This is a genomic window from Acidisoma silvae, from assembly GCF_020618775.1.
GTDB classification, from domain to species: domain Bacteria; phylum Pseudomonadota; class Alphaproteobacteria; order Acetobacterales; family Acetobacteraceae; genus Acidisoma; species Acidisoma silvae.
The window spans coordinates 1-56,203 of the sequence record NZ_JAESVB010000011.1; the positions used below are offsets into that span (position 1 = coordinate 1).

Annotated in this window: 50 protein-coding genes (1 of these 50 cut by a window edge); 21 read left to right on the forward strand and 29 right to left on the reverse strand. The window is 64.2% G+C overall.

Going from position 1 to position 56,203, the window contains the following annotated elements:
• Window positions 1-451: 451 nt before the first annotated feature.
• The 3 genes from parS to ASILVAE211_RS18405 all read left to right on the forward strand — a co-directional run bounded on the left by parS (window position 452) and on the right by ASILVAE211_RS18405 (window position 2,903).
• Window positions 452-895, forward strand: coding sequence for a type II RES/Xre toxin-antitoxin system antitoxin (gene parS / locus ASILVAE211_RS18395; protein WP_227322820.1), 444 nt, complete (start codon window positions 452-454; stop codon window positions 893-895).
• A 30-nt stretch (window positions 896-925) separates the two neighbouring features.
• A complete protein-coding gene (locus tag ASILVAE211_RS18400; RefSeq protein WP_227322821.1) occupies window positions 926-1,372 on the forward strand; it encodes an RES family NAD+ phosphorylase in 447 nt (148 codons plus the stop codon).
• Between the two features lie 409 nt (window positions 1,373-1,781).
• Window positions 1,782-2,903, forward strand: a complete 1,122-nt coding sequence (locus ASILVAE211_RS18405; protein WP_227322822.1) for an AraC family transcriptional regulator — start codon at window positions 1,782-1,784, stop codon at window positions 2,901-2,903.
• A gap of 13 nt (window positions 2,904-2,916) precedes the next feature.
• On the opposite strand, the gene ASILVAE211_RS18410 is transcribed toward ASILVAE211_RS18405, so the two are convergent.
• Window positions 2,917-3,408: a lytic transglycosylase domain-containing protein gene (locus tag ASILVAE211_RS18410; protein ID WP_227322823.1), complete on the reverse strand. Its 492-nt coding sequence runs from the start codon at window positions 3,406-3,408 to the stop codon at window positions 2,917-2,919.
• Window positions 3,409-3,419: 11 nt separating this feature from the next.
• Window positions 3,420-3,749, reverse strand: a complete 330-nt coding sequence (locus ASILVAE211_RS18415; protein WP_227322824.1) for a c-type cytochrome — start codon at window positions 3,747-3,749, stop codon at window positions 3,420-3,422.
• 182 nt (window positions 3,750-3,931) lie between these two features.
• Between ASILVAE211_RS18415 and ASILVAE211_RS18420 the strand changes: the two genes are divergently transcribed.
• Complete coding sequence (locus ASILVAE211_RS18420; protein ID WP_227322825.1) at window positions 3,932-6,502, forward strand: HWE histidine kinase domain-containing protein; 2,571 nt, start codon at window positions 3,932-3,934, stop codon at window positions 6,500-6,502.
• Between the two features lie 404 nt (window positions 6,503-6,906).
• Complete coding sequence (locus tag ASILVAE211_RS18425) at window positions 6,907-8,214, forward strand: hypothetical protein (protein WP_227322826.1); 1,308 nt, start codon at window positions 6,907-6,909, stop codon at window positions 8,212-8,214.
• Here ASILVAE211_RS18425 and ASILVAE211_RS18430 read toward each other — a convergent pair.
• The 4 genes from ASILVAE211_RS18430 to ASILVAE211_RS18445 all read right to left on the reverse strand — a co-directional run bounded on the left by ASILVAE211_RS18430 (window position 8,211) and on the right by ASILVAE211_RS18445 (window position 12,511).
• A complete protein-coding gene (locus tag ASILVAE211_RS18430; protein WP_227322827.1) occupies window positions 8,211-9,821 on the reverse strand; it encodes a cisplatin damage response ATP-dependent DNA ligase in 1,611 nt (536 codons plus the stop codon). The two genes, ASILVAE211_RS18425 and ASILVAE211_RS18430, sit on opposite strands and share 4 nt — an antisense overlap.
• On the reverse strand, window positions 9,818-10,864 hold the full coding sequence (locus tag ASILVAE211_RS18435) for a ligase-associated DNA damage response exonuclease (protein WP_227322828.1): 1,047 nt from the start codon (window positions 10,862-10,864) through the stop codon (window positions 9,818-9,820). Before ASILVAE211_RS18435 ends, ASILVAE211_RS18430 begins: the two co-directional genes overlap by 4 nt.
• A 45-nt stretch (window positions 10,865-10,909) precedes the next feature.
• Complete coding sequence (locus tag ASILVAE211_RS18440; protein WP_227322829.1) at window positions 10,910-11,749, reverse strand: glycosyltransferase domain-containing protein; 840 nt, start codon at window positions 11,747-11,749, stop codon at window positions 10,910-10,912.
• Between the two features lie 102 nt (window positions 11,750-11,851).
• The gene (locus tag ASILVAE211_RS18445) at window positions 11,852-12,511 is read right to left on the reverse strand and encodes a hypothetical protein (RefSeq protein WP_227322830.1); all 660 of its coding nucleotides are present in this window, start codon (window positions 12,509-12,511) and stop codon (window positions 11,852-11,854) included.
• Window positions 12,512-12,717: 206 nt separating this feature from the next.
• Between ASILVAE211_RS18445 and ASILVAE211_RS18450 the strand changes: the two genes are divergently transcribed.
• Genes ASILVAE211_RS18450 through ASILVAE211_RS18460 form a run of 3 tightly spaced genes read left to right on the forward strand, consistent with a single transcriptional unit; the run spans window position 12,718 to window position 16,324 of the window.
• Entirely contained in the window at window positions 12,718-15,243 is a 2,526-nt protein-coding gene (locus ASILVAE211_RS18450; protein ID WP_227322831.1) for a ligase-associated DNA damage response DEXH box helicase, read from the forward strand.
• Window positions 15,244-15,287: 44 nt separating this feature from the next.
• On the forward strand, window positions 15,288-15,992 hold the full coding sequence (gene pdeM, locus ASILVAE211_RS18455; protein ID WP_227322832.1) for a ligase-associated DNA damage response endonuclease PdeM: 705 nt from the start codon (window positions 15,288-15,290) through the stop codon (window positions 15,990-15,992).
• Window positions 15,989-16,324: a hypothetical protein gene (locus tag ASILVAE211_RS18460; protein ID WP_227322833.1), complete on the forward strand. Its 336-nt coding sequence runs from the start codon at window positions 15,989-15,991 to the stop codon at window positions 16,322-16,324. The genes pdeM and ASILVAE211_RS18460 overlap by 4 nt, the downstream gene beginning before the upstream one ends.
• An 11-nt stretch (window positions 16,325-16,335) precedes the next feature.
• Here the strand turns inward: ASILVAE211_RS18460 and ASILVAE211_RS18465 are convergent, their stop codons facing one another.
• The 4 genes from ASILVAE211_RS18465 to ASILVAE211_RS18480 form a co-directional block, all read right to left on the reverse strand.
• Window positions 16,336-16,764 carry an OmpA family protein gene (locus ASILVAE211_RS18465; RefSeq protein WP_227322834.1) on the reverse strand — a complete coding sequence of 143 codons (429 nt, stop codon included), beginning with the start codon at window positions 16,762-16,764 and terminating at the stop codon, window positions 16,336-16,338.
• Window positions 16,765-16,856: 92 nt separating this feature from the next.
• A complete protein-coding gene (locus ASILVAE211_RS18470) occupies window positions 16,857-17,198 on the reverse strand; it encodes a hypothetical protein (protein ID WP_227322835.1) in 342 nt (113 codons plus the stop codon).
• 115 nt (window positions 17,199-17,313) lie between these two features.
• The gene (locus ASILVAE211_RS18475; RefSeq protein ID WP_227322836.1) at window positions 17,314-20,019 is read right to left on the reverse strand and encodes a valine--tRNA ligase; all 2,706 of its coding nucleotides are present in this window, start codon (window positions 20,017-20,019) and stop codon (window positions 17,314-17,316) included.
• A 202-nt stretch (window positions 20,020-20,221) separates the two neighbouring features.
• Complete coding sequence (locus ASILVAE211_RS18480; protein WP_227322837.1) at window positions 20,222-21,352, reverse strand: ABC transporter ATP-binding protein; 1,131 nt, start codon at window positions 21,350-21,352, stop codon at window positions 20,222-20,224.
• A gap of 263 nt (window positions 21,353-21,615) precedes the next feature.
• Between ASILVAE211_RS18480 and ASILVAE211_RS18485 the strand changes: the two genes are divergently transcribed.
• Together ASILVAE211_RS18485 and ASILVAE211_RS18490 are read left to right on the forward strand one after the other, a co-directional pair.
• Window positions 21,616-22,704, forward strand: coding sequence for an oxidoreductase (locus ASILVAE211_RS18485; protein ID WP_227322838.1), 1,089 nt, complete (start codon window positions 21,616-21,618; stop codon window positions 22,702-22,704).
• Entirely contained in the window at window positions 22,701-23,198 is a 498-nt protein-coding gene (locus ASILVAE211_RS18490) for a GNAT family N-acetyltransferase (protein ID WP_227322839.1), read from the forward strand. Before ASILVAE211_RS18485 ends, ASILVAE211_RS18490 begins: the two co-directional genes overlap by 4 nt.
• Window positions 23,199-23,200: 2 nt before the next feature.
• Here the strand turns inward: ASILVAE211_RS18490 and ASILVAE211_RS18495 are convergent, their stop codons facing one another.
• The 6 genes from ASILVAE211_RS18495 to ASILVAE211_RS18520 form a co-directional block, all read right to left on the reverse strand.
• The gene (locus tag ASILVAE211_RS18495) at window positions 23,201-24,316 is read right to left on the reverse strand and encodes a helix-turn-helix transcriptional regulator (RefSeq protein ID WP_227322840.1); all 1,116 of its coding nucleotides are present in this window, start codon (window positions 24,314-24,316) and stop codon (window positions 23,201-23,203) included.
• Between the two features lie 178 nt (window positions 24,317-24,494).
• The gene (locus tag ASILVAE211_RS18500; RefSeq protein ID WP_227322841.1) at window positions 24,495-25,481 is read right to left on the reverse strand and encodes a phosphotransferase; all 987 of its coding nucleotides are present in this window, start codon (window positions 25,479-25,481) and stop codon (window positions 24,495-24,497) included.
• The gene (locus ASILVAE211_RS18505) at window positions 25,478-26,095 is read right to left on the reverse strand and encodes a LysE family translocator (protein WP_227322842.1); all 618 of its coding nucleotides are present in this window, start codon (window positions 26,093-26,095) and stop codon (window positions 25,478-25,480) included. The genes ASILVAE211_RS18500 and ASILVAE211_RS18505 overlap by 4 nt, the downstream gene beginning before the upstream one ends.
• Window positions 26,096-26,174: 79 nt before the next feature.
• The gene (locus ASILVAE211_RS18510; protein ID WP_227322843.1) at window positions 26,175-27,545 is read right to left on the reverse strand and encodes an aminotransferase; all 1,371 of its coding nucleotides are present in this window, start codon (window positions 27,543-27,545) and stop codon (window positions 26,175-26,177) included.
• 123 nt (window positions 27,546-27,668) lie between these two features.
• Entirely contained in the window at window positions 27,669-28,964 is a 1,296-nt protein-coding gene (locus tag ASILVAE211_RS18515; protein WP_227322844.1) for an NAD(P)/FAD-dependent oxidoreductase, read from the reverse strand.
• 2 nt (window positions 28,965-28,966) lie between these two features.
• Window positions 28,967-30,331 (reverse strand): glutamine synthetase family protein, encoded by a 1,365-nt coding sequence (locus ASILVAE211_RS18520; RefSeq protein ID WP_227322845.1) that lies wholly within the window; start codon window positions 30,329-30,331, stop codon window positions 28,967-28,969.
• Window positions 30,332-30,433: 102 nt separating this feature from the next.
• Between ASILVAE211_RS18520 and ASILVAE211_RS18525 the strand changes: the two genes are divergently transcribed.
• The 4 genes from ASILVAE211_RS18525 (at window position 30,434) to ASILVAE211_RS18540 (ending at window position 34,840) form a co-directional block, all read left to right on the forward strand.
• Window positions 30,434-31,129, forward strand: a complete 696-nt coding sequence (locus ASILVAE211_RS18525) for a GntR family transcriptional regulator (RefSeq protein ID WP_227322846.1) — start codon at window positions 30,434-30,436, stop codon at window positions 31,127-31,129.
• A gap of 111 nt (window positions 31,130-31,240) precedes the next feature.
• A complete protein-coding gene (locus tag ASILVAE211_RS18530) occupies window positions 31,241-32,032 on the forward strand; it encodes a gamma-glutamyl-gamma-aminobutyrate hydrolase family protein (RefSeq protein WP_227322847.1) in 792 nt (263 codons plus the stop codon).
• A gap of 133 nt (window positions 32,033-32,165) precedes the next feature.
• A complete protein-coding gene (locus tag ASILVAE211_RS18535) occupies window positions 32,166-33,398 on the forward strand; it encodes a putative DNA modification/repair radical SAM protein (RefSeq protein ID WP_227322848.1) in 1,233 nt (410 codons plus the stop codon).
• Window positions 33,398-34,840: a UdgX family uracil-DNA binding protein gene (locus ASILVAE211_RS18540; RefSeq protein WP_227322849.1), complete on the forward strand. Its 1,443-nt coding sequence runs from the start codon at window positions 33,398-33,400 to the stop codon at window positions 34,838-34,840. The genes ASILVAE211_RS18535 and ASILVAE211_RS18540 overlap by 1 nt, the downstream gene beginning before the upstream one ends.
• A 184-nt stretch (window positions 34,841-35,024) precedes the next feature.
• On the opposite strand, the gene ASILVAE211_RS18545 is transcribed toward ASILVAE211_RS18540, so the two are convergent.
• The 6 genes from ASILVAE211_RS18545 to ASILVAE211_RS18570 form a co-directional block, all read right to left on the reverse strand.
• Window positions 35,025-35,972 carry a hypothetical protein gene (locus ASILVAE211_RS18545; protein ID WP_227322850.1) on the reverse strand — a complete coding sequence of 316 codons (948 nt, stop codon included), beginning with the start codon at window positions 35,970-35,972 and terminating at the stop codon, window positions 35,025-35,027.
• 170 nt (window positions 35,973-36,142) lie between these two features.
• A complete protein-coding gene (locus ASILVAE211_RS18550) occupies window positions 36,143-36,967 on the reverse strand; it encodes an inositol monophosphatase family protein (RefSeq protein ID WP_227322851.1) in 825 nt (274 codons plus the stop codon).
• Window positions 36,964-38,274 carry a GTPase HflX gene (hflX, locus tag ASILVAE211_RS18555; RefSeq protein ID WP_227322852.1) on the reverse strand — a complete coding sequence of 437 codons (1,311 nt, stop codon included), beginning with the start codon at window positions 38,272-38,274 and terminating at the stop codon, window positions 36,964-36,966. The genes ASILVAE211_RS18550 and hflX overlap by 4 nt, the downstream gene beginning before the upstream one ends.
• Entirely contained in the window at window positions 38,267-38,575 is a 309-nt protein-coding gene (gene hfq, locus ASILVAE211_RS18560; protein ID WP_227322853.1) for an RNA chaperone Hfq, read from the reverse strand. Before hfq ends, hflX begins: the two co-directional genes overlap by 8 nt.
• A 105-nt stretch (window positions 38,576-38,680) precedes the next feature.
• Window positions 38,681-39,436: a WecB/TagA/CpsF family glycosyltransferase gene (locus ASILVAE211_RS18565; protein ID WP_227322854.1), complete on the reverse strand. Its 756-nt coding sequence runs from the start codon at window positions 39,434-39,436 to the stop codon at window positions 38,681-38,683.
• A gap of 3 nt (window positions 39,437-39,439) precedes the next feature.
• Window positions 39,440-40,750, reverse strand: coding sequence for an outer membrane beta-barrel protein (locus ASILVAE211_RS18570; protein ID WP_227322924.1), 1,311 nt, complete (start codon window positions 40,748-40,750; stop codon window positions 39,440-39,442).
• A gap of 47 nt (window positions 40,751-40,797) precedes the next feature.
• On the opposite strand from ASILVAE211_RS18570, the gene ASILVAE211_RS18575 reads away from it, so the two are divergent.
• The gene (locus tag ASILVAE211_RS18575) at window positions 40,798-41,820 is read left to right on the forward strand and encodes an acyltransferase family protein (RefSeq protein ID WP_227322855.1); all 1,023 of its coding nucleotides are present in this window, start codon (window positions 40,798-40,800) and stop codon (window positions 41,818-41,820) included.
• On the opposite strand, the gene ASILVAE211_RS18580 is transcribed toward ASILVAE211_RS18575, so the two are convergent.
• On the reverse strand, window positions 41,805-43,889 hold the full coding sequence (locus ASILVAE211_RS18580; protein ID WP_227322856.1) for a GumC family protein: 2,085 nt from the start codon (window positions 43,887-43,889) through the stop codon (window positions 41,805-41,807). The genes ASILVAE211_RS18575 and ASILVAE211_RS18580 overlap by 16 nt on opposite strands.
• A gap of 107 nt (window positions 43,890-43,996) precedes the next feature.
• On the opposite strand from ASILVAE211_RS18580, the gene ASILVAE211_RS18585 reads away from it, so the two are divergent.
• Together ASILVAE211_RS18585 and ASILVAE211_RS18590 are read left to right on the forward strand one after the other, a co-directional pair.
• On the forward strand, window positions 43,997-44,566 hold the full coding sequence (locus tag ASILVAE211_RS18585; RefSeq protein ID WP_227322857.1) for a polysaccharide biosynthesis/export family protein: 570 nt from the start codon (window positions 43,997-43,999) through the stop codon (window positions 44,564-44,566).
• Window positions 44,566-45,438 carry a penicillin-insensitive murein endopeptidase gene (locus tag ASILVAE211_RS18590; protein WP_227322858.1) on the forward strand — a complete coding sequence of 291 codons (873 nt, stop codon included), beginning with the start codon at window positions 44,566-44,568 and terminating at the stop codon, window positions 45,436-45,438. Before ASILVAE211_RS18585 ends, ASILVAE211_RS18590 begins: the two co-directional genes overlap by 1 nt.
• 10 nt (window positions 45,439-45,448) lie before the next feature.
• Here ASILVAE211_RS18590 and ASILVAE211_RS18595 read toward each other — a convergent pair whose 3' ends face one another.
• The 4 genes from ASILVAE211_RS18595 to ASILVAE211_RS18610 form a co-directional block, all read right to left on the reverse strand.
• A complete protein-coding gene (locus tag ASILVAE211_RS18595) occupies window positions 45,449-46,399 on the reverse strand; it encodes a Hint domain-containing protein (protein ID WP_227322859.1) in 951 nt (316 codons plus the stop codon).
• Between the two features lie 240 nt (window positions 46,400-46,639).
• Window positions 46,640-47,629 (reverse strand): sterol desaturase family protein, encoded by a 990-nt coding sequence (locus ASILVAE211_RS18600; protein WP_227322860.1) that lies wholly within the window; start codon window positions 47,627-47,629, stop codon window positions 46,640-46,642.
• Between the two features lie 14 nt (window positions 47,630-47,643).
• On the reverse strand, window positions 47,644-48,693 hold the full coding sequence (locus ASILVAE211_RS18605) for a YncE family protein (protein WP_227322861.1): 1,050 nt from the start codon (window positions 48,691-48,693) through the stop codon (window positions 47,644-47,646).
• 84 nt (window positions 48,694-48,777) lie between these two features.
• Window positions 48,778-50,253, reverse strand: a complete 1,476-nt coding sequence (locus ASILVAE211_RS18610) for a chloride channel protein (protein WP_227322862.1) — start codon at window positions 50,251-50,253, stop codon at window positions 48,778-48,780.
• 510 nt (window positions 50,254-50,763) lie between these two features.
• Between ASILVAE211_RS18610 and ASILVAE211_RS18615 the strand changes: the two genes are divergently transcribed.
• Entirely contained in the window at window positions 50,764-51,735 is a 972-nt protein-coding gene (locus ASILVAE211_RS18615; protein ID WP_227322863.1) for a GGDEF domain-containing protein, read from the forward strand.
• On the opposite strand, the gene ASILVAE211_RS18620 is transcribed toward ASILVAE211_RS18615, so the two are convergent.
• On the reverse strand, window positions 51,727-52,632 hold the full coding sequence (locus ASILVAE211_RS18620) for a LysR family transcriptional regulator ArgP (RefSeq protein WP_227322864.1): 906 nt from the start codon (window positions 52,630-52,632) through the stop codon (window positions 51,727-51,729). The two genes, ASILVAE211_RS18615 and ASILVAE211_RS18620, sit on opposite strands and share 9 nt — an antisense overlap.
• A 98-nt stretch (window positions 52,633-52,730) precedes the next feature.
• On the opposite strand from ASILVAE211_RS18620, the gene ASILVAE211_RS18625 reads away from it, so the two are divergent.
• Together ASILVAE211_RS18625 and ASILVAE211_RS18630 are read left to right on the forward strand one after the other, a co-directional pair.
• A complete protein-coding gene (locus ASILVAE211_RS18625; RefSeq protein WP_227322865.1) occupies window positions 52,731-53,342 on the forward strand; it encodes a LysE/ArgO family amino acid transporter in 612 nt (203 codons plus the stop codon).
• Between the two features lie 115 nt (window positions 53,343-53,457).
• The gene (locus ASILVAE211_RS18630) at window positions 53,458-53,829 is read left to right on the forward strand and encodes a response regulator (protein WP_227322866.1); all 372 of its coding nucleotides are present in this window, start codon (window positions 53,458-53,460) and stop codon (window positions 53,827-53,829) included.
• Window positions 53,830-53,994: 165 nt separating this feature from the next.
• On the opposite strand, the gene ASILVAE211_RS18635 is transcribed toward ASILVAE211_RS18630, so the two are convergent.
• Window positions 53,995-55,548, reverse strand: a complete 1,554-nt coding sequence (locus ASILVAE211_RS18635) for an efflux transporter outer membrane subunit (protein WP_227322867.1) — start codon at window positions 55,546-55,548, stop codon at window positions 53,995-53,997.
• A gap of 151 nt (window positions 55,549-55,699) precedes the next feature.
• On the opposite strand from ASILVAE211_RS18635, the gene ASILVAE211_RS18640 reads away from it, so the two are divergent.
• Window positions 55,700-56,203: the 5' portion of a TetR/AcrR family transcriptional regulator gene (locus tag ASILVAE211_RS18640; protein WP_227322868.1), read on the forward strand. 135 nt of this gene lie beyond the right edge of the window; the window shows 504 of its 639 coding nt (coding positions 1-504); it begins with the start codon at window positions 55,700-55,702; its stop codon lies beyond the right edge, outside the window.

Sequence of the window (56,203 nt, forward strand, 5' to 3'; positions counted from 1 at the left end):
TACCGCAGAAGATATATTATGTTAAACACGATCCTGGCCGAATGAGCTTGACTGGCAATGATGGTCGGCTGATGGGCCAATATCTTCCAGATGCCCCCCTCCAAATGCTGCTGCAAGGCACCCGCCGCCGTTTCAACGTGCATCGTTAAACGCGCGTTGACGAGAGCGCTATCGCCGGCGACCCTGACGGTTCAATGCGATGCTCGGCATCGCTGTCGCGGACGGCACCCAAGCTGAACTTGGCAAGTCGTCCCGCGCATCGAGGTCGCCGCCGACCATGGCGTAAACCCGTGCGCGCTCCAGCGCTTCCACGGCTGCGCCTTGCGATAGGCGTTTGATCCTTCTGGGCTTTCACTATGGATCGGTCTGGGACTTGGCCGTGCCAGAGGCGAAAAAGCTTGTTTCTGGCGATATGCACGACTATAAGGTGCATATCGCCAGGAGGCGGTCAATGAACACCACCAGTTCCATGCTTTTCCCGAACGCCACGCATATGCTGGATGTCATCGGCGGTACCGCTGCCTTGGGCGGGGATAGCGACATCATCCCCCGCATCCGCCTTGGCCTGCCGGTTTCGACCATCGAATTCATTCTCGGCAGCGGCCGGCTGACCCTGGCGGAACTCGACCGTATCGTGCTGCCGCGCAAGACGCTGATGAATCGCCGCAAACTCGGCTCACTGACACCGGAACAGTCCGATCGGCTGGTGCGCGTCGCGCGGCTCATCGCGGCGGCGGAGGACACCTTTGGCACGGCAGCGAAGGCCCATGCCTGGCTGCGCCGGCCGACAGCGGCTTTGGCCGGCGAAAAACCACTGGAATTGCTGGATACGGATGAAGGCGCGCGCCGGGTGGACAACCTGCTCGGCCGTATCGGCCACGGCATCGCCGCCTGACGCTGCCAGCCGGACTGAGCCCCCTCTTCCATGATCGCCTGGCGTCTCTGTCGCGAAGCCTATGCCGATCTATCCGGTCAGGGGGCCGCTTTGTATGGTGGACGCTGGAATAGCCCCGGCCATCCGCTGGTCTATCTGGCCGAGACGGCGGCGCTGACCGTGCTGGAAGTGCGCGTTCATCTGGACCTGCCGCCCGAATTGCTGCCCGAGGATTTTTGTCTGGTCTCTGTCGATCTGGATGATCGGCCTGTCGAGACTATGCCAACCATGCCGGCCGATCCCAAAGCCTTTGGTGATCTGTGGTTGCGGCAAATGCGCTCGCCCGTCCTGCGCGTGCCTTCGGCCATCGTGCCGGAAAGCCATAACCTGCTGCTTAATCCCCGGCATCCGAAAGCATCAGCCGCGCATATTATCGGCCAACGCGCCTTTCGCTTCGACCCTAGGCTTTGGGCAGGCCTGAACGATGGCGCCCGCTAGGCAGGAGATCTGCCCCAATTGATGCGATCCGGCCTCAACCTCGGCCGATGTTGCCCTTCAAGATTTCCTGGATAAATACTTATTGGTTTCCGTTGATCGCAAGCCATTAACCGTAATGCCCGAAATTATATAAAATATTGATATGGGTTTGACCGCTTTCGTTTTGAGCTGGCGACTTTAAGAAGGTTTGGGCAAGCTACTTGCAATAAAAGCGACGAATACGTCGCTAGATCAAAGTATTGCCTCAAGCAACGGTCAATCGGATTGAAACGCGCGAAGGTGTAAGCCTTATTGGGTAATCATAGGGCATTTCATTTAACTTCCGAGCGTTATAGGGGAGCGCGACCGCTATAACGGAATAGTGATAATCCCGGCCTATGAAACGTTTCTGCAATCCAAGCAAGCTGCCATGAGCGCCATATCGCACGCTATTCCCACCTTTTGTAACGCTCCTGTCGTCGGACTAACCCCGAAAGCGAATAGCCTCACCCAGATCAAAATCACCCAAAGCGGCGTTTTGGCCCGTCACCTGGGTGATCATATCCTTGAAAGCCTAGGACAGAAAACGATCAGTCTTCTCGGCAACCGCGAGCCCACGCGACATTCTAGCGATTTTGCAGCAGAGTACAGTACCATTCATGTCAGCGGGCTTCTTGAGAATGCCGCGCGGAGCATGCGTGACCCCGTGCTCGGTATCGATATCGGGATGACCTATTCCTTGCTCGAGGCGATAAGCGCCATCATCCCAGCGCGAAAAGACGTCACACTGCTAAGCCTGATTCGGGATCTTTCGAAGCAATTCTTCGCCATGCAGAGCGACGCGAAACTGCTTCTGACGATTGAGGGCGATGAAGCCGTTTTTGAATACCAATACTGGAACGGTCTCGACGAACGCCGGCGGCAATTGCCGGAACTGATCCTGGCAAGCCTTGTTAAGATGCTGCGCATGATCTTGCCATATGAGCTTTGGCCGAGGAGTGTCGTCTTCCCGCATCTACGCGGATCGGATCAAGAACGCATCAAAAAACAATTGGGAATGTCCGCGAGTTTTGGCGTGACACGACATGCGGCGATCATGCTGCCGAAAGCGGCCTTAAGCCATGTCTGCGTGCTTCCTGACAGCGGCGCGAAATTCGGCGCATTGAATGGGCCGGAATGGGCGCGCTATGAAGCGCTTGTTCCGCGCATCGCCTTTTGTGTCCGCAGATATGCTGTGGATTGCACAAAAGGTCTAGCGGCAGTGACTCAGGAATTGGCTCTCAGCCGCTCGACTTTGGCCCGCAGATTGGCGGCCCTGGATTTGACGCAGTCCGATGTGACGGACTATCTGCGCGTGACGACCGCGCGATATTACTTGGCGGAAACCGAAGTTTGTATCGGCGACATTGCCACAAGATTGCGCTATTCGGAACACAGTGCGTTTACGCGGGCATTCACCAAGATGTTCGGCAAAACGCCAAAGCAATTCCGGGAGCTATCCCAATCCGAACATAATGCCGCACTCAACCCGCTGATGCGGTGCTCCGCCTAGGCAAAGCCGCTGGTCAATCCGCCAACTGCTCGGCGGCGAGCGCCTCAGTCCTGTGATGATGGCCATGCGCTTTGACATGCGGTTTCGCATGACGCGCAGGCGCTGGCAGCGGCGGCAGGTTCAGCGCCTCCTGCATGACCCGCAATTTGTAGACGATAGCAAGACCCGGCGTGTGGGAGTGATAGTCGCCGATCGCCTGCCACATATTGCCATGCTCCTCATCCAGGTAATTGCGCAGGATGAAGGCAGCGACTGTGATGTTGAAGCACGGTTGAAGAATAAGCCGGGTCGCGACCGTCTGCGGCGGCAGGCCCGTTGCCTTCGAAACGGGTTTTATCCAGCGCGTATTGACCTGCATGAGCCCCAGATCATGCGACCCGTCCTTGTTCGGCTGGGCCGCGCCCACCCAGCCGCCCTCGGCCAGCTGAATGGCGGGCAAGGCATGGATGGGCAGATGAAAGGCGGTCGCGGCGGCGACCATGCAGGCATAAAACGGGATCGGCATCCCCTGCCCTATCAGTTGCGCTTAAGCGAAGCGTAATAGGCGGATAGCGCGGCAATATCGGCATCGCTCAGATGCGCGGCCAGACCGATCATCATCGCGGCCGATCCGCCCTGGCGCTGCTTGGCCTTGTAGTCGTGCAGCGCATTGGACAGATAGCCCTGCTGCTGCCCGGCGAGGTTCGGGATCATCGGCGAGGCCGATAGACCCTGATCGCCATGGCAGGACGCGCAAAGCGGCACCAGAGCCGGCGCGCCGGCAGCCCGCGCCGCGCCAAGCGGCAGCGCCAAGGCCAAAACGCCTGCCGCGACAGCCGCAAACAAACCGCGATTGACCCTAGCCATGCCCGACTACCCTATTCGTCCAATGGCCGGACCCTAAGCGGCCGCGGCCCGCGCAGCAAGGCGCGGCTTCGACAGGGATTAGGATCACATTGGTTTGAGCGGGAGCCTTCGGCGATGGACATCTCTGGATTTCCTGCTCACGAACACGACCTCTTGAATGGTACGAATTGGCGGAACGGACATTGGCGGCAGAGCAGACACAAGTCGATCTCACGAATTGCGATCGCGAGCCGATCCATCTTCTGGGCGCCATCCAGCCCGTCGGCTTTCTGATCGCGGTCAGCACGGATTGGATCGTCGCCCGCACCTCGGCCAATATCGGCATCTTCCTGGGCTTCGAGCCCGGCTCGATGATCGGCAATCTGCTGGCCGATTTCGTGCCGCCCCGGCTGGTGCATGACCTCCGCAACCGCGTCGCCTTTCTCAATGCGCGCGATACGGTGGAGCGGCTGTTCGGCTGTCAGATCCGGCCAGACGGCGCAGTCTTCGACATTGCCATTCATATGTCCGGCAGCCAGATCGTCATCGAAGCCGAGCCGGGCAGCGACAGCAATCTGGACGCGACCAGCACGGTGCGGTCCATGATCACCCGGCTGGACAACCAGCCCGACATGGCGGGCTTCTACCGGGAAGGCGCCCGCCAGGTGCGGGCCATGCTCGGCTACGATCGTGTCATGGTCTATAAATTTTCGCCCGACGGCGCCGGTGAAGTGGTGGCGGAAGCCTGCAAATCCGGCATCGGCTCCTTCAAGGGATTGCGCTATCCGGCCTCCGACATTCCGCAGCAGGCCCGCGCGCTGTACAAGCGCAACCTTCTCCGCGTCATTCGCGACGTCAATGCAGCACCTGTCGGCATCGTGCCGGAACTGGATGAGAACCGGAAGCCGCTGGACCTGTCTCTGTCCGTCCTGCGCTCTGTCTCGCCCATCCATATCGAATATCTCAAAAATATGGGGGTTGAGGCGTCGCTCTCGATTTCCATCGTCGTCGATGATGAGCTCTGGGGGCTTTTCGCCTGCCACCATTATTCGCCGCGCGCGCCGAGTTTCGAGCGCCGCTCGGTCAGCGAGCTCTTTTCCCAGATGTTTTCCATGCGGCTGGAAAGCCGGGAGCGTCGGGCGCTGGTGGACTATGAGCGCCGTGCCCGCGATATCTCGGACCAGCTGCTGGGTGCCGTCGCGTCGGACGAAACCTTGCTGAACGACCCGGACTGGCTGGGCGATATCCTGACCAATGCCATTCCGGCGCATGGCGTCGGCGTCTGGATCAACGGCAGCTACGCCTTTTCGGGCGTAACCCCACCGACCGACGATTTTCGCCGCATCATCCGTGCTTTGAACGGCACGGCGGCCGGGCGCGTCTACGCGACCGACCATATCGGGTCATTGATCGACAAGGCACAGCCCTTCGCGGAACAGGCTTCCGGCCTGCTCGCCATCCCCATTTCGCGGTCGCCGCGCGACTATGTCGTGCTGTTCCGGTCGGAATTGCGGAGCTCCGTGCGCTGGGCGGGCGATCCGCATAAGCCCGTGCAGTACGGGCCGAACGGCCCACGCCTGACGCCGCGCGAAAGCTTCGCCGAATGGCAGGAAAAGGTGGAAGGACATTCCGAACCGTTCTCGGCGTCGGAATTGCGCATCGCTGAAACCCTGCGCGCGACGCTGATCGAGGTCGTACTGCGCCTGGCCGATGAATCCGCCGCCCAAAGGCATCAGGCCAATGCGCGGCAGGAGTTGCTCATCGCCGAGCTGAACCACCGCGTGCGCAATATCCTGGGCGTCATCCGCGGCCTCATTCGCCAGTCCCAGCCGGATGAGCAGGTCGTCAAGGATTTCGTGAAAGTCGTGGACGGCCGCATTCATTCCCTGGCCCGCGCGCATAACCAGATCACCGATGACCACTGGGGTCCGGCGCCCTTGCAGGCGCTGATCGATGCCGAGGCGGCGGCCTTCGCGGCGGCCAAGGAAAGCTCCATTCACTCGGAAGGGCCGCCGGTTCTGCTGAACCCGCAGGCCTATTCCACCATGGCGCTGGTGATGCACGAACTGGTCACCAATTCCACGAAATACGGCAGCCTGTCAGGTTCCGGCGAGGTTCATATCAAGTGGCACCGCAATCCCGAGAATGACCTCATTCTCGTCTGGCAGGAAACCGGCGGTCCGCCGGTGCGCAAGCCGACGCGCAAGGGGTTCGGCACGACCATCATAGACCGTTCGGTACCCTATGACCTGGGCGGCTCCGCGCGCATTCAATACGACCCCGAAGGCGTGCGGGCCGAGTTTCGTATTCCGTCCCGTCATGTATCGGAACGCCGCAATTTCCAAGGCACGCCGATCAAGCTGCCGGCGCCGCGAAACCCGCATCATGCGCCCGTCAGGCCCGATCTTCTGGCCGGCAAGACGGTGCTGCTGGTGGAGGACAGCCTGATCATCGCGCTGGACGCCGAGGATATCATGACGCGTTTCGGCGCCGAGATCGCGACCGCGTCCACCTCGGACGCCGCACATGACACGCTGGACGAATTGACGCCCGATTTCGCCGTGCTTGACATCAATCTGGGAGACCAGACCAGCTTCGGCATCGCCGGGCGGCTATATGACATGGGCGTGCCTTTCTTCTTCGCTTCGGGCTACGGCGAACAGGCGCAACTGCCGAATGAACATCGGGCCCGCATCGTCGTGCAGAAACCCTATACGGCGCATAATATTGCCCGTGCGGTCGAGGATCTTCTGGGCCTAAGCCCGGACGTCTAGGCGCATTAAGCGCCTTGGCCCAGGTCGCGTCATCCGGCTTACGCGGGAATGACGTCGTTTCCGCAAAAATACGAAACGCTCTCATCCAAACGGGGCGACGGCCCCTAAGCCCATTGTCACTGAGCCATCGCCATCTCTGCCAAGCGGACGAAGGTCTGGCCGAACGCGCCCAACCCTGGGGCGGCCTATCGGGCAGGGCATCATCCTGACGCACGCCCCTGTCTGCCCATCATACCTCCGATTGTCATAAGCCGCCCTGCCATCGGAGGGATGGCGGCCTGACCGGATGTGCAGGCCCGCCATCCGCCGGCCTAAGCCATTCAGCGTCGCTTCACTCCAATTGGCGGCTCGTCCCGGAGACCACGCAACCTAAAATCGCACGCATCGGGTCGCGGAGCTGAACAATGAAACAAAGAAACTTTTCTCTGTCGTGCGCTGTTACGTTTGTGCTGACGGCAGGCCTGGCGCCGACTGCCATGGCGGCGCAGGCCGTGTCCGCGACCGAGTTCCTGGCGTCGCTCGGCGTCAACACGCATCTCAACTACACAGACGGCAGCTACGCCGATTACGACTCGGTCATCGCCGACCTGCAATATCTGGGCGTCCATCAGGTGCGGGACGCTGTCCCCGATCCGCGGGGCGGCATTCCTTATCAGAACGACGTCACCGCGATCGACGCCATGGCGGCCTCGGGCAATCGGTTCGATTTCATCGTCAATCCTGCTTTGCCCGTCGGGATTACGACCGATGAGATTGCGACTTTGGAGCGCGCCCATCCCGGTTCCGTCTTCGCGATCGAAGGACCGAACGAGACCAACAACAGTCCGGTGACCTATCAGGGTCTGGCCGGCAAGGCTGCGGCCGTTGCCTTTCAGCGAGCGCTGTATCGTCAGGTCCATGCGACGCCCATTCTGCGCGGCAAGTCCGTCTATTATTACACCGGGCTCGACGCCACCAATAGCCTGACCGGGTTGGCGGATTTCGCGAACGCGCATCCCTATAGCTATCAGGGCCAGCAGCCGGCAGCGCGCATCGCGAGCGCCTTCGCCAAGCAATATCTGATGGCGCCGACCTATCCCAAGGTCATTACCGAAGCCGGCTATTTCAACGTGCCGATGGCGAATGACGGCGTGGACGACGCAACCCAGGCGAAGAACAACCTCAATCTGTATATGGATGCCTTCGCCCAGGGCAATGCGCGCACCTTCATCTACCAGCTGGTCAGCGCCTATCCCAATGGCGGCAGCGACACGCAATCCGGCCTGTTCCGCATGGACCATTCGCCCAAACCGGCCGCCGACGCCATCCACAATCTGACGACCATTTTGGCAGATGCCGGCAAGGCCGGTTTCAAACCCGCCGCGCTGGACTATTCGGTGGCCAATTTGCCGGTGACCGCGCATTCCATGCTGTTGCAGAAATCCTCGGGCCAGTTCGACATCATTCTGTGGTCCGAGCCGGCGGACTGGAACAACATAACGCATGAGGCGATCGTCAATCCTCCCGTCTCCGCCACCGTCACCATTTCGGGCGCCACCGGCAATATGGCGGTCTATGACCCCATGCTGGGCAATCAGCCGATCAAGCATGTCCTGCATACCGGCCAGATCGCCGTCAATCTGGTCGATCATCCGGTGATCATTGAAGTGCAGCCGACGCGGCCGGATGTGCTGACGGCCGAAAACCTGCCGCCGGCAGGGGCTGCGAACTAGTCGCCCTCCTCCACCAGCGCCTCCCCCTTGGCCGGGCCGCCCGCCGGAATGCGGGCGATCAGGCTGTCCAGCCGGTCCGCCTCGGCCGCCGGCTTGTCGGTGCGGATGCGGCTGATGCGCGGAAAGCGCAGCGCTACGCCCGATTTATGCCGGTTGGAGCGCTGTGCCGCGTCGAAGGCGATTTCGAGTACCAGGCCCTTTTCGACCTCCCGCACCGGCCCGAAGCGCGAGGTGGTATGCGCTCTGACCCAGCGGTCGATGAAGGCCAGTTCCTGGTCGGTAATGCCGGAATAGGCCTTGCCGACCGGCACCAGAACGCCGTCCTCCCGCCACAGGCCGAAGGTATAGTCGGAATAGATGCTGGACCGGCGGCCATGGCCGCGTTGCGCATACATCAGCACGGCGTCGATGGTCAGCGGCGCGCGCTTCCATTTCCACCACGGGCCTTTCGGGCGGCCAGCCAGATAGGCGCTGTCGCCCCGCTTCAGCATCAGCCCTTCGATGCTGGCCGCCCGCGCGCCGAAGCGCAATTCGGCCAAATCCGCCTGCGCCGTGAAGGGAATGAGCGCTGACAGGTCCATGCGGGCCGGCTGATGGTGCGCAAACCACGCTTCCAGCCGCGCGCGCCGGTCATCGAAGCTGAGCGCGCGAAGATCCTCGTCACCATCGAAGAGAATGTCATACAGCCGCACGCCAGCCGGAAAGTCCTTGAGCATTTTCGGCCCCGGCGATTTGCGGTTCAGGCGCTGCTGCAAATCCGCGAAAGGGGCCACCTCGCCGTCCCGCATGACCAGCAATTCGCCGTCCAGCACGCCGTGAAACTCCATCGCCGCCAGAATTTCCGGAAAGCCGTGGGAGATATCCTCGGCCGTGCGGGTATAGAGCCGCCTGCCCTGCGGCGTTGCCACCAGTTGCACGCGAATGCCGTCCCATTTCCATTCGGCGCGATAGGCGGACCAGTCCAGCGCCGCCGCATCGGTCTCCTCCAGCGGATGCGCTAGCATGGTCGGACGAAAGACCGGCGCGCCGGCGGCGTCCGGCTTTGGCGCGCGCCCGGACAGCCAGTCGAACAGCGGCCCATAGGGCGGCTGCAATCCGTGCCAGACTTCCTCGATATCGTCGGCCGGAACGCCCGCCATCTCGCCGAGCGCAATCTTCGCGAGGCGCGCGGATGCGCCGACGCGCAGGCCTCCGGTGATGAGTTTCAGCAGCGCCAGCCGTTCGGAGGCGTCACACATGTCCAGCCAATCCGCGACCACGGCCGGCAATGCGGCCTTGGGTGTATCTGACAGGATGGACACGACGTCCGACAGGCGCGGCGCTGTCCCCGCCCGGCTGCCCGGCCAGATCAGCGCTGCGGTTTCGGCCAGATCGCCGACATAGTCATAGGACCAGGCAAACAGCGTGGGGTCCACGCGGGCGGTGACTAGTTCGCGGATCATCGCCGGTTTGGCAGCCGTGAAGGACAGGTCGCCGGCTATGGCGGCGAGCGCGAAGCCGCGATCGGGGTCCGGCGTATGGGTGAAATAGTCCCGCAGCAAGGCAAGCTTGGCGAGGCGGCCGGGCGTGAAAACCAGCCGCTCCAGCAATTCCGCGAAGGGCGTCATGCCTCCGGCTCCGCAACCGTCTCTTCCGGCGCCTCGTCATCCTCATAGCCGACAAGGCTCAGCGGCCGCCCCTTGATCTGGCGCAGCGACAAGGCGTGGATCAGCGCTTCCTCCGCGCCATGGGTGACCCAGACTTCCGGCGCCTGCGTCTCATCCACCGTCCGCAGCAAATCATCCCAATCGGCATGGTCGCTGATCACCAAAGGCAGTTCCACGCCCGCCATCTTGGCCCGCTGGCGCACGCGCATCCAGCCCGAGGCGCGGGCGATCAGCGGGTCGTTCATGCGGCGGGACCAGCGGTCGGCGGCGGCGGCCGGTGGCGCGATGACGATGGCGCCTTTCAGCGTGTCCTTGGCCGCGCCCGTGGCCGGCAGCAGCGGCCCGAGCGCCACGCCATGCGCCTCATACAGCGCGCAGAGCGATGCCAGCGCACCATGGATGAAAATGGGCTGGTCCCATCCCGCCGCGCGCAGCAAAGCGATGACGCGCTGCGCCTTGCCGAGCGAATAGGCGCCCACGATATGCGTGCGCTCGGGGAAAATGGTCAGGCTCTTGAGCAGTTTCGCGATTTCATGCGCCGGGTCCGGATGGCGAAACACCGGAAAGCCGAAGGTCGCCTCGGTGACGAAGACATCGCAGGGGACAGGCTCGAAAGCCGCGCAGGTCGGGTCCGGCTGGCGCTTATAGTCGCCGCTGACGACGACGCGGCTGCCCTGCCAGTCCAGCACGACCTGCGCCGACCCCAGCACATGCCCGGCGGGCACCAGGGTGATGCCGACGCCGCGATGATCCAGCGGCGTGCGATAGCCGAGCGGCTGCTGCCGCTCCCCCGCTGCCCCCTCGCCCATGCGGACCCGCATGATGGCGAGTGTCGCCTCCGTCGCCAGCACGCCGCCATGGCCGGGCCGGGCGTGATCGGAATGGCCATGGGTAATGACGGCGTGGCCCACGGCCCGCAGCGGGTCGATGAAGAAATCGCCCGGCTCGCAATAGAGCCCCTGGGGCAGCACGCGCAGCCAGGTATCGGGATGAGGTGCGGACATCACACCTCAATATGGATCACCGCACGCCTGAGGCAATGCTGACGTCTATTCGTGAACGCGCCCTTCACTGAAACCGTGATGCAGGTAGTGAAAGCGCGGATCGATCCCGGCCCCGGCAACATCCGGGTTCAATTCCAGGTAGCGCGCGGCGTCGAAGTTACGCGGAACGCGGGCATCGTTTTTTGTCACGGGCCATTTCATCAGGCGGTTTTTGTCCAAGCGACCGGGAAGATGCAGGACGTTTAAACCGTGAAGCCGGCGGACATAGTCGAAGGATAATTGATCACGCTTGGAAAAGCGGAGCAGTTCCCTGTGCCAATCCTCTGCGAAAGCCACGAGCCGTGAGTCATTATGACGCCGCAACATCATGGTCGTGGCATGAAGCCCAGACCGGCGCGGATATCCCGCAGCGCGATAGGCTGCCATCTGCGCTTCTATCAACGCGACATGATCATACCTTTCCCCGATAACAGCCCTGGACTCCTGATAGACGCAGTTCCGCCAGGGATGACGAAACATCATGATAGGAGCGCCCTTTGCGCCGAGCAGGCGAAGAATGTCGCTGACCGGCGCCCGCAGCTTTACCGTATTGTCCAGATAGAGGCTTGCGATATGGTCAGGGAAATAAGCATGCGGCCGATGCTTGAAATTCTTGGCCTGTCGATGCGAGTCCTGGTTGGTTTTTGCGACCACGCGCATGTCCCAAAATGTCGAGCGCAGCGTCGGGTCATCCGTGAAACAGACAAAATCCGTATTCGGCGGACGATCGTAATGAAAATCATTCCAGTGTTCGGACTGGCCGAAGAGGCAAGTATATACCACTTTGCGGCCTGCCAGCGGCGTGGAGCGACTGGACCATCGGGCGAGCATATCTATCACGGTCATGAAATATCTTAAGGCTTAGAAGCGCCAGAAGAAAAGTCATAAATCTGTACCTTGACACTCTTTTTGCAGACGTTTCGGGGGTAGCGCATAACTTAAAAACAACTAGGCCAGCCCCGCCTCGCGCCGCGCCCGTTTCATGAAGACGTCCAGATAGTCCTGAAGGTCGTTGACGCTTTCCGGCGAGAGAAAAACCGGCGCGGTAATCACCACCTCCCCTTCCGCCAGTCCGAAAACCGCGCGGCGCAGTCCAATCTCGTCAGGCTTGGGCGGAAGTTCCGGCTCGGTCTCGGGCGGGCCAATCAGGGTTTCGGCCCCCAGCATCGCTTGCGTATCCCGCCAGGCGCGCAGTGCGGTTTCCGCGGCTGGCGGAATAAAACCCTGGGTCAGCAGAAAGGCGCGAATGGCGGCGTCGCTGCCCCTGCCTCCGGAAAAACGTTGATCGAGGTCACGAAACAGGTCCGGCCGGGTCGCGGCATCCGAGAGTGCGGCCGCCCGTTCTGGCGAGCCCGGCGGATGGGCGATGATACGCAAAGCAAGGTCGCTCACCCGCAGCGCGTCCCCGCGCCCCTCCATCAACCCATATTTGCCGAGCGCGCCCAGAACAGCCAGGGATTTGCCGTTCAGCCCGGAATAGCCCAGCCGTTCCGCGACAAGGTCGCGCGGCAATTCCGTCTGACAATCGCTTTTATAAACGTCAGTAACGCGATTGACCGCATCCTTCAGGCTGAGTTGCGGATAATTCGGGCTGCGGCTACGAGACATAAGAGATCCATGCAAAACATGACACCCGATATATAGATAGTATTTTTGCGTCAATAAACGTTAATTGCGTTATATTTTCGTTTACAGAAAGTTAGCTTCTGCGGCGCTTCACGTATCTCTCGTGGCCGGACCGGCCTGTGGATAAAATCCCGATCCCGGATTGATGACTTGGGGCGCGCAGAGAATTCGCGCTATGTTCTCATCCGATGAGCGATAGCGCCGCCCGCGCCCCCGTGCGCCGACAAAATACCACGAAACCAGCCGCTTCCGGGCTGCTGCCGCCGCGTTTCGCGGCCTGGTTCGCCGCGCGCGGCTGGCGCGCCCGGCCGCACCAGCTTGAAGTTCTGTCTTTGTTCCAGTCCGGCCAGGATATCCTGCTGATCGCGCCCACCGGCGGCGGCAAGACCCTGTCAGGCTTTCTGCCCAGTTTGGTCGATCTGGCGCAGGCAAGGCCCGAGGGTTCCGGCGTTCACACCCTTTATGTCAGTCCGCTCAAAGCCCTGGCGATCGATATTGCCCGCAATCTGGCTGACCCGGTGGCCGAGATGGACCTGCCCATCCGTATCGAAACCCGCACCGGCGACACGCCGCAAAACCGGCGGCTGCGGCAAAAGGAAACCCCGCCCGATATCCTGCTGACGACGCCGGAAAGCCTGGCCTTGTTGTTGAGCCAGGAAGATGCCCCGCATCTGTTCCGCGACCTGCGCTCGGTCATCATCGATGAGGTTCATGCGCTGGCCGGCATCAAGCGGGGCGATCTGCTGGCGCTGGGCCTTGCCCGCCTGTCCGTCATCGCGCCGCAGGCGCGGCGCATCGGCTTGTCCGCCACCATCGCCTATAAGCCTGAACTTGCAGCATATGTTTCCGCCGATGGCCATGGCGGCGGGCTGACCTTGCTGGAAGTGCCAGACCCGGCACCGCCCGATCTGTCCATCATGCTGCCGGAAGGCCATCTGCCCTGGGCCGGGCATATGGGCCTGGCCGCCGCGCCCGATATCCTGGAGCGCGTCAAGCAGGCCGGGCTGACCATCATCTTCGTCAATACCCGCGCCCAGGCCGAGCTGATGTTCCAGGATATCTGGCGCATCAACGAGGAGACGCTGCCGATCGCCATTCATCACGGCAGCCTGGACGTGGCGCAGCGCCGCAAGGTGGAGGCCGCCATGGCGGCCGGCAAGTTGCGCGCCGTCATCGCCACCGCCTCGCTCGATCTTGGCATCGACTGGGGCGCGGTCGATCAGGTCATTCAGGTCGGTGCGCCGAAGGGCGTGTCGCGTCTGGTGCAACGGGTCGGCCGCGCCAATCATCGCATGGATGAAACCAGCCACGCCATCCTGGTGCCGGCCAACCGCTTCGAGGTGCTGGAATGCGAGGCCGCGCGTCAGGGCGTGGCGGCCCGCGAATTGGACGGAGACCCGCCGCGCCCCGGCGGGCTGGATGTGCTGGCGCAGCATCTGCTGGGCCTGGCCTGCGCCGGGCCGTTCCACCCCGACGCGGCCTTCGCCGAAATCACCCGCGCCAGCCCCTATGCGGACATCGACCGCGCCACTTTCGACGCCGTTCTGGGCTTCGTCGAGAATGGCGGCTACGCCCTGCACGTCTATGAACGATATCAAAAACTGTTCCGGGATTCGGAAGGCGTCATGCATCTCCGCAATCCGCGCATCGCCCGCCAATACCGCATGAATATCGGCACCATCGTCGAAGCGCCGATGATCCGCCTGCGCTTCGGGCGCGGAGCGGTGCTGGGCGAGGTCGAGGAATGGTTTGTCACCCAATTGCGCGCGGGCGATACTTTCATGTTCGCCGGCCGGCTGCTGCGCTTCGTGCGCTTGCAGGAGACCTGGGCGGAAGTCACGGATGGCGGCGGCGGCAAGCCGAAAGTGCCGACCTACCAGGGCGCGCGGATGCCGCTGACCACCGGCCTCGCCGCCCGCGTGCGCGCCATCATGAACGATCCGGCGCAATGGCAGGCCTTCCCCGAGCCGGTGCAGGAATGGCTGAGCCTGCAACAGGAACGCTCGGTCCTGCCCGGTAAGGACGATCTGCTGGTGGAAACCTTTCCCCGCCAGGATCTCTGGTATCTGGTCGCCTATTGCTTCGAGGGACGCAACGCCCACCAGACGCTGGGCATGCTGCTGACGCGGCGCATGGAGCGTCTGGGCATCGGCCCCTTGGGCTTCGTCGCGACCGACTACGTCATTGCCATCTGGTCCGCCCACCAGCCGCGCGACATGGATACGCTGTTTTCCGAAGATATGATGGGTGACGATCTGGAGAGCTGGATGGCGGAAAGCTCCATGCTGCGCCGGACATTCCGCAATGTCGCGGTGATTTCGGGCCTGATCGACCGCCAGATGCCCGGCGCCGAACGCAGCCGCCGGCAGGTGACCGTCAATACCGACCTCATCTATGACGTGCTGCGCCGCCATCAGCCGGACCATATCCTGCTGCGCGCGACCTGGGAGGATGCCAAGGGCGGCCTGACCGATCTTGGCCGCGTCGCTGGCATGCTGGCCCGCGTGAAGGGCCATGTCCGGCATATGGAACTGGATCGCGTCTCCCCCCTCGCCGTGCCGGTCATCCTCGATGTCGGGCGCGAGCGTGTGGCGGGCCAAGGCCAGGAAGACCTGCTGGCCGAAGCGGAAGCCCTTGTCACGGAAGCGACGGGCGAAGAACATCCCGAGAACGTTCTTGCACAATCATCTCTCTCCGAACTGGGGTTCATCTGATTTATGAGCAGCCTGACTAACGCACGCCGTCCGGGCGCCTCCGCATGAGCGCCGCCGCACCGCTGCATATCGGCAGCGAACGCCTGATGCTCGATCCTTCAGGTGCCGTCTTCTTTCCATCCCGTAGCCTATTGGTTTTAGCGGATTTACATCTGGAAAAAGGATCGGCTGCGGCTGCGCGCGGACGCTTGATTCCGCCTTACGACAGCCGCTTAACACTCGATAATATGTCGCTGTTATTGCGGCATTATTCCCCAAAAACCATCCTCGCTTTGGGGGATAGTTTTCACGACGCCGGTGGGGCTGAAAGGCTTGCCCCCGGCGATCAGGCGAGGCTTGCCGCCATGGCGCGGCAGACGAAATTCATCTGGGTTCTGGGCAATCACGACCCTGCTTTGCCCGCCTCCCTGCCGGGTGACATCCATGCCGAATGGGCGGACGGCCCTTTCCGCTTCCGCCATGAGGCCGGTATTGGCGGACCGGGCGAGTGCGAGCTGTCGGGCCATTATCACCCCAAGGCGACGGTGCCTGTGCGGGGCGCAGCGGTCACGCGCCCCTGCTTCATCACCGATGGCCATAAGCGGCTGATCCTGCCAGCCTTCGGCGCCTATACGGGCGGGCTGGATGTCGCGGACCCTGCCATCGCATCCCTGTTTCCGCGTGGTGGCCGCATCTTCCTGCTGGGTCAGGGACGGCTGTTCCACTTCCCCATCGGCCGCGCCCGTGCGCGCAGCGGTGTGGCGGCATGAAACCGCTATCGGCCTTTCTGATTCTTCTGCTGGCAGCGGTGCTGGAAGCCGGCGGGGATGCCATCCTCCGGCGCGGGTTGCATGGGCATGATCTGACGGTGCGTCTGGGCTTGATCATCGCCGGCGGGCTGGTGCTCACCGCCTATGGCGTCACCGTCAATCTGCCGCCTTGGGATTTCGGGCGGCTGCTGGGCGTCTATGTGGCTTTGTTCTTCGTCGTGGCGCAGGTCATCAACCGCGCCGCCTTCGGCGTCACGCCCACGGCACCGGTGCTGCTGGGTGGGGCGCTGATCCTGTCAGGCGCGCTGGTGATGACGTTCTGGCGCGCCTGAAAGGGCTTGCATCAGGGGCTGGCGGGCGCCGTGCCGACGATGATGTCCACGCGGCGGACTTCGATCTTGGACATCGGCACTTCCGGCTGGACCGGCCCCTTGGCAACGGCGCTGATGCGGCTTTTGTCGACGCCATCGGCAATGAGTTGCGCCGTCACCGTGGCGGCACGCGCGGCGTCGATATCGGCCGGCTCGACATAGTGATGGCCCGGAGGGGCGCCATAGGCGATCAGCGTGATGGGATCGGCCGGATTGGCGCGGGCAAAAGCGGCTGCCGACGCGACCGTCGTATCAGCGCCATTGGCAAGCGTCGCCGTGACAGGCGCGAAAAAGACCGGAAAGCGCTGGCCCGCGCCCGGGGTCAGCGACGCGGTATGAGGGTTGAAGGCCGCGCAGGCGGCGACCGAAAGAAGCAGGGGAAGGCCGATGAGCCAGCGCATGGTCTTAACCTTACAGGTTGACGGAATACGCTGGCTCTAGATCACGGCTGTTTCACAGTCAATTCAATGACGTAGTAAACGCAGTTCAGACCTTAACGCCAGTGCTGCGGAATCCAGACCTGACGGCCGCCGCGCCAGGCCCAATGGCCGGGTACGAACTGGCGATAGCCGGGGCCGCCACGGCGGAAATGACCGCCGACCCAGACATAGCGATAGCCGTCCCAGCGGTAATGGCCGGGTTCCCAGATCATGCCCGGCGGCGGCGGCGGCGGGCGGCGCTCGAAGGGCGGCGGCGGCATGGGCGGATAGCCCTGCGCGTCGGCGACCGGCGCGAGACTCGCGACGGCAATGCCGCCGGTCGCGAGCGCCAGGCCGCCCAGGCCGATGCGGCGCAGCAGGCCACGGCGCGCGAGGTTTTTGGGGTCGTTACTCATCGTCTCTCCTTAGGGCTGAGGACTTACTCGAACGGCGCCAGAAAGCACGTCCGAGCGGGCGAAACGAGGGCAGGTTTGTTACGGAAATTGGGCCGTATCGCGCCTGCCGCCGCAATCAGCCCAGCCGCGTCAGCGCGGCTTCCAGACGGGCGGCCTCGGCCTCGAAAGCGGCCAGGCGGTCGCGGTTTTCCTGCACGACTTCGGGCTTGGCGCGGGCAACGAAGCTTTCGTTCGACAGTTTGCCGCGCACCTTCTGTGCCTCGTCGAGCGCCTTCGCACGGTCCTTTTCCAGGCGCACGCGCTCGGCCGCGAGATCGATGAGGCCGGTCAGCGGGATGGCAATTGTAACAGAGCCCAGAACCGCCTGGGCCGAGCCCTGCGGCACCTCGCCTACCAGCGGGCTGACCTCGGAGGCGCGGCCCATGCGGCGAATCGGGTCGATCCAGCGGGCGGCGCGGCCGAGTTCCTCGTCTGTCGCGTCCTTCAGCAAAATCGGCGCCAGGATGGAGGGCGGCACCCGCATTTCGGACCGCACGGCGCGCACTTCCGTAATCAGCCCGACCACCCAATCCAGTTCCGCGCGGGCGGCCTGGGCGTCCGGCACCGACACGGCTTCGGGCCAGTTTGCCTTGATCAGCGTGCCTTCGGCGCCAAAGCCGAACTCACCCCACAGCACTTCCGTGACATAGGGCATGGCCGGGTGCAGCAGTTTCAGGATGGTGCCAAGCACATGCGCGGCGACGGCCCGCACTTCGGCCGCCTCTGCCGTGTCACCCCCATCTTGCGCTTGGGCGAAGACGGGCTTCGCGAATTCGATGAACCAGTCGCAGAAGCTGTTCCAGGTGAAGCGATAGCCGGCAGAGGCATAGTCATCCAGGCGATAGGCTTCCAGCGCGGCGGTCGCTTCCGCGATGGCGGTATTGGCCGTGTCCAGAATCCAACGCGACAGCGGCAGTGTCACGGTGGCCGGATCGAAGCCGGCCACCGGCTTGACCTGGTTCATTTCCAGGAAGCGCGCGGCATTCCACAGCTTGGTGACGAAGGACCGGTAGCTTTCCACCACTGCCGGACCCAGTTTGACGTCGCGGCCGGGGCCGGTCAGCGCGCAGATGGTGAAGCGCAGCGCGTCGGTGCCGTATTGGTCGATCAGTTCCAGCGGGTCGATGACATTGCCCTTGGACTTCGACATCTTCTGGCCGCGCTCGTCCCGCACCAGGCCATGGATATAGATCGTCTTGAAGGGCACATCCTCCATCGCGAACAGGCCCATCATCATCATCCGGGCGACCCAGAAGAAGATGATGTCGAAACCCGTCACCAGCACGTCTGTCGGATAGTAGCGCGGCAGTTCCGGCGTCTGATCCGGCCAGCCGAGGGTCGAGAAAGGCCAAAGGCCGGAGCTGAACCAGGTGTCCAGCACGTCCTCGTCCTGCGTCAGCGCGGTCGCTTCGCCGTAATGGGCCTGGGCCTGGGCGGCGGCACCGGCCTCATCCTCGGCCACGAAGACAACGCCGTCCGGCCCGTACCAGGCCGGAATGCGATGCCCCCACCACAGCTGGCGGCTGATGCACCAGGGCTCGATATCGCGCATCCAGGCGAAGAAGGTGTTTTCCCACTGCTTGGGCACGAAGACCGTCCGCCCCTGCTCCACCGCTTCCACGGCGGGCTTGGCCAGCGTCGCGGCATCGCAGAACCACTGCACCGTCAGCAGCGGTTCGATCGGCACGCCGGACCGGTCGCCATGCGGCACCTGGTTGCGGTGCTTCTCAACCTTGTCGAGCAGGTCCAGGCGTTCCAGCTCGGCGACGATGGCGGCGCGCAGCTTGAAGCGGTCCTCGCCGGCCAGGGCTGTCAGGAAGGCCGGGTCGGCGATGCCATCGACCGCGCGCAGATCGTTGCCGATCTCATCCAGCGTGAAGGCCGCCTGACGGTCCAGCACGGAGGGCATGGGCAGGTTGTGCCGCTGGCCGACCGCGAAATCGTTGAAGTCATGCGCAGGCGTGATCTTCACCGCGCCCGTGCCTTTGGTCGGGTCGGAATGCTCGTCAGCGACGATCGGAATGCGGCGGCCGACCAACGGCAGGATGGCGAATTTGCCGATCAAGTCCTGGTAGCGCTCGTCTTCCGGATTCACGGCGACGGCGGCGTCACCGGGCAGGGTCTCGGGCCGTGTGGTGGCGACCGTGATGAAACGGCCCTCCATGCCCTCGATCGGATAGCGCAGATACCACAGGCTGCCGTCCATCTCGCGGCTTTCGACCTCAAGGTCGGAAATCGCGGACTGGAATTTCGGATCCCAGTTCACCAGCCGCCGGTCGCGGTAGATCAGGCCCTTGTCGTGCAGCATGACGAAGATGCGGCGCACGGCGCGCGTCAGGCCTTCGTCCATGGTGAAGCGCTCGCGCGGCCAGTCCAGCGAGGCGCCGAGGCGGCGCAGCTGGGTGGTGATGGCACCGCCCGATTCGCCTTTCCACTGCCAGACGCGTTCCAGGAAGGCGTCGCGGCCCAATTCCTTGCGGGTCTTGCCCTCACCGGCCAGCAGGCGCTCCACCACCATCTGCGTCGCGATGCCGGCATGGTCGGTGCCGGGCTGCCACAGCACATCGCGCCCGCTCATCCGGCGATAGCGCACCAGGCTGTCCTGCACCGTGAAGGTCAGCGCGTGGCCCATATGCAGGCTGCCGGTGACGTTCGGCGGCGGGATCATGATGGTGAAGGGCGTGCCGGCGGAAGCCGGATCGGCGGCGAAGGCGCCGCTCTCTTCCCAGGTTTTATACAGCCGGGCTTCGGCTTCGGCGGGGGAGAATGATTTGTCGAGCATGGCCCTGACTAGCCGAGACTCTTCACCTCATAAAGGGGGAGAAATGCGCATCTCCTGCCCCTCAAAACGTCGTCCCCGGGCTTGTCCCGGGGATCTACCCGTCCCGGCGCCCCGACGGGTTGGTCCCCGGCATAAAGCCGGGGACAACAATATTAAAGCCGGGGATGACGATTGAGCCGGGGGCGACGTGAGCAGTGCGGCGTTAAACCACCTTGTCGGTCGCGGGGTCGATCAGGTGCATGTTGTTCATGTCGACGGCGAGGTGGATCTTGCTGCCGGGGCCGACCTGCACCAGCGGGTCGATACGAGCGCAGAAGGGCGCTTCCGTGATGTCCTTATGATCGCCGCCGCCCAGGAAGAAATAGATCACCGTCTCCATGCCCATCGGCTCGGTGATATCGACATCGACGGCGACCGTCGCGAAGCCGGGGCGATTGTCGCCGACATAGACCGGCATATGTTCCGGCCGGATGCCGAACAGCATCTCCTTGCCCGCGTAAGGCGCGTAGCGCGCCACGCGCTCGGCCGGCACGGCCAGCTTGATGCCATTGGCGAGGAGTTGCACGGCCAGGCCTTCGCCTTCGCGCACCAATGTGCACGGAATGAAATTCATCCCCGGGCTGCCGATGAAGCCGGCGACGAAACGGGTTTCCGGATGGTGATACAGTTCCTGCGGCGGCCCGACCTGCTCGATCAGCCCCTGGTTCATGACGACGACGCGATCGGCCAGCGTCATCGCTTCCACCTGATCATGCGTCACATAGACGGTCGTGGTCTTGACCGTGTTATGGACCTTCTTGATTTCGGTGCGCATCTGCACGCGCAGCTTGGCGTCGAGATTCGACAGCGGCTCGTCGAACAGGAAGACCTTGGGGTTGCGCACGATGGCGCGGCCCATGGCGACACGCTGGCGCTGACCGCCCGACAGGGCGCGCGGCTTGCGCTGTAGCAGCGGCGTCAGATGCAGGATGCGGGCGGCATCCTCCACCCGGCGCTTGATGTCTTCCTTGGGAAACTTCCGCAGCTTCAAGCCGAAGGCCATATTGTCGTAGACCGACATATGCGGATACAGCGCGTAGTTCTGGAAGACCATGGCGATATCGCGGTCGCGCGGCGGCACGTCGTTGACGACGCGACCGCCGATGTCGATCTCGCCGCCCGAAATCTCTTCCAGCCCCGCGATCATGCGCAGCGTCGTCGATTTGCCGCAGCCCGAAGGCCCGACGAGGACGACGAATTCGCCGTCCGCGATTTCAAGATTGATGCCTTTGACGGCCAGCGCGTCGCTGCCCTCATAGGTCTTTTTCAGCGTTCTGATGGATACCTGAGCCATTGATCCGTTTCCCCTATAGACCGAGCAAAGCAGTCGTTCGTCGCGCAAACCCAGCTTAAATGCCGGTTTTCTGTTTTTACTGAACCAAGCGTAGCCGGATTTTTCGGGCTTGACCACTGTCTTGATAGGCCGCGCAAGCGATTGCGATCTCAGCCCGCCCGGGCGGCCGGCAGGGTGACGGTTTCGTAGGTTGAAAATCCGCGCGGCCCGGCCGACCATGCCGCGCGCTTGACCAGCGCCCATCAGGGAAGAGAACAGACGCCATGGCAGACGCAGCTCCCATCCGCACCGCTCTGATCGGCTATGGCTATGTCGGCCGCGTCTTTCACGCGCCCCTTATCCGTGCCGTGCCGGGCCTGGACCTGACCGTCATCGGGTCCAGCCAGCCGGCGGAGACGGTGCAGGAGACCGCGCCCGGCACGGTGGTGATCGCCGATCCGGTGGCGGCGGCAACCGCGCCGGATGTCGATCTCGTCGTCATCGCCAGCCCCAATGACAGCCATGCCAGGCTTGCCATAGCGGCGCTGGAGGCCGGCAAGCATGTTGTGGTCGACAAGCCCTTTACCGTGTCTTTGGGTGAGGCGCGCGCCGTGGCCGCCGCCGCCGAGAAGGCCGGCAAAACCCTGTCGGTCTTTCAGAACCGCCGCCTCGACAGCGATTTCCTGACGGCCGAGGCAGCGCTTGCCAGCGGCCGCCTGGGCCGGCTGGTGCATTTCGAAAGCCGTATCGATCGCTACCGGCCGGAAACGCAGGACCGCTGGCGCGAGCGCCCCGGCCCGGGTACCGGCCTGTGGTTCGATCTCGGTGCGCATCTGGCCGATCAGGCGTTGAAACTCTTCGGCCTGCCCGAAAGTGTTGACGTGCATACCGCCAGCCAGCGCGCCGCAGGCACGGCGCCAGACTGGTTCCACGCCGTGCTGACCTATCCCGGCCTGCATGTCATTTTGGGCGCGGGTTGTCTTGTCGCCGGCGGCAGCAGCCGCTTCACCTTGCATGGCACGGAGGCGACCTTCGTCAAATCCGGCGTCGATGTGCAGGAAACCCAGCTGCGCCAGGGCATGGTGCCGGGCGATCTGGATTGGGGCATCGACCTCGATGCCGCGACGATCGTTGACGGCGCCACCGCCGAACCGGAAGTGATGGCCGCCGTCGATGGGGATTACCTGCGTTATTACGCGGGCGTGCGCGACGCCATTCTGGGCCAGGGTGCCAACCCCGTACCACCGGCCGAGGCTGTGGCCCTGATGGCCTTGATCGAAGCGGGCGAGCAATCGGCCGCCACCGGCCGCGCTCTGCCGCTATCCCTCACCCAGGCCGAAATCGCCGGCTTCACCGCCGCCAGAGCGGGATGAGGCTGGACCATCTGCCGGCGCTGGCGACAAAGCGGCTGGCGCTGCGGCCCTTGGTGCTGGCGGATGCGGATGCCTTCCGGGCGATGACGGATCATCCCGCCGTCACCGCTGCCGTGCATTTCCTGGCAAGCCCTTTCACGCTCGCTGCCGCCGAAGGTCTGATTGCCGGTGACGGTGACGGGCGCGATTGTTTCTGGGGGGTCTGGCGGCAGGGCGGCAACGATCTGCTCGGCACCATCGGCACGCATCTGCGCGGAACGGCCGAAATCGAAATCGGCTATTGGTTCGCGCCCGCGTCGCAGGGACAAGGCATCGCGACCGAGGCGGCAGGCGCTATTCTGGCCGCGCTGCACGACGCCTATCCCGACTGTATTGTCTACGCGGAATGCAGGCCGGACAACGAACCGTCCTGGCGGCTGCTGCAACGCCTGGGTTTCCGCCATCACGGCGTGGCCGGTGCGCGACCCGGACGCGCGCGGCTGGTGCTATTGTAATATCAAAATGACGTGGCAAGCGCCCGGGTCTGGCTCAGGCGCCGGTATTCCATCGGCGAACAGCCGAAGGTTCTGGTAAAGGCGCGCGTAAAAGCCGCGTGTTCCGAATAGCGCAGCCGCGAGGCCAAGACCGCCATCGGCACGTCCGTCGCCTCGATGTAATACCTTGCCCCGGACATCATCATATAAAAAATGATGTCGGAAAACGTGACGTTCTGATCCGCCAGGCGGCGTGCCAGACTAGCCCGGCTCATCCCCATATGCCGTGCGACCGTCGTCATGCCACCGGTCGGATTATAGACGTAGCGGCGAAAGTAAAAGGCGACGGTTGGAACGAAGGCACGATAGGGCAGCGCCTGAATCGTTTCAGTTGACGTGTAAATAGAGGAAAGCTCGGCGTCTTCCGGCAGAAGGCATCTATGGTGCAACGCAGGCCGGGGTATCCGTATGGCCGTGTAACTAGTTGCCCCGAATGCCACGGGAATGCCGAAAATCTGGGTTGCCTGACCTGGGCTTGCACCGCCGAGATGCGAGATCAGAACCTCCTGCGGCCAAAATGGCCGCGGCAGCAATGTTCTCATCAATCTGGTCAAGCTCGCGATCATCAGTTCTGTCACCGGAATGCGCCGCCAGTCCAAAGCGTTGCGGTGCTCGTATTCAAGCAAAGCGCCATCGCGGTCCAGGCTCAAGGACAGCCGCCCATCCCCCTGAAAATGAGTGAAATAGGCGCAGAGTTGCTTCAACACGGTGATGAGGACAGGGGCAGACTGGAAGTTCACCAGCGGCCTGATGAGATCGATAAAGGGAAAATCGAGTCCGATCCTGGCCGGGAGCAGTGGATCCCGCAGAGACCAAGCCGCATTTTTCAGCCGCTCTCCGATTTGCGTGCTCGTTGACACATGCTCGGACAAGGCATGAAGCGGTTGATTGCCCCCCGCATCCAGACCTAAACGGTCGCGCAATCCGTTCAGGCTGGCGCTGATATGGTGACAGAGGGCCTGGGCCAGAAGGCCGCTCTGCCCTTCGCTGATATCCGCCAGGTAGCTCCCTTTCGGGAGCGCGCGTGCATAGGCGTCACCTGCTAAAAAATTCAAACCGGAGGCGGAGATATGGCTCATGAGCTTCACAAAGTTTCTGGCGATTGACGTCGTGATCACGCATTCGTGAGCGCCCTTATAATACGCAGCGGCCTTGCCTCTTAGACAGTAGGCCTCAAAAAAATAATCCTAAAGGATTACTCCTGTTTTGAATTGACCTTTGCATCACCGATCAAAAAAGCGCGGCTACCCCAAACCCTCACTGGCTGCCGGACAGGCGGGGCGGCGGCGCGCCCGTCATGAAGGACGCCAGAAAGACTTTGCCGAGCATATATTTGGTCTCGGGCGCGTCCAGCCGCATACCGCCCAGGCGAACGCCTCGCTCAAAAGCATCCGCAGTCGGCGCAGCCAGATTGCGGTCTTCCAGCGGGCCAAGGGCCGCGAAGGCCGCGCTGAGCAGCACGCCGGCGTAGTAAAGGCGCACCAGGGCGCGGGCCAAAGCCAGTCTTGTCGGATCGACCCTGTCCGGCCAATGGGCGCCGGCCGCCTGTTGCAGCAATTCGGCGCAGCCGTGATCGGGTGCGAAATTGTCCAGCGCCGTCGCGATGTCGATATGGGGGTCATTGGCATAGGCCGATTCCCAGTCGATCAGCCAAAGCCTGGTGCCGTCGAACAGCAGGTTGCGCGGCAGCAGGTCATTATGACTGGCGATGCTGCGTGCACTGCCCGCGTCGAAGGCCTTACGGACACGGGCCAGGCGCGCGGTCACCTTGTCCAGCACGCCGCCGGCGAACAGCCCGGTGCCGCAGACATAGGCCCATAACCGGCCGACCATATCCGTGTAATCAAGGAAACGCGGAAAGACCGGGCTGCTTTGCAGGCTATCAATCAGCCCGCCCACGCCCTGGGCCAGCCCGGCGCTGCCGCCGGGATAGGTCGCGAGCGGCTTTTCGTCGATGAAATCCATCACCGCCACGCCCAATCCGTCATCGGCGTGATAAAGATGCGGTGCCAGCCCGGCCTCCGCCGCCATCGCCATCGCGGCATATTGGTGCGGATTGCGCAGCGGGCTGCGCTCGCCTTCCAGCCGCACGACATAGGTATTGCCGCCGCGATTGACCCGAAAGGGAAAGGCGGTGGAGGCGCCGCCCGGCAGCGGCGCGATGTTATCGGTCTCGGCCGAGCCGAAAGCCGCGATCAGTGCGGCGCGCAGACGCTCCTGCTGTTGCTCGCCGATGACCGTCATCGTCTATGGGCGACCGCGAGACCGGCTGCGGCGGCCATCAGCATGCCGCCCGATAGGCGATTGCGCAGGCGTGCGTGGCGTGACAGCAGGCCGCGCGCCCGGCCGGCGCCGATCGCCCAACCGGAATCCAAGATGCCGATGATGACAAGAAAGGTCACGGTCAGTAGCGCCACCTGGGGCAGCACGGCATGGTGCGGCGCGATGAATTGCGGAAACAGCGCACCCAGGAACAGCAGCACTTTCGGATTGGTCAGCGAAACGGCCGCGGCTCTTGGCAGCATCGCCCGCAGCGGGATTTTTTCGCCCGCGCGCACGCGGGCAAGATCAACCACCGGTGCCCGCCACTGCCGGTAGCCGAGATACAGAAGATAGACAACGCCAAGCCAGCGCAGCGCCGTGAACCAGATGCCCATGCTCTCCAGCAAAGCCGTCAGCCCCAGCGCGACCGCGATCATCTGCACGACCTGGGCGGACACCGTGCCCGCCACCGTCGCCAATCCGTAGCGCACGCCATGGGCGACGCTATTGGCAACGATCAGCGCGACATTCGGCCCCGGAATACAGCCGAGGATGAGGGTGACACCGACAAATCCGAAATAGAGTTGCCAGTCCATCGACCCTCCCCCGCATTGCCCGGCATGAAGCGCGAAAATCTAGACCTCTCGGGATCGTTTCGCCAGAGGTAAGCGGGCCTCAGCCGGCCTTGATCTGCCCCCAGGTGCGGTCGATGGCGCGCGCCGCGCGCTCCACCACCAGCCCCACTTCCTCGTCGGAAATCACCAGCGGCGGGGCCAGCACCATGGTGTCGCGGCAGGCGCGCATCACCAACCCCTCTTCGGTCGCGAAATTGCGGCAGGTGAGACCGACCTTCCGCGATGACGCATAGGGTTTGTGGCCGGCTTTGTCTTCCGCGAGTTCCAGCGCGATCATCAGCCCCCTGCCCCGGATTTCGCTGACCAGCGGATGGTCGCCGAGCGCGTCCCGCAGCCCGGCCAGCAGCGTCGCACCCTGACGCTCGGCCGCGCCCACAAGGTTCTGGCTGTCGATGACGTCGAGATTGGCGAGTGCGACGGCGCAGGCCACCGGATGCCCGGAATAGGTAAAGCCGTGATAGAATTCGCCGCCCTGTTCGATGAAGGTTTCGGCCACCCGGTCACCCACGAACAGCGCCGATAACGGCACATAGCCCGAGGTGATGCCCTTGGCCGTCGTCATCAGGTCCGGCTGGATGCCATAGACGTCGGACCCGAACATCGCGCCAAGACGGCCATAGCCGCAGATGACCTCGTCGGCGATCAGCAGGATGTCATGCGCGCGGCAGATGCGCTGGATTTCCGGCCAATAGCTGTCGGGCGGAATGATGACGCCGCCGGCCCCCTGGATGGGCTCGCCGATGAAGGCGGCGATCTTGTCCGCCCCGACCTGCTGAATATAGGCCTCCAGGCTTTGCGCGGCCTTGAGGCCAAATTCCTCGGGGCTCAGGTCACCCGCGTCGCGCCAGGTATAGGGCGTCATCACCTGATGGAAATCCGGCAGGTCACCGGCCTGCTTGTGCATGTCCGTCATGCCGCTGACCGACGCGCCGGCGATGGTGGAGCCGTGATAGCCGTATTCGCGGCTGACGATGATGCGCTTCTCCGGCTTGCCCTGGAGCTTCCAGAACTGGCGCGCGATGCGCAGCGCACTGTCCACCGCTTCCGACCCCGATGAGGCATAGAAAACATGATTCAGCCCGGCCGGGGACATCCGCGCCAGACGCTCCGACAAGGCGGCGACGGCCGGCGTCGTGCTGCTGAAGAAGCAGTTGTAATAAGGAAGTGTCGCCATCTGGCGGGCGGCGGCTTCCACCAGGGTCGGCTGGCTGTAGCCGGCATTGACGCACCACAGCCCGGCCATGCCGTCCAGCAGGCGCTGCCCGTCACCGTCCCAGATCCACACACCCTCGGCGCGGGTGATGACGCGCACGCGGCCTTCATGCAGCGACTTATGGTCGGTGAAGGGATGCAGGTGATGCGCGTTATCGACGGCGCGGAGATGGTCGATGTCGTTCGGGATATCCAGCATGGGAACCTCTTTATGTTTCGGCCCACATTTCGTCATGCGCGGCTTCATGCCGCGCATCCATCCCTCGGTGCGCCGCAGGGGATGGATCCGCGCAATGAATGCGCGGATGACTGCTTGTGAAAGTCAGAGCGCCAGCCGGTCGCGCAGGCCGTACCACCAGGCACCGAGCACGGTCAGCGGCACGCGGAAGGTGCGGCCGCCGGGAAACGGGTGATACGGCAGGCCGGCGAAAGTATCGAACCGCGCCATGCGTCCCTGCACGGCCTCGCCCAGCAGGCGGCCGAGCAGATGCGTCGTCGTCACGCCATGGCCGCTGTCGCCATGGCTGAACAGGACATTCGCCGAAAGGCGGCCGACATGGGGCACACGCGTCATGGTCAATGCGAAATTGCCGCTCCAGGCGAAATCGAGCTTCACGCCGCGCAGTTCGGGAAAGGTGCGGTCCAGATGCGGGCGGATCTTGCCTTCGATACTGGCGGGGTCCGTACCGCCATAAACGATGCCGCCGCCGAACAGCAGCCGGTGATCGGCCGTGCGACGGTAATAATCGAGGATATAGTTGCAGTCCTCGACGCAGTAGTTTTTGGTCAGAAGTTTGTCTAGCAAGGCTGGGTCCAGCGGCGCGGTCGCCACCACCTGGGTGGACACGGGCATGATCTTGTTCGTCAGTTGCGGCACGGCGTCGCCCAGATAGGCATTGCCGCAGACGAGCACGCTATGGGCGGTGACGCGGCCACGATCCGTCGTCACCGTCACCAATGACCCATCATCGCTGATGCCGCTGACGGGACTGTCTTCATGGATGACGGCGCCCAGCGATTCCGCCGCCGCCGCCTCGCCCAGAACGAGATTGAGCGGATGCAGATGGCCGGCACGATGATCGATCATGCCACCGCAATAGATGCGGGTGCGCGCGATGTCCTGCGACGCCTGACGACCGACCATTTCCAGGCTCGTATATCCGTGCCTTTCCCAGACGCGTTTCTGATGTTCCAGCTCGCGCATCTGCTTTTCCGTCAGCGCCGCGAAATAGCCGCCGGGCACAAGGTCGCATTGAATGGCGTATTTGGCGACGCGGTCGCGGATGATGTCGCCACCTTCCATGGCCATGGCCCCCAGTGCCTTGGCCGCCGCCGCGCCATAGCGCGCCTCGATAACCCCGAGGTCGCGGCTATAGCCGTTGACGATCTGCCCGCCATTGCGCCCAGATGCGCCCCAGCCGATCTGCTTGGCTTCCAGCACCACGGCGCGGATGCCGGCCTCGGCCAGCGTCAGGGCGGCGGAAATGCCCGTGAAACCGGCGCCGATAATGCAAACATCGGCATGGACGTCCCCCACCAGCGCCGGGCGCAGCGGCGTTGCGTTGCGCGTCGCCGCGTAATAGGACGGCGCATGGGCGGCGCGGGCGGGAACAGACATGGTCAGGCGGTCCTCAGATAGGCGTCATATTCGAATTCCGTGACATGGGCGCGGAATTCCTCGATCTCCTGCCGTTTAACGGCGGCAAAGACCTTCTGATAGCGTTTGCCGAAAGCCTTTTCGATGAAGGCCGAACTTTCGAACCGCGCCAAGGCCTCGTCCCAGGTGGCGGGCAACGTCTCGGCGCCGGACTGGCTGTGCTCGCCCGTCATCGGTTCCGGCGGCGCCGCCTCGGTTTCCAGCCCATGCAGGGCGGCCGACAGGATGATCGCCATGGTCAGATAGGGATTGGTGTCGGTGCCGGCGACGCGATGCTCGATCCGGGTGGCGAGACCGGCCTCGATGACGCGAATGGCCGCCGTGCGATTGTCGATGCCCCAGGTCAGGCGCGTCGGCGCATGGGTCGCGGGGGTCAGCCGGCGATAGGAATTGGCGTGCGGGGCCAGCACCAGCATGCTGTCCTTCATCGTGTTCAGCATGCCGCCGACCACATGACGCATCTTGCCGCCGGGCTCATGCCCGTCAGCGACGAAGATATTGGCGCCCGTGCGGTCCAGCAGGCTGAGATGGGTATGCATGCCGCAACCCGCGAGCCCGCCATAGGGCTTGGCCATGAAGGTGGCGTCCATGCCGTGGCGGCGGGCCGCGCCTTTAACGATGCGCTTCATCATCACCGTCCAGTCGGCGGCGCGCACGACATCGTCGGTATGGGTGAAGTTCAGCTCGTACTGGTCCGGTCCATTCTCGCGCACCATGCCGTCCAGCGGGATATTCTGCTCATTCGCATAGCGCGCGATATCGGCGAAGATCGCGTCATAGGCATGAAGCTCGTCCAGGCTCAGCACATTCTGCGCCCAGCCCTTCCAGCCTTCCGCATCCGCGCCATAGGGGCGCGGCTTGGCACCGGCCTGTTCCTCGGGCTGGATGAAGTAGAATTCCAGCTCGGTCGCGACAACCGGCGTCAATCCGGCCAGCTTGAAGCGCTCCAGCACGTTTTCCAGCACGGTGCGGGGATCGGCGAAATAGGGGCTGCCATCGGCATCGACCATGCGCAGCATCACCTGGGTCGCCCGGCGGGACAGCCAGGAGATGGGCAGGACGGAGCCTTCCACCGGCTTGCACAGCCCGTCCGGGTCACCCGTGCCCCAGGCGAGCCCGGCCTCATCCGCGTCCCGGCCCCAAATATCCTGGGCGAAGACCGAGCGCGGGATCAGCACGCCCTTATCGCTGACGTCGGACAGTTTCTCGGCCGGCACCCATTTGCCGCGCGGCACCCCGTTTCCGTCGACGACGAAGGCTTCGACGATGGCGCCGCCCTCCGACTTCTTCGACTTCCCACCGACTGCGACGCGCGGAAGCACCGTCATGAATCTCTCCGTTTTTGCTTTGCCTATTACACCCCAATGTGATCACATTGGGCAAGCGGCAATCCCTGCGCAATGTGGGGAATCGCTGTTAAAGAGATCGATATGACTGACGACGCTCCCAAGCTGACCATGCCTGTCCGTGCCTCCGGCGAGACAATCCATCAATGGGTTTTCCGGGGCTTACGCCGCGCCATCATGCAGGGCGCCTTCCCGCCCGGCCAGGCGGTGACCATCCGTGGCCTGGCCGAGGCCATGGAGGTCAGCGCCATGCCGGTGCGCGAGGCGCTGCGCCGGCTGGTGGCTGAAAGGGCGCTGACCCTACTCGACAATCGCCGCGTGCGCGTCCCGCAGATGACGCCCGAGCGGTTTGAGGAATTGTATGTCGCGCGCACGGTGCTGGAGGTGGAAGCCGCCGTCCGCGCTTTGCCGCTGATCGACGCGGCCCGGCTGGAAAAGCTGCGCGCCATCGATGAGACCATCAACCAGGCCATTACGCGCGGGGATTCGGAAAGCGTGGTCGCGGGCAATTTCCAGTTCCATCTGACGCTGTATAGCGCGCGGCGGGACAGCGTGCTGGTGCCGCTGATCGAATCGGTCTGGTTGCAGACCGGGCCTTTCATGCGCGAGGCGCTGGAAGCCTTCCCGACGGCGGCGGACGGCTACGACTATCATCTGGCCGCGCTGGACGCGATTGCGGCGCGCGACGAGGCGGCGCTGCGCCACGCTGTGACGCATGATATCCGCACCGGCATCGGGCATCTGGTCTCATCCCGGAAGCTGACCTCTGCGGCGGCCTGAGCCGAGGCTGCGCGATGCCGCGCTTTCAGGGTTGCGGCGAAAGCTTATGGGCAGCCGTCTGGCTGCCGCCTATGTGATCACAAGAGTTCTTGGAAGAGAGTCGAGGTTCCGATGCGCAGGCCGGTGATTGGATTTGTGTGCGACGTGACGGCGGTGGCCGGCCATCCGACGCATCTGGTGGTGGAGAAATACATCTCCGCCGTCGTCGCGGGCTCGGACGCCCAGGCGATCCTGCTGCCCGGCCTGATTTCGGATATCGACGGCAAGCCGCTGCCGCAATCGGTGGATTACACGGAAATCCTCGATCTGGTGGACGGCATCTTTCTGCCCGGCAGCCCGTCCAACGTGGCCCCTGCCCTCTATGGCCGCCCGCCCGAGGATCAGGTTCTGCCGGCCGATCCCAATCGCGATGCGCTGTCGATCGGCCTGATCCGCGCGGCGTTTGAGGCTGGCGTCCCCATGCTGGGCGTCTGCCGTGGCTGCCAGGAAATGAACGTCGCCTTCGGCGGCACGCTGCATCCGAAGCTGCATGAAGTCGGCGCGCTGGAACTCGACCACCGTTACAAGAAAGACCTGCCGATCCCTGAGCAATATGCGCCCGTGCATCAGGTGGCGCTGGAACCTGGCGGCCAGTTCTCCGGCTGGGTCGGCGGCGATACAACATGGCGCGTGAACTCCCTGCATGAACAGGGCGTGGACCGGCTGGCGCCGGGCCTGGTGGTGGAGGCCCGCGCGCCGGACGGCGTGGTGGAAGCCTTCCGCCATGGCGCGGCCAAGACCTTCACGACGGCCATTCAATGGCACCCGGAATGGCGTTTCGGCGAGGATGCGCTGTCCAGCGCCATCTTCCGCGAATTCGGCCTCGCCGCCCGCGCCCGCATGGCCATCCGCCGGGCGAGCTGACGTATGACGGACTAAGGCTCTGGCGTTCCCGCGCCGGAGCGGACTTCCTGCCCCTCTTCACAATTCCATGTGCCCTGCCCCTGCTTTATTCCAATTGCTTGTCTATGCCTTGGAACAAATATAGAACAAGGGGATGTCCAAGTCCCTCAAGGAGCGGTTGGCCATCCTGTCGGATGCCGCGAAATACGATGCCTCCTGCGCCTCCAGCGGCACGACGCGGCGGCATTCCGCCGGCAAGGCCGGGCTCGGCTCCACCGAGGGCAGCGGCATCTGCCATGCCTATGCGCCGGATGGGCGCTGCATCTCCCTGCTGAAAATCCTGCTGACCAATTTCTGCATCTATGACTGCGCCTATTGCATCAACCGCTCGTCCAGCAATGTCGAGCGGGCGCGCTTCACGCCCGAGGAAGTCGTCTGGCTGACGCTGGAATTCTACCGGCGCAATTACATCGAGGGGCTGTTTCTCTCCTCCGGCATCATCCGCTCGTCCGACCATACGATGGAGGAAATGGTGCGCGTCGTCCGCAGCCTGCGCGTGGACCACAATTTTCGTGGCTATATCCATCTTAAGACCATCCCCGAAGCCTCGCCCAAGCTGATCGAGGAAGCCGGGCTTTATGCGGACCGGCTGTCCATCAATGTCGAATTGCCGAGCGATAGCTCCCTCGCCGTTCTGGCCCCTGAAAAGAAGCCTGCCGGCATCCGTCGCGCGATGGCCGATTTGCGCCTGCATATCGATGGCGCGGCCGAGCGGACCTTGCAGACCAAACGCCGCAAGCGCTTCGCACCGGCCGGGCAATCGACCCAGATGATCATCGGCGCGGATGAGACGAATGACGCCGCCATTCTGGGTGCGAGCGCGCGCATGTACGGCAGCTACGGCCTGCGTCGCGTCTATTACTCGGCCTTCAGCCCGATCCCGGATGCGTCTCAAAAATTACCGCCCATGCGGCCACCCTTGCAGCGCGAACACCGGCTGTATCAGGCCGATTGGCTGTATCGCTTCTACGGTTTTTCGGTCGAGGAGGTGACAGCGTCCCGGCCGGACGGCATGCTGGACCTGGCGCTGGACCCGAAACTGGCCTGGGCGCTGGCGCATCGCGGGCAATTCCCGCTCGACGTCAACCGCGCCGAGCGGCCGATGCTGCTGCGCGTGCCGGGCCTTGGCGTGAAGGCCGTGGATGCGATCATCGCCTCGCGCCGGCATGGCCGTCTGCGCCTGGAAGACCTCGCCCGGCTGCGGGTGCCGCTGCGCAAGGCAAAAGCCTTTTTGATCGCCGAAGGCTGGCAGCCGGCGCGGCTGACGGATGACGCCAATCTGGCGGCCCTCATCCAGCCGCCCGCGCAGCAATTGTCGCTGTTCTGATGGAAACCATCCTGCTGCAAGGGCGCGGCGATTTTGCGGAATGGCGTGCTGCCGCACGCAATCTGCTCAGCAGGCGCATCGCGCCGGATGAGGTTGTCTGGTCCACCATCGATGCCGGCAGCCTGTTCGCACCCACGCCAGCGGCACCGGTGACGGCAGGCCCCGCCGCGCTGGTGCCAAAAACCTTCGTCGATCTGGCCGAGACCGTCATCTGCCATACCGAGCCAGGACGCTTTGCTTTGCTGTATCGCGTGCTGCTGCGCTTGCAGACCGAGCGCGCGCTGCTCGGCATACCAGCGGACGCCGATATCGCTGCCCTGCACCGGCTGGAAAAATCGGTGCGGCGGGACTGCCACAAGATGACGGCTTTTGTGCGTTTCCGCGAAGTGCCGGAGGCCGAACCCGCCGCGCGGCGGCGCTTCGTTGCATGGTTCGAACCCGATCACTTCATCCTGCCGCGCATCGCGCCCTTTTTCGCGCGGCGCTTTGCCGACATGGACTGGATGATCCTGACACCCAAAGGCAGCATCGGTTTCGCGGATGGCAACGTCACCTTGTCGGACGAGCCCACGCGCAAACCGGCGCTGGATGACCCGGCCGACCAGCTCTGGCTGACCTATTATGCCTCTATCTTCAATCCGGCACGGCTGAAGGTCCGCGCCATGCAATCCGAAATGCCCAAGAAATACTGGAAGAATCTGCCGGAAGCCGCGCTGATCCCGAGCCTGATCGCGGAAGCGCCGGCCCGTGTCGCCGCCATGGCGGCGCAGCAGATGCAGGCGCCGCCGGCCTTCCACGCCAGGCTACAACAGCGCCGGCAGGAGGATGCGCCGCCCCCACCGGTCGGGGGTCTCGCCGGCTTGCGGCAGGAGGCAGCCGGTTGCACGCGCTGCGCGCTGCATTGCCAGGCAACGCAGACGGTTTTCGGTGAAGGACCGGAGCGTGCCGCCATCATGATCGTCGGCGAACAGCCGGGCGACCAGGAAGATCTGGCCGGGCGGCCCTTTGTCGGGCCAGCGGGCCAGGTGTTCGATACCGTCGCGGCCGAGGTCGGGCTGGATCGCGCCGCCGCCTATGTCACCAATGCCGTGAAGCATTTCAAGTTCGAGCCGCGCGGCAAGCGCCGCATCCATCAGAAGCCCGATGCCGGCGAAATTCAGGCCTGCCGCTGGTGGCTGACGCGGGAGCTGGATCTGGTCTCTCCGCGCCTCGTCGTGGCCATGGGCAAGACGGCGCTTTTCGCGCTGACCGGCAAGGACGGCCGGCTGGCGGACCAGCGTGGCCGGATCATGGACTGGCAGGCCGGACGGTCACTGCTTGTCACCGTCCACCCCTCCTATCTCCTGCGCCTGCCGGACAGGCGGCAGCAGGCGGAGGAGACGGCCAGATTCCGTGACGATCTGGCCCTCGCCCGTCGCTGGCGGGAGGATGCGGCGGGTTAGGGTGTTTCAGGTGAAGGCTGGATTGCCCTCTTTCGTCGCCCCCGGACTTGTTCCGGGGGCCTACCCCGTGAGGCGCCTACACGTCGTCCGGGCGCCCTATAGGGTAGGTGCCCGGCATGAAGCGCGGCTGGCTAAGCCGGGCACGACACAATAAGGGAGCAACCAGACTCAATTCGGGGATGCATTAGAACCCCTTCTGCGCGACCGCGCTGACGGCGGCCGGCGACAGATCGATTTCAATCGCACTCGCCTGTCCTGACGGCCCCTTGCGCGCGAAGGCGATCGGGATGGTCTGTCCGGTCAGCTGAGTGATCGTCTGCGCCACACGGCGGGCCAGATCCTGATCGTCATGCGAGAAATACAGGATCGCGCTGTTCCTGGCCCGGATCGGCAAGGTATCGACCTTGGGTGCCATGTGCAGGGCTTGCCCGATGCGCTGGGCCAGCCCATCGAGGTCTGGGGCGCCGGCGTGGGGTGCGAAGACGAGGCGCAGATGCAGCGGCGGAAGAACGGCCGCAGGTACGGCGGCGGCGGCCGATCCCGCCGTCACGGCGGGCGCCACGGGTTTGCTCTGCGCGGGCTGCGGCGTCGTGGCGCTTGCAGGAACAACGGGCGTTGTCGTGGATGTATCAATATTGAAGGACGGCACCGGTGGCGTGGCCGTCAGTGCCGCTGGCACCCCCGGCGTCGCAACGGGTGCGGTGGCCGGCGCAGATGCCGCCAGGGGCGCGGTTGTCGTCTGCGATAGGTTGTAGCTGCTGGCAGCCACGGATTGCGGCGCGGGAGATCCTTGCTCGGTCAGAATGAGAGCAAGACCCACCAAAGGCACAGCGACTATAAAGCCTGCGGCGAAGGTCAAAAGGGGATTGCGGGTGATCGCCGGCAGTATCGCCGCATATATCTCGCGCAGACGCATGCGTGGGGCTGCGGTCGCGTGAAACTCTTCCCAACGAGCCTGCGAAGCCGCGCGTCTGGCAGAGCTTGCATCGTCGCGTGATACGGTCACGCGCGTCATCAGATCTTTGATCCAGTCATCCGACTGACTGAAGCTTGGCTTGTACGCATCAACCTTGAGATTCAGCGTACTGACGCTTACCGGATCGCGGCGATAGATTTCTTTCGCAATTTTCACTCTGGTAGCCCTACGCGGAAGGATTCTTGAGATGTTGCGGTGCAAAACAACCGCCTCAAAAAAGCATCCGGAGCACAGAAGTCCAATGCGCTATTAGGCCGATGACACAAAATGCCAATACTACTTTGGTGGCATCATCCGCCGCAGTACCTGGCCAAAAGTAAAAGCACTTACCCGATTAGGCCACGCACCAGATCCCAGGCCGCGCGGTCAGGGGCTAAAATGATGCCCCCCGTCGTCTCGCAGGGCGTGTAGGCCGAGCCGTCGAGGCGCGCGGAAAAACCGCCGGCCTCGCGGTGAATCAGCCAGCCCGGCGCATGGTCCCAGGGCATCATGCGCGCGAAGACCGCGACATGAGCGAAACCCTGCGCCAGCAGCCGGTATTCATGGGCGGCATTGCGATAGTCCCAGCTGGTCGCGACCTGCGGCAGGCTGGACAGCAGATTGGTCCGCTGCGGTTCGGGCAGATAGCGCCAGCCGAAGGCACCGGTCATCTGCGCCAGCGGCACGCTGGGCGCGACCTTGAGGTCGGTGCATCGGCCCGCCGGCGTTTCCATCCAGGCGCCCTCGCCGCGCAGCGCCAAAGCGGCGTCATCGCCGATCGGGTCATGAATGATGCTGGCGACGATCTCGCCGCGCATGATTGCCGCCGCCATGACGCCGAACAGCGGCAGGCCGGCCGCGAAATTGGCGGTGCCGTCGATCGGGTCGAGCACGAAGGCCAGATCGGCATCGCGGATGCGGTCGAGCAGCGACGGGTCAGCCGCCGTCGCTTCTTCACCCACCACCAGCGCATGCGGAAAAAGTTTCAGAATGCCGGCGGTGATGGCGCGTTCCGCCGCTTCATCCGCATCCGTCACCAGATCGAGCGGCCCGGATTTGGTGCGCACGCCGCAACTATCGAACTGACGGAAGCGCGGCAGCACTTCCTGCTGGCCAGCGTCGCGCAGGACTTGCCACAAGGCCCGCAGTTGGACCGCGGACAGGCCGGTCATGCGCCGGCCCCTGTCATCGCCTCGAATCGAGCCCGGTCGGCGGGCAGCATGCGAACGGTCAAGCGGATCGCCTCCTCCTGGTCTTCCCGCGCCAGCACTTCCCCATGACGGTAGAGCCAGGCGAGTGTCGCCCCGTCCGAAGACGGGATGTCGAAAGAGGCGACTTCCTTGGCACTGGCCAGCCGCTCGTCGATGGCGGCGCGCAGCAGATCCAGCCCCTCTCCGCTCAAGGCGGATATGGGGACGGCCGCGCCGCCTTCCACCAGTCCCGGCACAGCGCTGACGCCGCCCAGAAGATCGGCCTTGTTCAGCACGTCCAACGTGCGGCGGGGCCAGTCCGCGTCCAGCGCGCCGTCGCGCACCATGGCGTCCAGCACGCCCAGCACATCGGCCTTCTGCGCCGCCGTATCCGGATGCGCGATATCGCGCACATGCAGGATGACGTCGGCCGCCGCGACCTCTTCCAACGTGGCGCGGAAGGCAGCCACCAGTTCGGTCGGCAGATCGCTGATGAAGCCCACGGTATCGGACAGGATGGCCGGCCGGCCCGAGGGCAGCGCGATGGTCCGCATGGTCGGGTCCAGCGTCGCGAAAAGCTGGTCCTGCGCATGGACGGTCGCACCCGTCAGCGCGTTGAACAGCGTCGATTTGCCGGCATTGGTATAGCCGATCAGCGCGATGATGGGGTATGGCGTGCGGCGGCGCGCTTCGCGGTGCAGGCCGCGCGTGCGGCGCACCTCCTCGATCTCCCGCTTCAGCTTGGCCATGCGCACCGCGATCATGCGGCGGTCGGCTTCGATCTGGGTTTCGCCAGGGCCGCCGAGGAAGCCGAAGCCGCCGCGCTGCCGCTCCAGATGGGTCCAGGACCGCACCAGGCGCGAGCGCTGATAGTCCAGATGCGCCAGTTCGACCTGGAGCGCGCCTTCCTTGGTGCGGGCGCGTTCACCGAAAATATCCAGGATCAGGCCGGTGCGGTCGATCACCTTGCAGCCCCAGGCCTTTTCCAGATTGCGCTGCTGCACCGGGGTCAGCGCCGTATCCATGACGACGAGGTCGACCTCATGCGCCTTCAGATCGGCATGCACCATCTCCACCTGGCCTTCACCCAGCAGGGCGGAGGGCCGGCGATGACGCAGCGGCATGATGGCGGAATGGACGATGACGAGGCCGCCGATGGAGGCCGTGAGGCCCATGGCCTCGGCCAGGCGCGCTTCGGCGGAACGGCGGCTGTCTGAGACGGCCTCTCGTTCCCAGGGCAGGATGACGGCAGCCCGGGTGGGGGCGCCGCCAGAGACATTGTCACTCATACGAGTCTGATGAACCACCGACCGTCAGTATCTCTCGGGTCGGCGTGGACACTGCGCCGTCAGCCTTGCCGACCGGATCGAAAAGCTGGATCGGCGCGCCCGGCATAACCGTACTGATCGCGTGCTTGTAGACGAGCTGCGTATGCCCATCCCGCCGCAGCAGGACGGAGAAGTTGTCGAACCAGGTGATGATGCCCTGCAGCTTCACACCGTTAACCAGAAACACCGTAACCGGCGTCTTATTCTTTCGCACATGGTTCAGGAACACGTCCTGAACATTCTGCGCCTTATCAGTGGCCACCGACTCTATCCTTTTTGTTGTTGCGTTAACCGCATCAATGTTCACGCCCCTATGCGTGGCGGGCGTGGAGATGCAAAAGCTGTACTACACAGCGGGGGCCGGCATCTAGTTCAGGCGCTTGTCCTCGCGGCATTGTCGTCGCTCGTCGACCAAAAACCGCAAAATCGCCCAATCATCAACCAGATAGCGCTTCCACAGACGTTCCGGTTCGCAGGTCAGGCGGAACAGCCATTCCGCGCCCATGCGACGCAGCAGCCTTGGCGCGCGCGGTTTGCGCCCGAGCCAGAAGTCCAGCCCGGCGCCGATGCAAAGCCCGACGCCGGTGGCGTCCTCCCCGGAAGCTATTGCTTGGCCAAGCATTTCCTGCACCGGACTGCCGAGGGCGAGAAGCGTGAAACGCGCCGGATGGCTGCTGGCGAAGGCGCGCGCGGCCTCGAAAGCGTTCGGGTCGTGCAACAGGCCCTTGGGCGGCTCGTGATGCGCGATATCAATGGTGGGTCGGCGATGTTGCAGTGCAGCCAAGCCCCCAGAGCAGAGGCCGATGACCGTCAATCGGTCCCCATCGCGCAGATAGCGGTCCAGCAGGATGGCCAAAATATCGGCACCTGTCGCGACACGGGGCAAAGTCAGGCCCAGCCATCGCCCGGCCAGGGCGATGGCGCGCGAGTCGAGGCAGCGCCAGTGCGCGGCCAGATAGACCGATTTCAGCGCGGGAGATTGGCGCAGGCGCACGAAATGATCGGCATTGGGCGTCACCAGATAGGCGAAGGGCGCGGAAGCCGGCCGCGCCGCCAGCAAATCCGCTATTGCCTCCGCCTCCATATCGAGCAGTTTCAGGCCGAGACAGGAGATTTCCCGCATCGGTCACAGGCCTGCGGTGACGGAGAGCAGGAAGGCGTTCTCGTCATAGGGCGCGGCGGTAAAACCATGATGGCTGCTGACGGTCATGTCCGCGCCCAAGCGCAGCATGGCGTTGACCAGCCAAAGCACGCCCGCGCGACCGCTGACGATGGTCTGTGCCGGACCAGCGGCATAGGTCGCCCGCTCGATATCGCTGCCGATATGCAGGATGAGGTGGCGGTCCAGTTCGTGATCAACAGCCAGGCCGCCGATGGTGGCCACATAGCCGCCGACGCCGTCCTCCTGCGCGTCTTCGATCTTCCGCACCACCGCCGCATGCCATGTGGTGCGCGCGCTCGGCTGCCAGGTCAGCGCCATTTCGGCCAAAGGCACGGTCTGGTCCAGATAGGGCTGGCTATAGACCCGCGTGCCGAGGCCCATGGCGATGCGCCAGCCCCAGATGCCGTCCAGGTCATGTTCCACCCCCAGCAGCACGGCGCCGCCGATGAAATCCCGTGGCGGCTGGCCGAAGGTTTCATTGGGGTAATGAGCGCCGGCGCCGCGCAGGATGAGCTGCAACCGGTTCGGATCGGAAAATCCCATGATTCCGTAAGACAGCGTCAGGCCCAGCTCTCCCACCAACCGGTCGCGATAGGATTGCGGCGCCGGCAGCCCGCCGATTGCAGTCGTGCCGAAGGTGAAGCGCGTCAGATGGAAGCTCGGCTCCAGCACCAGCCGCGCGGGCGGCGATAACCCGCTGAGACGCAGCGCATCGACCTGATAGGGCAGCGGCGTGTCATAGGCTGCGGCATCCAGACCGGTATCGGTTTCATGCAGCGCGAGATGCGCGACGGCCGCCGTCACGCGGCAATCGGCGAGGTCGAAGCTGGCGCCCAAGGCTGCCGTCCAGTCGGTGGTCGATTGGTCGGGCGCCTGCAGGTAGCGGGTATTGGCGGCGGAAGCGACGGCGCCGAGCGTGGTGCCGCCGTCGGCGGAGGTCAGCGTGACGGATGGCGCGGTCGTGGTGCTCCAGCTTGGGCGTTGGCCGGGGAGAACAGCGCTGTCATAGCCCGTGCTTTCCTTGACTTCAGGGTGCAGAAGCTCGGCGCCCAGGGGAATAGTCTGCCAGGCGGTATCCGTCTGGATGCGGGAGGTGACGGAGACGCCGGCCGCCGCGTCGAAACCGGGCACGTCGCGGGGATAGGCGCTTTCGATCAGCTGCGCGCGCGCGTCAGGCATCGGCGATGCCAATGCCGCCAGCAGCAGAGCGGCCAGATGACGGCGGCAGCGGCGCTGGCGCCGGTTCTGACACAGAGGGAAATCCGCCCAAGGCATCCTCACCCGATCTGGTCATTTAGTTTCGATTACGATACTAATAATTCATGAGTGAACGCAATTGGCGTCGGCGAGACCTCGATCGCGGCAAGGCTTTGGCTGTCGTTTTGGTGGTGGCCGGCCATCTCGTCGCGCGCCAGGCCCCGAGCGGATCTGGCTGGGGGATCGCCTGGTACGAGCCGCTGCGCGCAGCGCTCTACAGCTTTCACATCCCCTTTCTGTTCTATCTCAGCGGTTATGCCGCCGGCTGGTCAGGCGCGGCCATCGTCAGCGGAACCGCCTATCGCGCCATGCTGTTGCGGCGCGTCCGGCATTGGCTGCTGCCGGCGCTGCTGCTCGGCGTGGGGGTGGCCTGTGCCAAGGTGGCGCTGGACCCGCTGATGCCGGTCGATCATGCGCCCGCATCCCTCGGCGCGGGATTGCTGGCGCTCGTCTGGCAGACGGGCGGCAGCCCCGCGCAATCGGTCTGGTATCTGGTCGTCCTCTTCGGGCTTGCCACGACCGTGCCGGTGCTGCGCCGGCTGACCGGCGGCCGCACCCTGCCGCTTCTGATCCTATGCCTGCCTCTGATGGGGCTGCCGCTGCCGCCCGTGCTGTATGCGGACCGCTTTCTGCCCGCACTTCCCTTCTATCTGGCCGGCCTCTGGGCTGCCGAGCACGACCGGGACTGGTGCGGGTTTCTGGACCGCGCAGGGCGGCCCCTGACGGTCATCTTTATGGGCCTTCTGCCCATCCTGGTGCTGCACGCGGCGCATTGGCCGCCTGTCCTCACCATGCTGGGCGCGAGCGTGGTCGCCCTGCCCGCCTTACACGCCATGGTGCGGCGTCTGTGGCTGCCGGCGCTGCAAGCGCTGGACCGGCTCGCGCCCTATGCTTTCTCCATCTATCTGCTCAATACCGTCTTCATCGGCCTGGCCAAGGCGGCGCTGCTGCAAGCCTTGCCCTGGCAGGCGCGCAGCTTTCCGGTCTTCGCGCCGCTGTTGCTGGCGGCCGGCGTGCTGGGGCCTGTTTTGGCGGCGCGGCTGTGGCGGGAGATGCGGGCCAAGGCCCCGCTTCACCGCCGGGCGTAGGCGGCATAGGGCTTCGCCGCCATCGCGGCCTCGGGGAAGCCGCGCAGCGCCCGCGCCTGCGGGTCCAGCCGCGTCATGACAGCGGCAATGGGCCGGCCGCCGGGCAAAGCCAGAAGATCGCGCGCATAGGCCGCCACCCGGCGCGGCGTGCGGTGCCATTGCAGGCAGAACAGCACCGCATCCGCCAGATCGGCCATTGTCAGCGCGTCGGCGCTGGCCAGAACCGGCGGCAGATCGAGAATCACGAGGTCGAAGTCCCGCCGCCAGGCGTCGCGGGCCATCGCGCCGCGCAGCCCCTGGGCGGACAGTCCGCCGGCCTCGCCGACCGGCAGGATGGCGCAGCCCGACACACCGTCGCGGCGCAAACCTTCCGCCGAATTCGAAACGAACTCCGCGCGCATTCTGCGGCTGAGATTGGCGCGCGCCCCGTCCGCGTCCACCAGCAGCACCCGCTCCCCCCGCATCGCGGTCCGCCGCGCAAGCGCCAGTGCCAGGGTCGTCTTGCCCTCGCCCGGCCGGCTGGCCGTGACCGCGAGGATCAGCGGATCTCCCAAAGTCAGGCGCAGGCGCGCTCGCAGGCTGTCGATCTGCCGCGCGGCCAGACTGCCGTCCAGGATCATGGCCGCCGTCGCGTCCTGGCCGGCACGGCGTCTGACCGTCGGCAGACTGCCGATGACGGGCAGAGCCAGGGCCGATCGCACCTCCGCTGCCGTGCGGAAGGTCAGCCCGCCGGTTTCACGCAGCCAGGCGAGGCCCAATCCCGTCACCAGACCCGCCAGCAGGCTGGCCCCTAGCAGCAGGTCGATCCTGGGCGAGGATGGTTCGAGCGGCGGCTCGGCGCGGGACAGAATGCGCGCGTCCGGCCTCTGGATCGCGGCCTGTTGGGCGGTCTGGTCCATCTGGGCCAGCACGGCCTGCCGCAGCTTTCGCGTCACCTCGGCATCCTGCTCCATGGCCGCCAGCGGTCCCTCGGCGGCGGCATCCCGCGCCCCTTCGGCTGTCAGGAGAAGAAGGCTCTGCCGCAGACTGGCGAGACGCGCGGCCGCCGCATCGGCGTCGCCCGCGACATCGGCATGGACGGCGGCGATTTCCGTGCCGGTCGCCGCCTGCAATGTCGCCAGCTGCTCGCGCAGGGCGCGCACCTGCGGATGATTGGGGCCAAGCCGGCTGCGCGCGGCATCCAGTTGCGCCTGCACCTGAGCCTGGGCCAGCCGCATGGAGACGACATTCTGCGCGATGCCGGCCGCCCGGCCGCCCGTCGCATCCTGCCTGGCATCCGCGCCCGCGAGATCGTTTTGCGCCCGCATCAACTCTTCGCCGAGGGCGGACATCTGCTCGGTGGCGATTCGCGCCTGCACGCCCTGGGTCAGCCCATGCGCCGCCCGATAGCCTGCGACCGCCGCGTCCTGCCGCGTCAATGTCGCGTTCAGCGCATCCGCCCGCGCCTGCATCCAGCGATCGGCCGCCTGCAAGGCAGCGGTCTTCAGGGCCAACTGATCGCCCAGATAAAGGTCTTGAATGCGATTGACGGCGGCGGCGGCGATGGCCGGATCACGCGCTGTGAAAGAGACTGTGAAGACGCGTGACTGATCGACCGCTGACACGCTGATGGCCTGTTTCACCGCGTCGTCGACCGCCTGCGGCCGTACCGGCGCCGGCAGGCTGGGGCTTGGCCTGAATCCCGGCTGCCGGCCCAGATCGAGCGCTTCCGCCACACGCTGAGCGATAGCACCGCTGGAGAGGATCGCCGCCTGGCTGGCCAGCACCGTGTCGGTCGTCGGGTCCGTCTTGACGATGCTTTGCAGGACGTCCGGCGCATAGCCGGCCGGGTCGTAGATGACAGTGCCGCTGGCCGTATACAGAAGCGGCATGCGACTGAGCGCGACCGCCATGACGCCGGGAATCACGATCAGCGGCAGCAGAATCGCCCATAGCTGCCTGCCGGCGATACCCAGCGCCTGGTCCAGCGTGCTGCCTTGCGCAACCGGGTCTGCGACGGGCGGTGCCGCCGGCTGTGGCGCTTCGCCCCAGCCGCGCCCGAGAAAGAGACGCCCATCCGCGTCGTCCAAAACGCTCTCCTTGCGAGCGATATTATATACGATATCAAAACATATACCATCCTTCGCGATTTTGCTAGTAAATCGTTTTGAATTTCAGTGACGCGGCGGAGAATGGGATGCTGTGCAAAGGCCCCGTTGCCTTGGCCATTCTGGCGGTTTGCCTGCTCACCCGCTGCGCGCCCGCCGGCAGCGACCTGCCGCCTTTGCCGCCGCCGGCCGAGACCGGCACCTATCACCTCGGTCCCGGCGACCGCGTGCGCGTCATCGTCTATGGCGACAAGGAACTGTCCGACATCTTCGCCATCGGCGATGACGGGCTGATCTCCCTGCCGCTGGCGGGCGATGTCGCGGCCAGCGGACTGACGGCGGATACGCTCGGCCGCAGGATCGCGGCGCAACTTTCGGCCAACGGCATGATGCAGAACCCATCGGTCGCGGTGGAAGTGGCCGCCTATCGGCCGATCTTCATCCTGGGCGAAGTGGCGCGGCCGGGCCAATATCCCTATGAGCCTGACATGACCGTGATCGCCGCCGTGTCGCTCGCCGGCGGCTATACCTATCGCGCGGTGAAGCGCTATGAAGCCGTGGTCAGAACCACGGGCCGGACGACCCAAAAGGGCCTGACGCAGCCGGAAGATCGCCTGGCGCCGGGCGATGTCATCACGATTTTCGATCGGGTCTATTGATGCGTCTTGCCAGGTTTGTTCTGCCGCTTGCGGCCCTTATGCTCGGCCATGCCGGCAGCGCCCGCGCGGCCAGCGGCATCGATGCCGCGCTTGGTCCTGTGCGCGGGCCGCTGCATATCATCGGTGCCGGCACGGGATGCATCGTGGGGGCCGAGCAACTGCCGCATCAGGGGCCGGGCTATACCGTCATCCGCGCGCCGATCAGCAGTTTCTGGGGCGCGCCGGAGACGCTGTTCGGCGTCGAGACGCTCGCCGCCGAGGCGCGGGCCGCCGGTCTGGCCGAGCTTTATGTCGGCGACCTGTCCGGGCCGCGCGGCGGCCCGCTGTCGGGCGGGCATGTGGCGCATCAGCGCGGTGTCGATGTCGATATCTATCTCGATATGCAGCCCAAGCCCGATCTCAGCCCCGCCACTCTGAACCGGCTGACGCCGCCCCTGGTCGTGCCCTATGGGGCGACGCAGGTTGACCCGAGCCAGTGGTCGTCTGCCACCGTGACGCTGATCCATCTGGCGACGGAACTGCCGGGCCTCAACCGCCTGCTGGTCAATCCGGTCATCAAGCGCCAGCTTTGCGAGAGCGTGACCGGCGACCGGTCCTGGCTGCACAAAGTACGGCCCTGGTGGGGGCATCGCGGCCATATGCATCTGCATTTCGCCTGCCCGGCGGGACAGACGGATTGCGTCGATCAGGCACCGATCCCGGCGGGGGACGGTTGCGACGCCAGCCTCGCCTGGTGGTTCAATCCCGATGGGTCCGTGCGCATGCCGCCGCCGGCGCCGCCGGGTGCCAAGCCGCCCACCCTGCCCGTTGCCTGCGACGCCGTTCTGGGGCCGGCAGGCGCCGCCCCGCCCCCGGGGGCGGAAGCGGACTAACTGGCCGGTTTCAGGCGGCCGCTTTTTGGCCGCTGAACAGCAGCGCAGCCCGCGTCTCAATGCGGTGCAGGATGTGGTCGGGCACCTGCCGCCGGGACTGCGCACGCGGCAGATCCATCTCGGCCGTCGGCTGATCAGACGGGAAGAGGGCCTGATACTCGGCCCAATTGTCGAAACCCATGCGGGTAACGTTGTCGACGAAGGTCTCCGCCGCCACGCCTTCGGCGCGCACCAGCGCATGGGCCTCAAGCTCGATATGGTAATAGGTGAAGGTCTCGGACGGGTCTGTCTCCCGCAGGATCGAGTTGCCATTCACCAGCGCGCCGGCCTGGATCAGAACGCCGTCCAAGCGGATCGCATGGCAGGGGGATAGGAGCAGATCACGCACCGGCAGGTTATCGCCCAAGGCGCCGGCGCGGATGCGGATGGGCAGCACCGGCAGCAGATCGACGAAGCGATTGCCGTTGAGATCGGTCTTGCCATGGCCCGTCAGCGTCCGCCGGCCGATCCAGCGCACGGAGGCCGCCCCGCCGCCCGCCGTATGGACAACATCACCGATGGCCAGGGTTTCGACGGCGCGGTCACCCTCGGGCGTTGCGATCGCAGTGCCCGCCAGGAAACAAGTGACGGCGAAACTGGTGTCGGAGGCCGGGCTGGCCTCGTCGAACGGCGGTCCAAGATACAGCGTGCCGTTGTCGGAATAGACATTATACTCCGTGCCATCGGCCGTGTAGAAGGAAATGCCCTCGCCATCGACATAGGGCGCAGTCGTCGAAACCTGATTGTCCGCGCCGTAATCGGTGCTGGACGGAAGTCCCGTCACGGCATTGTCGCCGACCGAACCGCTAATAGCCGTCACCGTGCCACTGCCGTTGCTGCTGTCGACCGTCATGACCAGGTCGACCGCGACACCATTGACCGTGAATTGCAGCGTGTCTGTGGTGGTGGATGATCCGGACATGGCAATACCTTTTCAGCAGCAGTACGACGGTTGATCTGTCTGTGCACCTCCGTGCGCCGCGCGGCATTTTCGCGCAACAAACCAATGACTTACGACCGCCTCGCCAAAAAAGACGAGCCAGAATGGCGGATGGGGGATTGCCAAAATAGGTAGGCCGGCAAACTGCCAGCCTGGATAAGCGCTGTTCGGATATCGCGTGATCGTGACGCGGCAACGAGCGCGCGCGTCACGATCATCGCATCAGGAAACGCCGGCCTTGATCTTGGCCTTGGCGCGGGCCTTGCTGGCCCGGCCTTTCTTCATCATCTGGCCGAAATACAGCAGCCCGCTGACCTGCTGCGCGACATAGCCGCCGGTCGCCATGGCTTCCGGCGCATTGCGGTCGCCGGTCGCCGGAAAATGGTCGGAGAAGTCGGCGGTGCGGAAAATCATGTCCCAGAAGGGAAAGACCGCGCCGTAATTGCAGGAGACGCGCCCCGCCGCATGCAGCCCGTGATGGATGCGGTGAAAGCGCGGCGAAATCAGCAGCCGGTCGCCCAGCCAGCCGAAGGAGATGCGGGCATTGGCATGGCTCAGGCTTTCCACGATGCGCATGAACATCACCAGCAGCGGAAATTGCAGCGGCGGAATGCCGATGGCCAGACCGATGACGGCGAACCACACGCCGGAAATGAGATCGTCCAGCATATGGTTGCGGTCATCCGACCAGAAGCTCATCTGCCGCTGGGCGTGATGCAAAGCATGCAGCGCGTACCAGCCACGGAAGGTATGAGACAAGCGGTGCCGCCAGTATTCGGCACAGTCGAGAATCAACGCATACAGGATGAAGGTCAGGATCGGATGACCCAGCAAGCTTGGAATGACCGTTTCGAGCATCGGCGGGATATAGCCGTGATCGACCACGAAGCCGTTCACCGTCACCTGGATCTGATAGAAGACCAGGAAGCTGAAGATGGGCAGCACGCCGACGCGGGAGACGAGCGTGTACATCACATCCGTCACCACCGCTTTTTGCGACGGCCATTTTTCGATGGGGAACAAAGCTTCCAGCGGCCAGCAGATGGCATAGGTGATGATGACGGCGAAAAATCCGTAGACGCAGACGAGCATCCAGTCGAAGGAGAGTTCCTCCCACTGCATCCAGCCGAAGTGATACAGGATCGGCAGCAGTACAGTCTGGTCGATCCAACCGGCAATTGTGCTGAAGAAGCGGTCCAGCGGTGAGAACATCCCTGCCCGCTCCTCTACAGTTTTTCGGCCGTGACGATGCCCGGCCGGGACATCATGGTATTGAGGAAGATGCCATGCGGCGACCGGCCGACGTCGATCGTCTCATAATCGCCGGAGACCGGTTCCAGGACAGCGACTTTTTCATGAAAGCGCAGGGCGACCCACAGCTTCCCCTGCGGATCGACGGCGATATCGTCAGGACCGGCCGCATGGAAAGGATAGACGCGGCGGATTGCCATGGTGGCGGGGTCAAGCGCGGTCAGCGACCCGCCGACGCGGTTGCTGACATAGATGGTCTGCCGATCCGGGGTGAGGAAGATATTATGCGGGCCGATGCCGCCCGTCGGGATTTTCCGCAGCACCTTGCCCGAAACCGGGTCGACCTCGGCCACGTAGTTCTCGCCCATGACGCAGCAATAGACATGGTCCTTGTACCACATCACGCCGGCCGGCGTGCTGCCGACATGGGATTTCCAGCGCACCGTCATGGTGGTGAGGTCAAGCGAAACCAAGGTTCCCGGCTCCTGCATGGAGTTGAAGCTCCAGCGGGAATCGGGCGAGAAATCGAGATGGCTCGGCATGCCGCCGACCTTGAAGCGCTTGACCAATTTCAGCGTGGCGCCGTCATAGACGTCGACGAAGTCGAGCCGCAGCGCATTGACCACGAAATACCGCTTATCCGGCGTATAGCCGATCTGGTAGGGGTCAGCCATGACCATATGGCCCAGGCCTGTACCCGTCACCGGGTCCATGACGAACAGCGCATTGCCGCTGGCATCGGCGATATAGAGCTTGCTGCGGTCGGGCGAGAGCGCCCAATGGCTGGGCTCGCGCAATGTGGGCACGGTCCGCACCACCTTGCGCGTCGTCATGTCAATCACCGAGACCGACGCCTCGCCCGAATTCATGATGATGGCGAGCGGGTTCATGGCGTCGGCCTGGGCCAGGTCGGGCCATAGCGGCGCCGTGGCGCCGGCCAGAGCCAGGCCCATGAAGCCGCGCCGGCTGGCCGGCGTCGGAGCCGCGTGGAGGGATGGGGCCGGTAGCGAGAGATCAGGTGTCATGCGTGTCATTCGGTGCGTGGCGCATTCGCTCAGTGGATTTGGGGTCATGCAAAACCCTCATAATGGTCGCGGTTCTCGGCGCCATTATGGCTGCTTCACCTGAGGCAGCGTCTTGATCTGGGTCATGCCGGCGCTGTTTAGCACAGTGCGGGGGAATAGACAGCTTTTGATAAGCCCGGCGAGCCCCTGGCCGTGGCCGGCCAGGCCTTCGCGCACGGCCATGGCCCCGGCTGTCGCCGCGATCATCGGTATCAAAAAGTCCTGTCCTGCACGGGTGAATTCCATCAGCAGCACAATCGCCGTCACCGGCATGCGCATGGAGACGGCCAGAAATGCGGTGGCGCCAACGATGACGAATGCGCCGAGCGGGATACCGCTATGGAAGACTGCGTTCCATAGCTCGCCCAAAGGCACCGACAGCAGCGCGCCGACGGCAAGGCCCGGCGTCAATAAGCCGCCCTCGGCCCCGGCCAGAAGGCAGGCGATGACCGCGACCAGTTTTACGCCCAGCATGAGAACCGCAGGCCCCGGCGTTTCGGCCCCGCTCAGCGCCAGCTGGATCGGCCCCTTGCCGTTGCCGGGCAATTGCGGCAGCCAGGCCGTCAGCAGCCCGACCAGCGCGAAAGCCGCCAGGGTGGTGAGGATGATCCGCGCGTTTTTGGGCGCCCGTCCCCGCGCCCAGGCGGTCAGTTCGCTATAGCCGAGGCCAGCGACACCCGCGATCGGCCCTATCAGGCAGGCCCAGATCATCAGCCCGGTGCTGACAGGATAGGCCGGGAACTGGTACTGCCAGTCATCGCCAAGGCCGATCCAGGCGATGACGGTCGCGATGACCGAAGTGGTCAGTGCAATGACGACGACTTGCGGCCGCACTGTCATCAGCAGTACTTCCAGCACGAAGACCGCCCCCGAGAGCGGCACATTATAGACGGCGGCGAGGCCAGCGCCGGCACCGCAGGCGACCATCAGCCGCGTATCGTCCGGCGTCAGCCCGACCCGCCGGCTGCACCAGCCGGCCAGAACGGAGCCGATTTCGCGCGGGGCCACTTCCCGTCCGAGCGGCGATCCCATGGCGACGGTCACGATCTGCAACAGGGCATGGGCGATGGTCGTGCCCATGGGCATGACAGTCCCTTCCGCGACCGACTTTTTGATGCTGACCAGCGGACGGCCGAAGCGGTGCACGGCCCACCAGCCGAAGCCCGCGATCAACCCCGCGCCGACCAGCACCAGAAAGCGCCGCTGGGGAGACGCCGCCGTCACCCCGGCCAGAAAATTCTCGTCGCTGATCACCGCATGAAGGCTGTAGCCGAAGGTAATGTGCTGGATGAAATGCAACAGCAAAGCGAGGCCCATGCCGCCGATCCCGCCCGAAACCCCGGTCAGCAGCGTCACCAGCACCAGGCGCGGCAGCGGAGTCCGGTCTGCCACGGGGGAGGCCAGCGGCTTGGCCGGAGCGGACGCCACGGGCGCGACATCGGACGGGATATCCCGGTCGGTATCGGTGGGCGGGTGAGCGCGGCCCAGGCCCTCACGCTTATACAAATCGTCGTCCGGCACCCTCGGCTCTCCTCGCGGTGCGCGGATTGTCAGGTTCCGCGCTTTGTCTGGGGCGAGGCTAGAACTCGTGGAACCTCTTGCCAATTGCGGCAGCCGGCACTGTGCATCCCGGGTGGCTTGCCAGAACCGATCGGTTTCCATGACGATCCGCTTGGCGACCGTTGCGAAGAAGATTCCATTGCCCTGACATCTAGACCTTTGCAGAATTTTGCTAGCGCCACCCTGCCCAATGTCGCGGCGATCAAGGATATAGCAGACACTTACAACGGCTTTGTTCCAAGACAACAGTCTGACGAAAAGAAACAGAAACGGTTTTACTGGCGACCGGTTATATCGGCCATGACGCTTTCATGGCGATTTCTTTGCAATCCGGGTCGATGTGGGCTTGCCATAACAGCAATCGGGTCATAGACCGCTCGGCATTGGCGCGCGACTGAGGTTTGACCGCGCATCGTGCCGACCTTTGCAGAAGCCGGGCCGGTTTCTGGCCACCGAGTTGGAACTGCAAGCATGCCGAAGCAAGACCTGGCGGCCGACCTCGGCGGTGACGACACGCTGATGTCGCGCCTCTCTCTCGACCTGACATCAGACAGCAGCACCTCGTTGATCGACATGCTCGATCTCCTGCCGATGGGGGTGCAGATCGACGATCTCGACCACCGGACCCTCTATGTGAATGACAAATTCACGGAAATGCTGGGCTATACGCTGGACGATATCGCCGATCTGGAAGACTGGTTTCTACAGGCCTATCCGAACCCCGCCGAGCGCGCCGCCATTCGCGCGGATTGGCAGGCCCGTCTGGCCCATGCGGCTGCAACGCAGACGGAAATCCCGACCATCGAGCGGACGCTGACCTGCAAGAACGGTGAGGCGAAGGTCATCGAATTCTATGTCAGGCGCATCGGCAATCACTATATCTATCTGAATACAGACGTCTCGGCCCGCCATAACGATGCCGCCGAGCTGCGCTTGCTGGCCTATACCGACCCGCTGACCAATGTGTCCAACCGCCGCCATTTTTTTGAAATCGCGGAGCCGCTCACGGCTATGATCGGTCAACCTCTGGCCGCATTGATGTTCGACCTCGATCACTTCAAGGCGCTGAATGACCAACACGGCCATCGCATCGGCGACGAGGTTCTGGCCGAGGTCGCGGCCCGCTGCCGCGCCGTGCTGCGCAGCACCGATCATATCGCGCGGCTGGGCGGGGAAGAGTTCGGCATATTGCTGCCCAATTGCAGCCGCGCCAATGCGGCCGAGATCGCGGAGCGTCTGCGCCGGGTGGTTGCCGCCACGCCAGCCTCCTCGCGCTCCGGCGATGTCAGCGTCACCATCAGCATCGGGGGTGTCAGCGTCGCGCGCACGCCTGTCGATATCGACACCTTGATGAGCCAGGCTGACCGCGCGCTTTATGCCGCCAAGCGCGCCGGGCGCAACCAGATCCAATTCTTCGATGGTCTGGATCCCGATTCAAAGTAGCTCTGTCAACTTACGTTTCGCCGCCGCTGTCACGGCCCGTGTCAGCGGCGCAATCAGATCAGCGGCCAGCCGATTGACCTGCCAGTAAAGCGGCATATCCAGCGGCCGGCCCGGCGCGAGATCGATCAGCGCGCCGGATGCGATATGGCTTTGGGCCAGCAGTACCGGGTTCATGCACCAGCCGATACCGGCCAGGCATGCGTCCAGAAAGGCATTCGTCGACGGCAGGCAATGCGTCGGGCAGTCTGGCTCCGTCTTCAATAGCGCCTTCAGCCATGTGCTTTGCAAAGTATCGTGCCGGTTGAAAGCCAGCACGGGCGCCCGGGTGAAGGCCGCCTCGGTCAGCCCCTCCGCGAAATAGCCCTGGGCAAAATCCGGGCTGGCATTGGCGAGATAGCGCAATGCGCCGAGCGGAATACGGCGGCAGCCGGAAACAGGCTGCTCTCGGCTGGTGACGGCGGCAATGACGCGGCCATGGGCCAGCCAATCCGCCGTGCGCCCTTCCTCATCCACCGTCACGTCCAGCAGCACGCCGGTTTCGCGCGTGTATTGCGCAACCGCGTCCAGAAACCAGGTCGCGAGACTATCGGCATTGACCGCGATATGCAGCGTCACCCGGGGGGATGGCCCGTCGTCCCGCGCCAGGCCCGGCAATTGCGCCAGCAAAGCCTGTTCCAGCAAGCCGACCTGTTCCAGATGTCGGCACAGCCATTCGCCCTTTTCGGTCGCGATGCAGGGCGTGCCGCGCTGGATGACGAAGAAGCCCAGCCGGTCTTCCAGCGCCTTGACGCGCTGGGAGACGGCCGAGGGCGTGACATGCAGCAGCTTGGCGGCCTTTTCGAAACTGCCCGTCTGCACCACGGCGCCGACCGCACGCAGGCCGCCATAGTCGATCATGGATTAGTTTTCCTTAATTTCCATTATGAGACTTAACTGGCCTCAATCTAATCCACCAGATTAATCAGGCGGCTTCCGCGTTTCGAAAGGCTGCCGTCATGTCCCTTCCCGTCTTTCTCACCGGCCTCGCCATGGGGTTCACCCTGATCGTCGCCATCGGCGCGCAGAATGCCTTCGTGCTGCGCCAGGGATTGCTGGGCCGTTTCGTCTGGCCGGTGACGCTGGTCTGCGCCCTGTCGGACACCGTCCTGATCGTGGTCGGCGTCCTGTTCTTCAGGCAGGTGGCCCAGGCCCTGCCGGCCTTCGAGCCGGTGATGCGCTATGGCGGGGCGGCCTTTTTGACGATCTATGCGGGCCGCAGCCTGCATGCCGCTTTCACCGGCCCCGGCGCCCTGGCAGCCGCCTCCGGTGGCGACGGCGGGTCATTGTCACGCACCCTGCTGCTGTCCTTGGCGCTGACCTGGCTGAACCCGCATGTCTATCTGGATACGCTGGTGCTGCTGGGCAGCCTCTCAGCGCAATTCCGCGGCCAGCAGATGAGTTTCGCAGCCGGCGCCATCACGGCCTCCTTTGCCTTCTTCATCGCGCTCGGCCAGGGCGCGGCCAGGCTGCGCCCGCTTCTGGCCCGGCCGCGCGTCTGGCAGACGGTGGAAGTGCTGATCGCGCTGACCATGGCCGCGACGGCGCTCCGCCTGCTGTTGGCACAATAAACCCAATGGTTTCATTGGCCTTGCGGATTGCGCGCGATATGCATCATCTTGCCTTCCCATGGCGATGCCGTGATGATGCCGCACTGCGGAAGACTGCTGCTGCAAGGACGCTCTATTGACCGACCGATCCCTGGCGGGCCGCCGCGTACTGGTTGTCGAAGATAACCACGCGGCCTCGCTTTATATCGAGGACATGCTGGACAGGCTTGGATGTGTTGTCATCGGTCCGTTTCCGACCATGCCGGAAGCGCGCGAGGCCGCTAAAACTCAGCCGATCGACCTGGCTTTGCTGGACGTCAACCTGGCCGGGGTTCTCAGCTATCCTGTCGCCGCTATCCTGGACGAGCGGAACATCCCCTTCATCCTGCTGACCGCCTATGGCGAGCATGGCGTACCGTCAGACCATCCGGAATGGCCGTGGCACTCCAAACCGTTCGTGGAAGCGGAACTGGTGACGAAGCTGCGGGATATGGTTGCGGCAGCATAGCCGTTTGGCGTTCGCTGACGTCGGCGTTTGTGATGGCACCGCATTGAGCGGTGTATCAGGTTTTCAGTGAACCAACGTCATCCCCGCGGCCGCGGGGATCTTCTTGCTGTGGCGCCGCAGCGATAGAAGATGCCCGCGGCCGCGGGGATGACGGTTGGAGATGCGCTAGCTCGCATTCCCCTGCGTAATCGCCGTCTTGATGGTCTGGCCGATGGAGGCATTGGGTTCGGCTTCCATCGCGGGCGTCGGGAAAGCATCTTCCCAGCCGCCGCCGAGCGCCAGATAGAGCGAGACGAGGTCGGTCGAAACCGCCGCCGTGCTGTCCTCATACTGGCGCGCACTGGACAGCACGCTCTGCTGCGCATTCAGCACGTCGATATAGGTGGCGATGCCTTCCGTATACCGCTGCTGGGCGAGCGCGAAGGCCTTCTGATCGGCGAGCACGGCGCGGCCGAGCAGAACGCGGCGCTGCTGTTCCTGGTCGTAATTGGTCAAGGCCGTATCGACGTCGGAGAAGGCCTGTAGCACCGCCTTGTCATAGGCGATGACCGCTTCCTTCTGCTGCGACCGGCGCAGATGCAGGGTTTCCACCAGCTTGCCGCCCTGGAAAATGGGTACCGACACCATGCCGCCGAGCGCATAGGTACGGGCGGCCGTGGTAAAGAGGTTCTGCGTCGCGTCGGACTGGATGCCGAGGAAGCCGAGCAGGTCGAAGGTCGGGAAGAAGCTGGCAACCGCGACGCCGATATTGGCCGTCGCCTCATGCAGGGTCGCTTCCGCTTCCATCACGTCCGGGCGGCGGCGCAGCAGTTCGGACGGCAGGCCCACCGGCACCACGGCAGGCGTCGGCGGCACGGCTTCCGGCGTGATCAGCTCGGCCTGCAAGGCACGCGGCCCCTCGCCCAGAAGCATGCTCAAGGCGTTGATATATTGCGCGACCATCTGCTGAGAGGTCGGCACGGTCGCTTCCGTCGTTGTCAGCTGCGCCTGTTCCTGAGCGACGTCGAGCTGATCGGTAAGGCCGGCGGCCGCCCGCTGCTGCGTCAGATTGAGCAGGTTCTGCGCGGTGCGCACATTGTCCTGCGCGATCTTCAGCTGCATCTGCGCGTTGCGCAGCTGGAGGTAGTCGCGCGCGACTTCCGCCATCAGCTGGATGACGGTGCCACGCCGGTCGATTTCCTGGGCCTGGATGGCGGCATTGCCGGCCTCCACCCCACGGCGGACCTTGCCCCAGATGTCGAGCGTCCAGGTGGCGTCGAACCCGTACTGATAGATCGATATCGGGCTGATATCGCTGGACGACCCGCTGCTGCTGCCGAGCGAGAAGCCCTTGTCGCTCGGCTTGACATCGGCGGCGGTGACATTGCCGCTGACGCTGGGAAAGAAGGCGGCGGCGGTGACGCCGGCATTGGACCGCGCCTCGGCCACGCGGATGGTCGCGGTCTGCACATCCAGGTTCTGCGCGACGGCGCGCTGTTCCAGAGAGTTCAGTTCCGGATCGTTGAAGCTCTGCCACCATTCCACCTGGATGGGAGCAATCTCGGGCTGGCTGTGCCCGGCGCCGGAGACGCGGCCGTCAAGGAAGGAGGACGGGTCATAGGGCGGGGTCGGGCGCTTGAAGTCCGGTCCCATCGTGCAGCCCGCCATGGCCAGCATAACAAGGGAGGAGATCAGCGGTCGCGAGAAGGCCGCCCGTTTCTGACGAAGGGCTTGTCTCATGTCTTGGGCCAAAGGGAGCCGCTCCTGCCATGCGCTTTGACCGAACGGTTCGGTTAGCAGCTTGTATGATAGAAAGGGTGCGGCCATTGTCAAACCACGTGCAGGATGGATGAGCGTGGACGCAGCCGGTAACTCTCACAAGATTGATGTGATGTCTCAGGTCGAAAGGCCGGGCGATGCCCTCTCGCCCGAACGACGACGGGCGATCGTGGACGGTGCCGGTCGCGTTTTCGCGCGCGACGGCTATGAGGGCGCCAGCATGGCGGATATCGCGCGGGAGGTCGGGGTCTCCAAGGGGACGCTCTACAATTATTTCCCGAGCAAGGCGGCCTTGTTCAGCGGCTTCATCTCCACCGGCTGCGACGAGACGCTGAAGCATATTCTGGATCTCGCGCCGCCGGAGAAGACGCCGGAGGAGACGCTACGCCGGGTCGCCGTCGCGGTGATGGAGATGATGCTTTCCCCCTTCCGCCAATCCATCCACCGCATGGTGATGTCGGAAGCTTTGAAATTTCCGGAACTGGCCCGCGCCTTTTTCGATTCCGGCCCCAGCCGGGCGCTGAACTACCTTTCGACCTGGCTGCGCCAGGAGGCAGAGCGCGGCCGGCTGCTGGTGCCGGACCCGGATTTCGCGGCCGAGCAGTTCTTCGCGCTA

Excerpts from the sequence above, each read along its gene's own strand:
- parS (WP_227322820.1), top strand. The coding sequence starts at position 452 with ATGAACACCACCAGTTCCATGCTTTTCCCGAACGCCACGCATATGCTG.
- ASILVAE211_RS18400 (WP_227322821.1), top strand. The coding sequence starts at position 926 with ATGATCGCCTGGCGTCTCTGTCGCGAAGCCTATGCCGATCTATCCGGT.
- ASILVAE211_RS18405 (WP_227322822.1), top strand. The coding sequence starts at position 1,782 with ATGAGCGCCATATCGCACGCTATTCCCACCTTTTGTAACGCTCCTGTC.
- ASILVAE211_RS18410 (WP_227322823.1), bottom strand. The coding sequence starts at position 3,408 with ATGCCGATCCCGTTTTATGCCTGCATGGTCGCCGCCGCGACCGCCTTT.
- ASILVAE211_RS18415 (WP_227322824.1), bottom strand. The coding sequence starts at position 3,749 with ATGGCTAGGGTCAATCGCGGTTTGTTTGCGGCTGTCGCGGCAGGCGTT.
- ASILVAE211_RS18425 (WP_227322826.1), top strand. The coding sequence starts at position 6,907 with ATGAAACAAAGAAACTTTTCTCTGTCGTGCGCTGTTACGTTTGTGCTG.
- ASILVAE211_RS18430 (WP_227322827.1), bottom strand. The coding sequence starts at position 9,821 with ATGACGCCCTTCGCGGAATTGCTGGAGCGGCTGGTTTTCACGCCCGGC.
- ASILVAE211_RS18435 (WP_227322828.1), bottom strand. The coding sequence starts at position 10,864 with ATGTCCGCACCTCATCCCGATACCTGGCTGCGCGTGCTGCCCCAGGGG.
- ASILVAE211_RS18440 (WP_227322829.1), bottom strand. The coding sequence starts at position 11,749 with ATGACCGTGATAGATATGCTCGCCCGATGGTCCAGTCGCTCCACGCCG.
- ASILVAE211_RS18445 (WP_227322830.1), bottom strand. The coding sequence starts at position 12,511 with ATGTCTCGTAGCCGCAGCCCGAATTATCCGCAACTCAGCCTGAAGGAT.
- ASILVAE211_RS18450 (WP_227322831.1), top strand. The coding sequence starts at position 12,718 with ATGAGCGATAGCGCCGCCCGCGCCCCCGTGCGCCGACAAAATACCACG.
- pdeM (WP_227322832.1), top strand. The coding sequence starts at position 15,288 with ATGAGCGCCGCCGCACCGCTGCATATCGGCAGCGAACGCCTGATGCTC.
- ASILVAE211_RS18460 (WP_227322833.1), top strand. The coding sequence starts at position 15,989 with ATGAAACCGCTATCGGCCTTTCTGATTCTTCTGCTGGCAGCGGTGCTG.
- ASILVAE211_RS18465 (WP_227322834.1), bottom strand. The coding sequence starts at position 16,764 with ATGCGCTGGCTCATCGGCCTTCCCCTGCTTCTTTCGGTCGCCGCCTGC.
- ASILVAE211_RS18470 (WP_227322835.1), bottom strand. The coding sequence starts at position 17,198 with ATGAGTAACGACCCCAAAAACCTCGCGCGCCGTGGCCTGCTGCGCCGC.
- ASILVAE211_RS18475 (WP_227322836.1), bottom strand. The coding sequence starts at position 20,019 with ATGCTCGACAAATCATTCTCCCCCGCCGAAGCCGAAGCCCGGCTGTAT.
- ASILVAE211_RS18480 (WP_227322837.1), bottom strand. The coding sequence starts at position 21,352 with ATGGCTCAGGTATCCATCAGAACGCTGAAAAAGACCTATGAGGGCAGC.
- ASILVAE211_RS18485 (WP_227322838.1), top strand. The coding sequence starts at position 21,616 with ATGGCAGACGCAGCTCCCATCCGCACCGCTCTGATCGGCTATGGCTAT.
- ASILVAE211_RS18490 (WP_227322839.1), top strand. The coding sequence starts at position 22,701 with ATGAGGCTGGACCATCTGCCGGCGCTGGCGACAAAGCGGCTGGCGCTG.
- ASILVAE211_RS18495 (WP_227322840.1), bottom strand. The coding sequence starts at position 24,316 with ATGAGCCATATCTCCGCCTCCGGTTTGAATTTTTTAGCAGGTGACGCC.
- ASILVAE211_RS18500 (WP_227322841.1), bottom strand. The coding sequence starts at position 25,481 with ATGACGGTCATCGGCGAGCAACAGCAGGAGCGTCTGCGCGCCGCACTG.
- ASILVAE211_RS18505 (WP_227322842.1), bottom strand. The coding sequence starts at position 26,095 with ATGGACTGGCAACTCTATTTCGGATTTGTCGGTGTCACCCTCATCCTC.
- ASILVAE211_RS18510 (WP_227322843.1), bottom strand. The coding sequence starts at position 27,545 with ATGCTGGATATCCCGAACGACATCGACCATCTCCGCGCCGTCGATAAC.
- ASILVAE211_RS18515 (WP_227322844.1), bottom strand. The coding sequence starts at position 28,964 with ATGTCTGTTCCCGCCCGCGCCGCCCATGCGCCGTCCTATTACGCGGCG.
- ASILVAE211_RS18520 (WP_227322845.1), bottom strand. The coding sequence starts at position 30,331 with ATGACGGTGCTTCCGCGCGTCGCAGTCGGTGGGAAGTCGAAGAAGTCG.
- ASILVAE211_RS18525 (WP_227322846.1), top strand. The coding sequence starts at position 30,434 with ATGACTGACGACGCTCCCAAGCTGACCATGCCTGTCCGTGCCTCCGGC.
- ASILVAE211_RS18530 (WP_227322847.1), top strand. The coding sequence starts at position 31,241 with ATGCGCAGGCCGGTGATTGGATTTGTGTGCGACGTGACGGCGGTGGCC.
- ASILVAE211_RS18535 (WP_227322848.1), top strand. The coding sequence starts at position 32,166 with ATGTCCAAGTCCCTCAAGGAGCGGTTGGCCATCCTGTCGGATGCCGCG.
- ASILVAE211_RS18540 (WP_227322849.1), top strand. The coding sequence starts at position 33,398 with ATGGAAACCATCCTGCTGCAAGGGCGCGGCGATTTTGCGGAATGGCGT.
- ASILVAE211_RS18550 (WP_227322851.1), bottom strand. The coding sequence starts at position 36,967 with ATGACCGGCCTGTCCGCGGTCCAACTGCGGGCCTTGTGGCAAGTCCTG.
- hflX (WP_227322852.1), bottom strand. The coding sequence starts at position 38,274 with ATGAGTGACAATGTCTCTGGCGGCGCCCCCACCCGGGCTGCCGTCATC.
- ASILVAE211_RS18565 (WP_227322854.1), bottom strand. The coding sequence starts at position 39,436 with ATGCGGGAAATCTCCTGTCTCGGCCTGAAACTGCTCGATATGGAGGCG.
- ASILVAE211_RS18570 (WP_227322924.1), bottom strand. The coding sequence starts at position 40,750 with ATGCCTTGGGCGGATTTCCCTCTGTGTCAGAACCGGCGCCAGCGCCGC.
- ASILVAE211_RS18575 (WP_227322855.1), top strand. The coding sequence starts at position 40,798 with ATGAGTGAACGCAATTGGCGTCGGCGAGACCTCGATCGCGGCAAGGCT.
- ASILVAE211_RS18585 (WP_227322857.1), top strand. The coding sequence starts at position 43,997 with ATGCTGTGCAAAGGCCCCGTTGCCTTGGCCATTCTGGCGGTTTGCCTG.
- ASILVAE211_RS18590 (WP_227322858.1), top strand. The coding sequence starts at position 44,566 with ATGCGTCTTGCCAGGTTTGTTCTGCCGCTTGCGGCCCTTATGCTCGGC.
- ASILVAE211_RS18595 (WP_227322859.1), bottom strand. The coding sequence starts at position 46,399 with ATGTCCGGATCATCCACCACCACAGACACGCTGCAATTCACGGTCAAT.
- ASILVAE211_RS18600 (WP_227322860.1), bottom strand. The coding sequence starts at position 47,629 with ATGTTCTCACCGCTGGACCGCTTCTTCAGCACAATTGCCGGTTGGATC.
- ASILVAE211_RS18605 (WP_227322861.1), bottom strand. The coding sequence starts at position 48,693 with ATGACACCTGATCTCTCGCTACCGGCCCCATCCCTCCACGCGGCTCCG.
- ASILVAE211_RS18615 (WP_227322863.1), top strand. The coding sequence starts at position 50,764 with ATGCCGAAGCAAGACCTGGCGGCCGACCTCGGCGGTGACGACACGCTG.
- ASILVAE211_RS18620 (WP_227322864.1), bottom strand. The coding sequence starts at position 52,632 with ATGATCGACTATGGCGGCCTGCGTGCGGTCGGCGCCGTGGTGCAGACG.
- ASILVAE211_RS18625 (WP_227322865.1), top strand. The coding sequence starts at position 52,731 with ATGTCCCTTCCCGTCTTTCTCACCGGCCTCGCCATGGGGTTCACCCTG.
- ASILVAE211_RS18635 (WP_227322867.1), bottom strand. The coding sequence starts at position 55,548 with ATGAGACAAGCCCTTCGTCAGAAACGGGCGGCCTTCTCGCGACCGCTG.